38 protein-coding genes and 6 pseudogenes are annotated in these 51,987 nt (G+C 70.0%); 24 read left to right on the forward strand and 20 right to left on the reverse strand.

The window, feature by feature from the left end; genetic code table 11:
- Nucleotides 1-385 (forward strand): DNA-directed RNA polymerase subunit alpha C-terminal domain-containing protein (locus ADK57_RS05305; protein WP_324612177.1); only part of this gene is annotated, 385 nt, incomplete at its 5' end.
- A 363-nt stretch (nucleotides 386-748) separates the two neighbouring features.
- Here the strand turns inward: ADK57_RS05305 and ADK57_RS05310 are convergent.
- A complete protein-coding gene (locus ADK57_RS05310) occupies nucleotides 749-1,228 on the reverse strand; it encodes an ATP-binding protein (RefSeq protein WP_053748191.1) in 480 nt (159 codons plus the stop codon).
- Nucleotides 1,229-1,960: 732 nt separating this feature from the next.
- Between ADK57_RS05310 and ADK57_RS05315 the strand changes: the two genes are divergently transcribed.
- The 3 genes from ADK57_RS05315 (at nucleotide 1,961) to ADK57_RS05325 (ending at nucleotide 4,857) form a co-directional block, all read left to right on the forward strand.
- Nucleotides 1,961-2,752, forward strand: coding sequence for an SCO2400 family protein (locus ADK57_RS05315; protein WP_053748161.1), 792 nt, complete (start codon nucleotides 1,961-1,963; stop codon nucleotides 2,750-2,752).
- Nucleotides 2,753-3,487: 735 nt separating this feature from the next.
- Nucleotides 3,488-4,087, forward strand: a complete 600-nt coding sequence (locus ADK57_RS05320) for an RNA polymerase sigma factor (RefSeq protein ID WP_053748162.1) — start codon at nucleotides 3,488-3,490, stop codon at nucleotides 4,085-4,087.
- A 26-nt stretch (nucleotides 4,088-4,113) separates the two neighbouring features.
- Nucleotides 4,114-4,857, forward strand: coding sequence for a hypothetical protein (locus ADK57_RS05325; RefSeq protein WP_053748163.1), 744 nt, complete (start codon nucleotides 4,114-4,116; stop codon nucleotides 4,855-4,857).
- Between the two features lie 687 nt (nucleotides 4,858-5,544).
- Here the strand turns inward: ADK57_RS05325 and ADK57_RS05330 are convergent.
- On the reverse strand, nucleotides 5,545-5,925 hold the full coding sequence (locus tag ADK57_RS05330) for a hypothetical protein (RefSeq protein ID WP_053748164.1): 381 nt from the start codon (nucleotides 5,923-5,925) through the stop codon (nucleotides 5,545-5,547).
- On the opposite strand from ADK57_RS05330, the gene ADK57_RS05335 reads away from it, so the two are divergent.
- Nucleotides 5,924-6,523: a YbhB/YbcL family Raf kinase inhibitor-like protein gene (locus tag ADK57_RS05335; RefSeq protein WP_234389972.1), complete on the forward strand. Its 600-nt coding sequence runs from the start codon at nucleotides 5,924-5,926 to the stop codon at nucleotides 6,521-6,523. The genes ADK57_RS05330 and ADK57_RS05335 overlap by 2 nt on opposite strands.
- Nucleotides 6,524-6,746: 223 nt before the next feature.
- On the opposite strand, the gene ADK57_RS05340 is transcribed toward ADK57_RS05335, so the two are convergent.
- A complete protein-coding gene (locus ADK57_RS05340; RefSeq protein ID WP_053748165.1) occupies nucleotides 6,747-7,403 on the reverse strand; it encodes an HAD family hydrolase in 657 nt (218 codons plus the stop codon).
- Nucleotides 7,404-7,414: 11 nt separating this feature from the next.
- Between ADK57_RS05340 and ADK57_RS52380 the strand changes: the two are divergent.
- Nucleotides 7,415-7,678, forward strand: a pseudogene (locus ADK57_RS52380) (hypothetical protein); the annotation flags it as partial.
- 82 nt (nucleotides 7,679-7,760) lie between these two features.
- On the opposite strand, the gene ADK57_RS05345 reads toward ADK57_RS52380, so the two are convergent.
- A complete protein-coding gene (locus ADK57_RS05345; RefSeq protein ID WP_053748166.1) occupies nucleotides 7,761-8,414 on the reverse strand; it encodes a class I SAM-dependent methyltransferase in 654 nt (217 codons plus the stop codon).
- A gap of 24 nt (nucleotides 8,415-8,438) precedes the next feature.
- Nucleotides 8,439-9,404 (reverse strand): helix-turn-helix transcriptional regulator, encoded by a 966-nt coding sequence (locus ADK57_RS05350; RefSeq protein ID WP_053748167.1) that lies wholly within the window; start codon nucleotides 9,402-9,404, stop codon nucleotides 8,439-8,441.
- 92 nt (nucleotides 9,405-9,496) lie between these two features.
- On the opposite strand from ADK57_RS05350, the gene ADK57_RS05355 reads away from it, so the two are divergent.
- Both ADK57_RS05355 and ADK57_RS05360 read left to right on the forward strand, forming a co-directional pair.
- Nucleotides 9,497-9,862: a VOC family protein gene (locus ADK57_RS05355; protein WP_053748168.1), complete on the forward strand. Its 366-nt coding sequence runs from the start codon at nucleotides 9,497-9,499 to the stop codon at nucleotides 9,860-9,862.
- Nucleotides 9,863-9,933: 71 nt separating this feature from the next.
- Nucleotides 9,934-10,940, forward strand: a pseudogene (locus tag ADK57_RS05360) (IS481 family transposase).
- A 378-nt stretch (nucleotides 10,941-11,318) separates the two neighbouring features.
- Here ADK57_RS05360 and ADK57_RS05365 read toward each other — a convergent pair.
- Nucleotides 11,319-11,519 (reverse strand): hypothetical protein, encoded by a 201-nt coding sequence (locus tag ADK57_RS05365; protein WP_053748169.1) that lies wholly within the window; start codon nucleotides 11,517-11,519, stop codon nucleotides 11,319-11,321.
- A gap of 79 nt (nucleotides 11,520-11,598) precedes the next feature.
- On the opposite strand from ADK57_RS05365, the gene ADK57_RS05370 reads away from it, so the two are divergent.
- Nucleotides 11,599-14,088 carry a helix-turn-helix domain-containing protein gene (locus ADK57_RS05370; protein ID WP_199830482.1) on the forward strand — a complete coding sequence of 830 codons (2,490 nt, stop codon included), beginning with the start codon at nucleotides 11,599-11,601 and terminating at the stop codon, nucleotides 14,086-14,088.
- A gap of 809 nt (nucleotides 14,089-14,897) precedes the next feature.
- Here the strand turns inward: ADK57_RS05370 and ADK57_RS52165 are convergent.
- Together ADK57_RS52165 and ADK57_RS05380 are read right to left on the reverse strand one after the other, a co-directional pair.
- Nucleotides 14,898-16,242, reverse strand: a pseudogene (locus ADK57_RS52165) (FAD-dependent monooxygenase).
- A 587-nt stretch (nucleotides 16,243-16,829) separates the two neighbouring features.
- Nucleotides 16,830-17,636 carry a DeoR/GlpR family DNA-binding transcription regulator gene (locus tag ADK57_RS05380; RefSeq protein WP_078972966.1) on the reverse strand — a complete coding sequence of 269 codons (807 nt, stop codon included), beginning with the start codon at nucleotides 17,634-17,636 and terminating at the stop codon, nucleotides 16,830-16,832.
- 309 nt (nucleotides 17,637-17,945) lie between these two features.
- Between ADK57_RS05380 and ADK57_RS05385 the strand changes: the two genes are divergently transcribed.
- From ADK57_RS05385 to ADK57_RS05415, 7 genes and pseudogenes are all read left to right on the forward strand, one after another.
- Nucleotides 17,946-19,013: a sugar ABC transporter substrate-binding protein gene (locus ADK57_RS05385; RefSeq protein WP_053748195.1), complete on the forward strand. Its 1,068-nt coding sequence runs from the start codon at nucleotides 17,946-17,948 to the stop codon at nucleotides 19,011-19,013.
- A gap of 29 nt (nucleotides 19,014-19,042) precedes the next feature.
- Nucleotides 19,043-19,864 carry an ATP-binding cassette domain-containing protein gene (locus ADK57_RS05390; RefSeq protein ID WP_199830483.1) on the forward strand — a complete coding sequence of 274 codons (822 nt, stop codon included), beginning with the start codon at nucleotides 19,043-19,045 and terminating at the stop codon, nucleotides 19,862-19,864.
- Nucleotides 19,861-21,111, forward strand: a complete 1,251-nt coding sequence (locus tag ADK57_RS05395) for a sugar ABC transporter permease (protein ID WP_053748170.1) — start codon at nucleotides 19,861-19,863, stop codon at nucleotides 21,109-21,111. Before ADK57_RS05390 ends, ADK57_RS05395 begins: the two co-directional genes overlap by 4 nt.
- Before the next feature lie 5 nt (nucleotides 21,112-21,116).
- Nucleotides 21,117-22,619 (forward strand): FGGY-family carbohydrate kinase, encoded by a 1,503-nt coding sequence (locus ADK57_RS05400; protein WP_053748171.1) that lies wholly within the window; start codon nucleotides 21,117-21,119, stop codon nucleotides 22,617-22,619.
- Nucleotides 22,616-24,103, forward strand: coding sequence for an FGGY-family carbohydrate kinase (locus tag ADK57_RS05405; RefSeq protein ID WP_053748172.1), 1,488 nt, complete (start codon nucleotides 22,616-22,618; stop codon nucleotides 24,101-24,103). Before ADK57_RS05400 ends, ADK57_RS05405 begins: the two co-directional genes overlap by 4 nt.
- The gene (locus ADK57_RS05410) at nucleotides 24,100-24,723 is read left to right on the forward strand and encodes a histidine phosphatase family protein (RefSeq protein ID WP_053748173.1); all 624 of its coding nucleotides are present in this window, start codon (nucleotides 24,100-24,102) and stop codon (nucleotides 24,721-24,723) included. The genes ADK57_RS05405 and ADK57_RS05410 overlap by 4 nt, the downstream gene beginning before the upstream one ends.
- Nucleotides 24,720-25,168, forward strand: a pseudogene (locus ADK57_RS05415) (hydroxyacid dehydrogenase); the annotation flags it as partial. The gene ADK57_RS05410 and the pseudogene ADK57_RS05415, both read left to right, overlap by 4 nt.
- A 159-nt stretch (nucleotides 25,169-25,327) precedes the next feature.
- On the opposite strand, the gene ADK57_RS05420 reads toward ADK57_RS05415, so the two are convergent.
- A complete protein-coding gene (locus ADK57_RS05420) occupies nucleotides 25,328-28,342 on the reverse strand; it encodes a glycosyl hydrolase (protein WP_053748174.1) in 3,015 nt (1,004 codons plus the stop codon).
- Between the two features lie 264 nt (nucleotides 28,343-28,606).
- On the opposite strand from ADK57_RS05420, the gene ADK57_RS05425 reads away from it, so the two are divergent.
- Nucleotides 28,607-29,347, forward strand: coding sequence for a polysaccharide lyase family 7 protein (locus ADK57_RS05425; protein ID WP_107091480.1), 741 nt, complete (start codon nucleotides 28,607-28,609; stop codon nucleotides 29,345-29,347).
- 95 nt (nucleotides 29,348-29,442) lie between these two features.
- Here the strand turns inward: ADK57_RS05425 and ADK57_RS05430 are convergent, their stop codons facing one another.
- The 3 genes from ADK57_RS05430 to ADK57_RS05440 all read right to left on the reverse strand — a co-directional run bounded on the left by ADK57_RS05430 (nucleotide 29,443) and on the right by ADK57_RS05440 (nucleotide 32,522).
- On the reverse strand, nucleotides 29,443-30,798 hold the full coding sequence (locus ADK57_RS05430; RefSeq protein ID WP_053748197.1) for an alpha/beta fold hydrolase: 1,356 nt from the start codon (nucleotides 30,796-30,798) through the stop codon (nucleotides 29,443-29,445).
- On the reverse strand, nucleotides 30,795-31,574 hold the full coding sequence (locus ADK57_RS05435) for a hypothetical protein (protein ID WP_053748176.1): 780 nt from the start codon (nucleotides 31,572-31,574) through the stop codon (nucleotides 30,795-30,797). Before ADK57_RS05435 ends, ADK57_RS05430 begins: the two co-directional genes overlap by 4 nt.
- Nucleotides 31,575-31,688: 114 nt before the next feature.
- Nucleotides 31,689-32,522 carry a chitosanase gene (locus tag ADK57_RS05440; RefSeq protein WP_159050014.1) on the reverse strand — a complete coding sequence of 278 codons (834 nt, stop codon included), beginning with the start codon at nucleotides 32,520-32,522 and terminating at the stop codon, nucleotides 31,689-31,691.
- A 168-nt stretch (nucleotides 32,523-32,690) separates the two neighbouring features.
- On the opposite strand from ADK57_RS05440, the pseudogene ADK57_RS46910 reads away from it, so the two are divergent.
- Nucleotides 32,691-33,046, forward strand: a pseudogene (locus tag ADK57_RS46910) (FAD-dependent monooxygenase); the annotation flags it as partial.
- On the opposite strand, the gene ADK57_RS50385 reads toward ADK57_RS46910, so the two are convergent.
- Nucleotides 33,032-33,250, reverse strand: coding sequence for a hypothetical protein (locus ADK57_RS50385; RefSeq protein WP_053748178.1), 219 nt, complete (start codon nucleotides 33,248-33,250; stop codon nucleotides 33,032-33,034). The pseudogene ADK57_RS46910 and the gene ADK57_RS50385 sit on opposite strands and share 15 nt — an antisense overlap.
- A gap of 312 nt (nucleotides 33,251-33,562) precedes the next feature.
- On the opposite strand from ADK57_RS50385, the pseudogene ADK57_RS52170 reads away from it, so the two are divergent.
- Nucleotides 33,563-33,778: pseudogene (locus ADK57_RS52170) on the forward strand (hypothetical protein); the annotation flags it as partial.
- On the opposite strand, the gene ADK57_RS05455 reads toward ADK57_RS52170, so the two are convergent.
- Nucleotides 33,759-34,430, reverse strand: a complete 672-nt coding sequence (locus tag ADK57_RS05455) for a hypothetical protein (RefSeq protein ID WP_053748180.1) — start codon at nucleotides 34,428-34,430, stop codon at nucleotides 33,759-33,761. The pseudogene ADK57_RS52170 and the gene ADK57_RS05455 sit on opposite strands and share 20 nt — an antisense overlap.
- Before the next feature lie 280 nt (nucleotides 34,431-34,710).
- On the opposite strand from ADK57_RS05455, the gene ADK57_RS05460 reads away from it, so the two are divergent.
- Nucleotides 34,711-35,352 carry a hypothetical protein gene (locus ADK57_RS05460; protein WP_053748181.1) on the forward strand — a complete coding sequence of 214 codons (642 nt, stop codon included), beginning with the start codon at nucleotides 34,711-34,713 and terminating at the stop codon, nucleotides 35,350-35,352.
- A gap of 328 nt (nucleotides 35,353-35,680) precedes the next feature.
- Here the strand turns inward: ADK57_RS05460 and ADK57_RS05465 are convergent, their stop codons facing one another.
- From ADK57_RS05465 to ADK57_RS05475, 3 genes are all read right to left on the reverse strand, one after another.
- Nucleotides 35,681-39,730, reverse strand: a complete 4,050-nt coding sequence (locus tag ADK57_RS05465; RefSeq protein ID WP_053748182.1) for a trypsin-like peptidase domain-containing protein — start codon at nucleotides 39,728-39,730, stop codon at nucleotides 35,681-35,683.
- Nucleotides 39,731-39,738: 8 nt separating this feature from the next.
- Nucleotides 39,739-40,050, reverse strand: a complete 312-nt coding sequence (locus tag ADK57_RS49785; RefSeq protein WP_053748183.1) for a trypco2 family protein — start codon at nucleotides 40,048-40,050, stop codon at nucleotides 39,739-39,741.
- 269 nt (nucleotides 40,051-40,319) lie between these two features.
- Nucleotides 40,320-40,745 (reverse strand): hypothetical protein, encoded by a 426-nt coding sequence (locus tag ADK57_RS05475; protein ID WP_053748184.1) that lies wholly within the window; start codon nucleotides 40,743-40,745, stop codon nucleotides 40,320-40,322.
- 980 nt (nucleotides 40,746-41,725) lie between these two features.
- On the opposite strand from ADK57_RS05475, the gene ADK57_RS05480 reads away from it, so the two are divergent.
- The gene (locus tag ADK57_RS05480) at nucleotides 41,726-42,697 is read left to right on the forward strand and encodes an ATP-binding cassette domain-containing protein (protein ID WP_053748185.1); all 972 of its coding nucleotides are present in this window, start codon (nucleotides 41,726-41,728) and stop codon (nucleotides 42,695-42,697) included.
- Entirely contained in the window at nucleotides 42,694-43,485 is a 792-nt protein-coding gene (locus tag ADK57_RS05485; RefSeq protein WP_053748186.1) for an ABC transporter permease, read from the forward strand. The genes ADK57_RS05480 and ADK57_RS05485 overlap by 4 nt, the downstream gene beginning before the upstream one ends.
- On the opposite strand, the gene ADK57_RS05490 is transcribed toward ADK57_RS05485, so the two are convergent.
- Nucleotides 43,466-46,618 (reverse strand): ATP-binding protein, encoded by a 3,153-nt coding sequence (locus ADK57_RS05490; protein WP_053748187.1) that lies wholly within the window; start codon nucleotides 46,616-46,618, stop codon nucleotides 43,466-43,468. The two genes, ADK57_RS05485 and ADK57_RS05490, sit on opposite strands and share 20 nt — an antisense overlap.
- A 475-nt stretch (nucleotides 46,619-47,093) precedes the next feature.
- On the opposite strand from ADK57_RS05490, the gene ADK57_RS05495 reads away from it, so the two are divergent.
- Nucleotides 47,094-48,293, forward strand: a complete 1,200-nt coding sequence (locus ADK57_RS05495; protein WP_053748188.1) for an AAA family ATPase — start codon at nucleotides 47,094-47,096, stop codon at nucleotides 48,291-48,293.
- Nucleotides 48,294-48,322: 29 nt separating this feature from the next.
- On the forward strand, nucleotides 48,323-49,939 hold the full coding sequence (locus tag ADK57_RS05500; RefSeq protein ID WP_053748189.1) for a VWA domain-containing protein: 1,617 nt from the start codon (nucleotides 48,323-48,325) through the stop codon (nucleotides 49,937-49,939).
- Between the two features lie 91 nt (nucleotides 49,940-50,030).
- Here ADK57_RS05500 and ADK57_RS05505 read toward each other — a convergent pair whose 3' ends face one another.
- Nucleotides 50,031-50,276, reverse strand: a complete 246-nt coding sequence (locus ADK57_RS05505; RefSeq protein WP_053748190.1) for a hypothetical protein — start codon at nucleotides 50,274-50,276, stop codon at nucleotides 50,031-50,033.
- Nucleotides 50,273-51,847: an amidohydrolase gene (locus tag ADK57_RS05510; RefSeq protein WP_053748198.1), complete on the reverse strand. Its 1,575-nt coding sequence runs from the start codon at nucleotides 51,845-51,847 to the stop codon at nucleotides 50,273-50,275. Before ADK57_RS05510 ends, ADK57_RS05505 begins: the two co-directional genes overlap by 4 nt.
- Between the last annotated feature and the right edge of the window lie 140 nt (nucleotides 51,848-51,987).

Below are 51,987 nucleotides of genomic sequence, written 5' to 3' on the forward strand. Positions count from 1 at the left end.
GACCCTGGTCGAGCTGTTCGGTCTGGCCCGCGAGCTCAACATCGACGCCGAGGGCATCGACATGGGCCCGTCCCCCACGGACGCCGCCCTTGCCGCCGACCTGGTGCTGCCGATCGAGGACCTCGACCTCACCGTCCGTTCGTACAACTGCCTCAAGCGCGAGGGCGTCCACTCCGTGGGTGAGCTCGTCGCCCGCTCCGAGGCCGACCTCCTCGACATTCGCAACTTCGGTGCGAAGTCGATCGACGAGGTCAAGGCGAAGCTGGCCGGCATGGGCCTGGGTCTCAAGGACAGCCCGCCCGGATTCGACCCGACCGCCGCCGCCGACGCCTTCGGTGCCGACGACGACGGGGACGCGGGCTTCGTGGAGACCGAGCAATACTGAGCGCTGCGCTGCGCCGGTCGTAGAGACACTTCGCGTACGGGGACGGGGACGGGGACGGGAGAATCTCCACACCGTTCCCTGCCCGCTGGGCGACTTCGGCCCGGTCCTCACCGGCGCACAAACCCTGGCGAAGTCAGCCCGCGACAAGCGGCGCAGCACCAGCGCTTCACGTACGACCCGCTGCTCGGTGGGCCGGCGGTCACCGGCTTCCGGCCTTGCCTGCCGCGCCCGCCCCGGCTGGTCTGACCCAAGGCACTGACAGCGGCCCTCGTGGCGGCCCGGACTCCCGCCCTGTGCGGGTCAGGCGGGCCGCTCAGGTCGCTTCCCGACGACTCCTTGCAGACGGCGGCCTCCCCCGAGCGGTCACACCACGCGGGCAGGGGTGCCACAGCAGCCGGCCGGGTGTCCGCCGGGGTCGTCGGCCAGCACGATGCTGGCCGTGACGCGCTTGCCCACCGGCTCGCGGCGCACCTCGAAGCTGCGGCACACGCCCATGACGATCTCCAGCCCGTGCTGACCAACGCGACCCGGATCTTCGGTACAGGCCGTCGGCAGGGTCGGTTCGGTGTCCCATACACTGATCTGGACGGCGCCGCCGCTGACCTCCAGGTCCAGCAGGCAGGGACCGGGCGCGTACTTGTAGGCGTTGGTCACAAACTCGCTGACGACCAGCTGCACGGTGCCCATCGCACGGTCCGACACCGGGATGCCGTGCACGGCCTGCACCTCGGCCATGAAACGGCGGGCGGCATGACGGGCCGCCGCGATCGGCTCGCTGCCCTCGAAGGCAAAGGCCGACAGGATCGGGCGGCCGGCCAGCGACTGGTCCGCGTTTTCGTGCACCACTGAGCCGACACCGCCACCCTCGTCCTGAGCAACAGGTTAGTGGCGCCCGAATACCCCCGAAACGACACGGCACGCATCCGGCCCGCCCAGCACCGTGACTTTCGCACGGCATCCGCGTTCGAGGGCGCGACACGCGCACTCCTCGGGCCCTGCCCGCCGGAACCCGTACACGTCGAGCCGCTCGACCGGCGCCGCGGGGGCACCCGCCTGGAGCTGTCCACCACCCTGTTCGAACACCTGGAGATCTTCCACCGGCAACGCAGGTACTCCGCCCTCAAGATGCCGACTCCCGTCGAGCACGAGTTGCGCGCAATACCTGTAGCGCGAAATCGGCTGTCCCGGCTCCCCGCAGCTCAGCGCAGGCCGGAGCCTCCATCAGCCGGGGGCAGCGGCCACGAGTGCTTGCCCCCGAGCGTGGCTTCCTCCTGTCCTCCTGTCCTCCTGCCAGTCCGGTGCGGAGACCCCGTCACCATGCCGCCCCGACGCGCGGGACGGGCAAGCGGACCCGATGACCCGCGGGTTCCGCCCGGGCCGGGCAAGAACGGGCAGCCGGACGGGTGAGTGAGGACCCATGCCAGAGGTCGGGAGAATCTCCGCAGGAGCACCACACAGGCTGCACACGGCCTTTCGAAAGCCCCGTTAGCGTGACTGGCCGCTCGATCCCACATACGAACGTGACCGGCCGAGGCCCCGGTGGGCCACGTCGCAAGCAACCCAGGAAGACCGCAGATGGACTACTGCTCCTCGTGTCGTCGACATCTCAACGGCGCCCTGGTGTGTCCCGGGTGCGGTGCCTACGCCCCGGACATCGCTCCGCCCGCCGTCGGCACTCGCACCGGCCCGGCCCGGGGCGCCGACTCGCCGACGACCGGCGACGCACCCGGCATCACGCATGCCGACCAGTTCGAGGCCCCCGGCGCGGCCCCGACCGCCGACGTCGAGGGCATGCCGCCCGCGCGGCAGGGACGAGCGGCACGACGTCGCCAGCTGGCACGCTGGAAGAAGAACAAACGCCGGGCTGCGGTCGCGACCGCCGTCGCACTCGTCGGTGGTGGCCTGACCATCGCCACGATGGACCGGCACTCCACCGACCGGACGCAGGCGGCCACCACGCCGGACGACCGGAGCATGGGCACCACGGAGCAGACGCCTGAGCGCACTCGTCCGGCGTCGACACCGCCCACCACTCACCGGTCCTCACACACCACTCCCAAGGCGCAGCCGCCGGCGGCCAACGGCCCGTGGCAGCAGTCCCTCGCGGCCCCGCCCCGCACGACTGCGCCGAGCCCCCGGCCGGACGCGGCCGATTCTCCCCCTCCCGCTGCGACATCGGCCCCGCAGCCGCAGACCACCGCCCCGTCCTCGAGCGACACGGCCCCGGACCGCACCGGTGAGGCCGCGGAGCAGCCCTCGGCGCCCGCAGCCTCCGATGGCACGAACTCCGGCACGCCCCAGACCAACCCCGATGAGGCATCGACGCCACTGCCCGAGGTCTGCCTGCTCGTGGTGTGTCTGGGCTGATGGGTGCTCAGTACCCGGCCGTGACCGGCTCGGCGAAAGGGAACCGAGCGTGGGAGCCGTACGGCCGTCCATGAGTAAGGAACCCGGGCGCCGGCCGTCTGCTCGGCATGCCTCCGAGTCAAGCGGCCCGCTTCACGCCACTGCGCGGTTCGGTGACCGCCGCAACCCGGCAGATCACCCCTGTGCCCGCACCGAGCCCGCCACCATCGGACGCCGCCCCGCCGCCCCGTCTCCCCGATCGCGCCCCGGCCTGCCCCACGACGGCGGCAGGCGCTCTCCCCCGCCCACCCCGCCTACGCGATCCCGGATGACGACTCCGGAAGCAGAGCCCGACGGGCCTTCGCCCCCAGGTGACCTGGCCAACTCATGGCGACGGCAAGTACTCATCGCCACAAGAGTGTTGATCTCGCAACCGTCGGCTGTCGCCCGTGACGCTCCCGGTGCATGACGCGCTGGAAGAAGTGACCCGAAAGGAGGGTCTCGGGGCCCGCCCTCTTGGGGGAGGCAGCGGGCACCGGCGTGCAGGGGCAGGCACGTTTCCCCCCGTGACGGGCCTGCCCCTGCGCAAGTCACCGGCAGCAGGTCAGGCCGGAGGACAATATCCCGCCAGCTCCCCGGTACGGCCCGTGATCGGTGTCCGTGACTGTTGGGTGGAGGGGCCACCGAGTATTTGGGAGGCCGATGTGAGGTGCAGTACGCTCCCGGGGCACTGACCGGCCATTGGGGGGACGGACGTTGGGACGACGAGGGCATGCCCTGCGCGTGTCGGCCGACGATCCTGCGCTGGAAACCGCCGTCGCTCAGGCCCAGGACGGTGACGAGGCCGCGTTCGCCACGCTGTACCGGCTCGTCCACCCCGGTCTGCTCGGCTACCTGCGCGGGATCGCGGGTGACGGCGCCGAGGACGTCACCGCCGCTGCCTGGCGGGAGATCGCCCGCGAGCTGCCACGGTTCCGCGGCGACGGGCCCGGATTCCGCGGGTGGACGGCGAGCATCGCCCGGCGCCACGCGCTCGGCCATCCGCGGCGTCGCGGCGCGTCGTCCCGCTCGTCGGGAAGCTCCGTGGCACCGCCCGCCGCCCCTGCTCCGCCCGGAGCGACGCCGTCCGCCGAGACGGCCCAGGCCCTTCTCGCCCGGCTGCCCCGCGCCCAGGCCGAAGCGGTCCTCCTCCGCCATGCGGTACGCCTGGATGATCCCGCGGTGGCCCGGGTGATGCGCAGGCCCCGCCCTGTCGTACGGGTTCTGGCCCGCCGCGGCTTGAGGAACCTCGCGCGTCTGCTCGGCCCCGACGATGTGACACGCGATGTCGCGTGGACGCTGGGGGAAACGAGATGAGCACCGATCGGAACGGAGATGAACCGTTGAGCGGCGAAGCCCTCAGGCGCGAAGTCGCCCCGCGCCCCGGTGCACCTGAAGACGTCGGCGCCGCGACCGGCCTCGACGACGCGTCCGCGCTGGAGCGGGCGGCCGAACAGATCGGCGAGGCACTGCGGCAGCAGCCCGTGGACGCCACCGCGGAGCAGGCCGCCGTCGCGGCGTTCCGCAGCGCACGCACGGCGGGCGACCTGACCCTGCGCACCCGACACCGGGACGACTGGCGCCCACGGACCCAGAAGCAACGATGGGCACGCGGGGGAGCAGTCGCCCTCGTGACGAGCGCGCTGCTGGGTGGCATCGCCTTCGCCTCCATCCGCGCGACGGACACGCAGCAGCACGACACTCCCGATCCCGGCACCAGCCACAGCACCCGCCGGCCACCCCGGCCACCGGTGCACCCACCCGGCGGACAGGCTTCTGCTCCCGTCACGCCCAGCACGACACCGACCGCGTCCGCACAGCACCCCGAGACGGCAAAGGACCTCGAGGCGCACTGTCGCGCCTACGAGCGCACCAAGAACCGTGGCCACGCCCTGAACGCCACGGCCTGGCAGCGCCTCGTCCAGGCCGCGGGCGGTGAACAACAGGTTGCGGCCTACTGCGCCGAGTTGACGAGTTCAGCAGACGAGACCACCCCGTCACCGGGGAAGGCGAATAAGCCCGGGAAGGGCCAGGGCAAGCCGAGCGCCAAAGCCAAGCCGTCGAAGGGGTCCCCGAACCGACCCTAGGCACCCGCACACAGCCAGGGGGGTCGGGACAGGACAGACGTCGGAATCCGTGGTGCGCGGTCCGCTCGTCGGCCGCGGAGGGCTGTCGTGGCTACGGGATGGTGACCCGGTACCTGCCGCTGGAGAGGTCGGCGACCGTGGGTGTGACGGTCACGCCGCCGAGGGACTGCGTCCGCCGAGGCGTCGCGGGGTCGTCCCAGTCGCACTTGGCGCCTTCCCAGGCGGAGATGCCGTAGGTGGTGCCCGCGGTGACCTGGTAGTCGGTGGCGATGACGGGCCGGGGCCAGGTTCCGGAGACGCTGTACGTCGCACGTGACGGAGGTGCCGTCGTCGATCCGCAGGCTGCCGAAGGACACGATGGAGGGGCCGTCCCCTCGGACCTGTGCCGGCACCTCGACGGTGAGTGAGGCCGTGGAGGCGGCCGACGCCGTGGGTGCCGCGGCGAGTGCGGTGGCACTGGTGGCGGCGAGGAGGGCGGTCAAGCCGACGGAACGGGCCGTGCGGCGCGTACGGCCGTGGGGGTGCTTGAGGCCCATGTCTTCTCCAGATTTCGAGAGGAAATTGAAAGCTCAATGAAATACGTGACCAGTGTTGCCAGAGGGAGCGCTGACGCAGGAGCCCGATTCTGGCCACGTTGATCTGCCGCTGCGCTCGTGCCAGCACCGTGTTCGGGCGTGCCGTACGGCTCTACTCGGCGAAGACGTACTGCTCGACGATCAGCCCCTTCTCCCGTCTCGCGAAGGTGACCGTCCGGCCTCCGAGGGCGGAGCCGTGGATGACGCAGCTCCAGCCCGGGTACACGCCGGCGGCGCGCCTGAGGTCCTCGTTGTCGGGATTGGTGAGGGTGAGCGAGGGGCGCGCGGTCGGCCGGGGTGCTTCCTCGGCGGGCAGTTCCCGCATGAAGAGGATTTCGCGGATGATCTGGCCGCCCCGCCACTGCGCGACGGTCGCCATCCGGACTCCCAGGGCGGGGATGCCGCCGATGGTGGCCGTCCAGTCGCCCCGCGCCACTTTGGGCTGGTGGGTGACGACGAGGGCGTCGGGGGCTTCTATTTGGAACTGGTGCATGGCATCGATGTGCGGCTCGACGCCTTCGGTGCGTACACCGCCCCACAACGACCCCTTCGCCCGCCTCCCCGAGGCAGCGACCTTCACCGTCACCAGCACCACGCTGACCGACGGCGCTCCCCTGCCCAGTGAGCAGATGTCCGGCATGTTCGGTGTCCCGGGCGGCAAGGACGTCTCGCCGCAGCTGTCGTGGAGCGGCGCCCCCGAGGGCACCAAGAGCTACGCCGTGACGATGTACGACCCCGACGCCCCGACCGGCTCCGGCTTCTGGCACTGGGCCGTGGCCGACATTCCCGCCACCGTCACCGAACTGGCGGAAGGCGTCACCGAACTGCCGGAAGGCGTCGGCGACGACACCGGCGCGAGCCTTCCCGAGGCGGCCTTCCAGGTGCCCAACGACGCCCGCATCGGGCGCTTCATCGGCGCGGCCCCGCCGGCCGGACACGGCCCGCACCGCTACGTCTTCGTCGTGCACGCCCTCGACGTCGAGACCATCGGCGTCCCGGCCGACACCACCCCCGCGTTCCTCGGCTTCACCATGGCCCGCCACATCCTCGGCCGCGCGGTCCTGACCGCCACCGCAGAAACGTCCGCCTGACCCCCGAGCCGCCGAGGCGGCCGAGGAGCAGCATCGGGCAACGGGACAGGTTCCGCAGAGGTACCGTCAGAACACCAGGCACGACGGCCTGACAGGCCTCGGAACTGCCACCGCCTCCGTACGCGCGGCGCTTCCACACGCCCCGGCCGAGCCGGAGAGGCAGACGGTCAACGGTTCGTGTTCTCACGGCCGTTGACCTCTCCGAGCCGTCTGTCGGACTCCATCATGGCGTCACGGTCCGCACGACGACATGGTTGATCGCGGAGGCAACGTCGTCAGCAACGTGGGTGGGCTGGTAGGAGTCCTGGGTCCACGGTCGGCCGTCCGAGACCCACACGCTTCGAAGACCGAGTGCGTTCGCGCCCGCGATGTCGGCGTGCGGAGAATCGCCGATGACCCAGGCACCGGAGAGGGGAACTCCCACGGCCTCCACTGCCGCATGGAAGATCTCCGGATCCGGCTTCTTGTGACCGACTCCCTCGGAGACCACCCAGCCCTGCACGAGCCGGTCGAGTCCGGCATTGCGGATCTTCGCTTCCTGCTGCGTGATACGCCCGTTGGTGACGATCACGCAGGTCCAACCGGCAGCCTGCGCTTTGCTCAGGGCCTCGCGGGAGGAGTCCGCCAGCACGACGCGATCGGCGGCGCCATTGTCAAGTAGCGTACGGATTGCGGTGGTTGGCACCAGGGTCCCATACCGGTCGGTCATGGCTGCGGCGACATCGGGACGTGCGGTATAGCCGCCGGCGTCGACGGTCATCACCCACGTGAGGTCGGTGCCGGGCAGTCCGTGCTCGGCCAGGAATGCCTGGACGGCGGCGAGGAAGGCCGCATCGCGGTCGACGAGGGTGTTGTCGAGGTCCAGCATCAGCACAGGCATGATCGGCAGTAGCTTACTTCGGGCCGCTGCGGCAGTTCACCCTCGCCAACTCCAACCACCCCAACCACACCGTCCAAACCCGCGCGCTGCACCTCTACCCGCACTGGCGCAACCAGAACGCCCGCCACCCCGACATCCTGGCCGCCCAGCGGCGCGAACGCGCCCGTATCCGCATCCGCATCCGCATCCGCATCCGCGCCCGTACCCGCATCCGCATCCGCATCCGCATCCGCATCCGCATCCGCAGCGAGAAAGGCATCCGCTGGGGCGGCCGCCCTCTCAACCCCGCGGCCCGACCGCCGCGCCGAGACCGTCGGCGATCTGACACGAGCGGCCTCGACGCAGGAACAAGCCCCGTCAGAGCTTTTCGGGCTTGCGGGCCAGCAGGCAGGCGTGCGGTCTGTTCACCCGTCCGCCAGGCTCCTGCTCCAGCCTCGCGGTGACGACGAGTCCGGCCCGCTCCAGCAGGCCGATCATGCGGTTCAGGGGCAGGAGATACGACTCGTAGGACACGGGATGGCCATAGCCCCGGGTCGGTTGCAGCCGTTCATCGCCGACATAGTCTCCCCAGAGCAGGTAGCCGCCGGGCGCGAGGGTGCGGTGGAACTCGCCGAACACCGTCGGCAGCCACTGCGGGGGCGTGTGGTGGGTGGAGTACCAGGCCAGGATGCCGCCGAGCTCGTCGTCCCTCATCTCCAGCGCGGTCATCGAGCCCGCGGTGAACCGCAGGTTCGGATAGGCGTGCCGGGCCAGCCCGATCATCTTCGGTGACAGATCGACGCCGGAGGCGGACACTCCCAGCCCGGCCAGGTGCGCCGTCACGCGGCCGGGGCCGCATCCCAGGTCCGCGACCGGCCCCAGACCGGCCGTGCGCACGAGTTCGGCGAACCCCGCCAGCATCGCGCGTGACAGCGGGTCCATCGCGGCTGGAGGCGGGACGCGTTCGACGTAATCGGCGGCGACCGTGTCGTACGACTCGCGGACGGCGGTCAGAAAGGAGGGCTCAGCCATGCGGGCGACCCTAGATGTTGCGGGTCAGGACGTTGGTGACGGCGCATAGTGGTGGGCAAGATTGGTGGCGAGGTCGCGGAGGTGAACCCTGGCTTCGGTGGGGCCGTGCACAGTGATGGCGCTCCCGAACGGCAGTAGTGCTCGCACGTCCTCCAGATGCAGGAAGCGGATCGTTACCTTACGGCCAGTGGCGGACTCTTCATGGTCGTCCGGGACGAGTCGTAGGCCAAAGATCCGTTGCGCTCGCTCGATCTGGGTCTGGTCGATGGTGGCGCTGACCTCTATCGCGTGGTTGTGCTCCCACTGATCAATGAGCGTTGCAGCGACGGTGGCCAGGGTCTGGCTCTCGCGGACCCGTCGTGGCTGGTCGACTTCTTTCCACGTCGTGATCCGTTCGAGTCGGTACATCCGTGGCACTCGGGCACAGTCGGCGACGAGGTACCAGATGCCGGCCTTGGCGAACAGCCCGTAGGGATCCACGACCAGGTCGCGTGGGCATGACTCGCGTGGGCTGTCGTACTCGATCCGTAGCCGGCGGCCTCGCCGCACTGTGCCGATCAGCGAAGCCGGAGTCGTGCCGGAAGCTCGTGCCTGACGCCAGGGACGGCTGTCCACGTGCACTACGTCGGTGAGCGGCAGGAGCTCATGAACTCGACGTGGCTGTGTAGCGACGATCTTGGAGAGCGCGCGCCGGCTTTCGACCGATGCGTTGAGCTCCGCACGTTGTTTCTCATCCAGACCAGTGAGCGACAGATGATCACGCTCGCCCGGTGTGAGTCGCGTGAGGTCGAGCCCGGACCCGGGCAGCATGGTCACGCCTCCGAGGCGGCCCCGGTGTGCGGTCACCGGCAGACCGGCGTCGCGGAGCCAGTTCAGGTCTCGGGTGATGGTTCGAAGGGACACTCCGAGCGCTGAGGCAAGTTCCTGTGTGGTCACGGCATCCCTCGATTCGAGGAGCAGCATCAGGGTGAAGAAGCGATCTGGGGTCACACACCAATTTTTTCAGGAATTGCGACACGATGCGGCGCATATCCCGGCCAGGCTGGTGGATGCGTACCTACGACCTGTGAGAAGGAACAACCATGACCAAATCCGTCGTGTCCATCGTCTACGTGAACGACGCTCCCGCCGCAGCTCGTTTCTACGGCGATCTCCTCGGCATGAGCCCCTCGTTCGAGACTTCGGGATACATCACCTTCGACCTCGGGCCAGGCGCTGACCTCGGTCTGTGGTCTGGCCAGTTCGAGGATCTGTCACCGGACGTCCCGCGCACCAGTGAGGTTTGCCTGGCCATCGACGGTGGACCCGACGAGCTCAACGCGACCTTTGAGCAGTGGAATTCCAAGGGTGTCACGATCCTGTGCGAGCCTCATGATGCGGGGTTCGGGCTGACCTTCCTCGCAGCCGATCCTGACGGGAACCGTATCCGCGTCGCACCGCAGGACTGAAAGGCCGCAATGCGCCAGGCGCGCACGATAGGTGTCGCGCCTGCCGTCGTCTGACTTCGAGAGGACGACGAGTGCCCCACGCGAATGCGTCCCTGAGCGTCGAGGGCCGTAGGCGGCTCGTGAAGCGGTGCCAGACACGTCCCATCGCCCACGTCGCCGCTGAGATGGGCATCCTCTCGCGCATGCGCCGGCAAGTGGGTAAATCGCTGGCGGCTACACGGTGATGCGGGATTGCAAGACCGGCCGTCGAGTCCGCACCGGAGTCCGAACGCGACTCCAGCATGGGTCAATCGAGCAGATCGAGTCCTGGCGCCGCGAGCACAAGTGGTCCGCGCAACGGATCACCGACGAACTTGTGAGTATCGGTTTTGTGATCAACCGGCGGACTGTCAGCCGACACCTGACCCGGCTCGGCCTCGGCGAACGCCGCTTCATCGACCCAGGCGGTGAGAACAACCGGAAGCCGGGGAAGACCATCGCCCGCCGGCCCGGGCACATGGTGCACTTGGATGTGAAGAAGGTCGGCCGGATCCCTGATGGCGGCGGGTGGCGGATCCACGGCCGGGACAGCGATCAGGCCAAGGTCGCTCGTCGGGCGAAGTCGGCCGGGGCGAAGCGTGGCTACGTCTACCTGCACTCCGTCGTCGATGGTTTCTCACGGCTCGCCTACACAGAACCGCTGGGCGATGAGAAGGGCGCGACGGCTGCTGCTTTCCTCGCCCGGGCGAAGGTCTGGTTCGCCGCCCACGGCATCAACCACATCCACCGGGTCGTCACCGACAATGGCGCTTGCTACCGCTCCGGCGACTTCGCCCGCATCGTCGGGCAAGGCACCCGGCATCAGAGAACCAAACCATACACACCTCGGCACAACGGGAAGGTGGAGCGCTACCAGCGCATCATGGCCGAGGAAGTCCTCTACGCCTGCGAGTTCACCAGCGAGGACGCCCGGTCGGCCGCGATCACAGTGTGGAACATCCACTACAAGTACCACCGGCCGCATAGTGCTGCCGCCGGAAAGCCGCCAGCAGCCCGCCTCCGCGAGAGCGTCACCAACGTCGAGCCCTCATACACCTAGACCCGAGAACTGACAGGCCGTGTCACGACCTTGAGTTGACCTGCGCGACATCCACCGCCGTAGACACTCGGCCATCACACCACTCCGGTGATCGTTTCCGGTCAGAGCAACTAGCTAGCAGGTGACCGTCACCCGATGGGTGGCCACTCTGAAAGAGCTCATCAATTGCGCCGCGCCTGCGCGTCGGGTAAGCCATGGGCCGCACACAGTGCCCGGCTCGATTACCGAACGACCCCCGCATCATGCAAAGAGCTCCGTGGCGTCGCTCACTGAGCGACGCCACGGAGCTCCTTCACGAAACCATTGCTCCGGAGAGCACCAACTGGAGCGAGCAGGCCTGGAATCTCAGTTGCTGAAGAGCCGCCGCCCCCCGGTGCCTTAGGACACCAGTTGAGCGATGACCGCAGTGATGGTGGCCGCAAGGGTCACCACGGCAGCGAAGACCGCGGCTGCCCGCATGATGGCCGAAGGATAGGTCGCGCCGTCCAGGCGGGCCAGTTTGGCTGCGCCGGCGGCAACAAGCAGCGCGGTCAGGATCACGAGCGCTGCAACCTGGACAACGTAGGCGAGTTGATGCACGAAGAACTCCTGGACTCGGGTCGGAAACTGTGCCGCCGAGATTTGTCGAGATGACGTTCGCCAGGCTGCGGACCGAACGATGATGAACACTGGCGAACATGCCGCGGTCCTGGAGGCGGAAGTGGACGAAGTCGAACTCGCAGACCTGCGAGCCCGTCTGAGGGACGCCGTGGCCACGTCCGGGCTGACCCAGACTCAAATCGCGGCCAGGACCAAACTGGGCCGCACCACCATCTACGCCGCCCTGAAAGACGGTCAGCCGGCCCCCTCCCCCACCACCGTCGCTGCCTTGGCTCGCGCGGTTGATCTCCCGCCTGCGGAGTTCCTGGATCAGCTGCGGCGGGCTCAGGAAGATGCCGTTTCCGAGACGCACTCCGATGATGATCAGGCCCAAGGAAAGCCGATTTCCTCTTGGGACCCCCACGACCTGGAGGTGCACCCCGCGGATACGGCGGCTGACGCCAACAGGCGGCGTCTCGGCCTCTCAGGCCGGCGGACCCTCCCCCACTACGTGAGACGCGACCACGACCGTCTCCTCGCTGAAGCCGTGGTCGAGGCCGCGAAAGGGAACAGCAACCTGCTGGTACTGGTCGGCAGTTCATCAACCGGCAAGACACGAGCCTGCTGGGAGGCCATCCAGCCCCTGGCCCCCAAAGGCTGGCGGCTCTGGCACCCATTCGACCCGACCCGTACTCACGCCGCGCTGGAAGACCTGCGCAACGTCCAGCCTCGGACGGTGGTGTGGCTGAACGAATCCCAGCACTATCTCGGTGATCCGCAGCATGGCGAGTACATCGCTGCGGCCCTGCATGACCTGCTCACCCAGCCGGATCGCGGGCCGATCTTGGTGCTGGGTACCTTGTGGCCTGAGTACGCGCACCGGTACACCTCTCTGCCGCGACCTGACAGCCCAGACCGGCACAGCCGCACGCGCGAACTACTCGCCGGCCGCACCGTCGCTGTCCCCGACACGTTCGACATGCACGCTCTGCGCACGGCGGCCGCCTTCGCAAGAGGCGGTGACCAGCTACTGGCCAGCGCTCTCACCCGAGCCGAAGAACATGGTCGTCTGGCTCAGGAACTGGCCGGCGCCCCACAATTGCTCAACCGCTATCAGACCGGCAGTCCAGCCGCGCGCGCCGTCATCGAGGCAGCCATGGACGCCCGCCGCCTGGGAGCCGGTATAAACCTCCCACAGGCCTTCCTCACAGACGCTGCCCTCGACTACCTCAGTGACCACGACTACGACGAACTGGCCGAGGACTGGGCAGAACAGGTCTACGCCGAGCTCGCCAGCCCCGTCCACGGCAAACAAGCCCCGCTGCGCCGCGTGAAATTGCGCCCCCGACACCGGGCGCCTGGAATGACCGCTGTGGGCCACGAGCGGGATCAGAGACCGGGACCGATGTTCCGGCTGGCCGACTACCTCGAACAGCACGGTCGTGGCATCCGTTCACTCAAGTGCCCTCCTGCCTCGTTCTGGCATGCAGCACACGACCACATCACCAGCCCCGACGACCTGCTCAACCTGTCCACGGCAGCTGAACACCGGCACCGTCTGCAGTGGGCACAGTGCCTCTGCCTCAGAGCAGCCGAAGCAGGAAACGCGGAAGCGATGCTGAAGCTGGCCCTGATGTACGAGAGGAAGGGGGACGAGGAAGGCGCCCAAACTGCCTGCCTGCAGGCCGCCGAAGCCGGCGCCGCCCGAGCCTGGGCTGTCCTGGGACGCATGCGTGAAGAGACCGGCGACGTCGAGGGCGCCGAGTACGCCCGTGAGCAGGGTGCACGAGCCGGCGACCCTGCGAGCGGGGTCGCCCTGGGCTGGATGCGGTACAACTCTGGCGATCTTGAAGGTGCCGAGGAGGCCTTCCTGCGCGCCAACAATGACGTCGCAGCGCGTGCGCTGGCACTGATTCGGAGCCTGGAAGGGGGCGGTCAGGAAAGCGCCGACGCCACCTACAGGGAAATGGCTCAGGCCGGCAATGCCGAAGCGATCTGGCACGTGGCCTTGCAGCGCATCCGAGCCAAGGACCTGCAAGGAGCAGAGGCCGCCTACAGGCAGGCTGCGGAGGCAGGTGACGTCGGCGCTCAACAGCAACTGGCTCGGCTACGAATGACTGCTGGGGATCGGGACGGAGCTGAAGCGGTTTACAAGAATGCCGCCGAAGCGGGCGACGCCTTCGCGTTGAACCACCTGGCCTCGTTGCGGGAGGAAGCCAGAGACCTGGAGGGTGCAGAAGCTGCCTACAGGCAGGCCGTTGACGCAGGCGTCACCGAAGCCCGGCGTCACCTGGCAAGGCTGCGCGTCGCGGTCGGGGACCGAGCAGGTGCCGAGGCCTTGCTCATGCCGTTGGTAGAAGCGGGTGACGTTCAAGCCCTCCTCAGGCTCATTCGTATTCGAGAGGACGCCGGAGAGGTCGAGGACCTGGCTGCCGCGTATAAGCAAGTGGTCGACGGTGGTGGCATTCCCGCTCTCTTCTTCTCCTTCAGAACGGCCGGGTTCAGCCCTGATGAGCAGTGGCCGCATGGGCTCGATCCGGACGGCACACCCTCACCTCCGTGGCAGTAGGACAGCGCCCCTGACCGGACATCGTCGAATCGGACATCGTCGTGGCGCCCCGAAAGAGCGTTGGCCGTACGGATTGATCCGGACGGCACCCCCACACCACCCTGGTGGCAGCGCACGCGGCGAGCAGGCGAGCTTGTCCTCGGCGAGCTGCAGCCGGACCTTGATGGAACCTCAGCATTGGCTCGCCCAGGAGCAGTGAGCTGCTCGCGGACGAGGGCTCGGATGAGGCGGTGCAGCGGGAGCGTGCCGTCCTGCACCCGGGCCAGACCTTGAGCGGCCAAGGCCGCCCTCGCCGGTCACCTTGCCGATGTCCTCCCGAAGCAGGTTGAGGTACTGGGCGGGTGCAAGGCCGTCGGCGAGCAGGGCTGAAGCCTGTCCGCGGTTGAGAGGTCTTCGGACGTCAGAGACCGATCGGCCTGCTTCAGCCAACTGCGTTCCCGCGGGCGCGGGTACCTCGAAGTCCGGTTGCCGGACCGTGACCGAAGTCCCGGACTTCGGTTGAGGTCACGCGATCCCACGCGACCTCAACCACGCGCAGCCGCCGCCACCAGCGCACCAGATCTCAGGCGTAGCTGTAGCTGCGAACGCTGCCGGTCCGGTTGTCCCGGGCGATGAAGTCGGTTGGGAACCTGCGGACCGGCACCACGGCTCTCCCCTCCTGATTTTTCAGCGATGGCGCTTGAGTTGGCCCCGCTGAGCATCGCGACCGGCCCGGCCCGGTGGCGTGGCACTCAGCGGCGGTACGGCACCGGACCGTGCCGAACTCGGGGCAGAGACAGGTCACATCCCCTCGGGCCGCGGCTGTGCTCTCAGTTGACGGCAGCGCCGAACCACTTGGGCAGGTGGTCGAGCAGATCCTGCTGATCTTCGCCGACCCATGCCACGTGGCCGTCCGGTCGCAGCAGCACTGCGGGCGCGTCGAGTTCCTCGCTGATGTCGACGACGTGGTCGACCCGGTCTGCCCAGCCCGCCACCGAGAGGCGGCCGGTCTGGTCGAGCAGTAGTCCGCGGCCGCCGTGCATCAGCTCGTAGAGGCGCCCCCGTTTCAGCTTCACGTCCCGCATCCTCCGGCCGAGCAGTTCGTGGCCCTCGCCGAAGTCGTAGCGGACCCCGACCGCGGTGATCATCTCGGTCACGTACCGGTTCACCTCCTCGAAGTCCATCAGCTTCGAGAACAACTCCCGCAGCGCGGTCGCACCCGGATCGGTTCCCAGGAGCGTGATCTGGGCGCGAGTGTTGTCCAGTACACGGGCGCCCACCGGGTGCCGTTCGGCGTGGTAGCTGTCCAACAGCCCCTCCGGCGCCCAGCCGTTGACCTCGGCTGCCAGTTTCCAGCCGAGGTTGAACGCGTCCTGCACGCCGAGGTTGAGCCCCTGTCCGCCGGTCGGGGGGTGGATGTGCGCCGCGTCGCCGGCCAGCAGCACCCTGCCCACCCGGTAGCGCTCGGCCTGCCGGGTGGCGTCGCCGAACCGGGACAGCCAGCGCGGCGAGTGCACGCCGAAGTCGGTGCCCGCGACCGCCCGCAGCTGCTGCTTGAACTCCTCCAGGGTCGGCGCGGTCGCACGGTCCTCGGCCACGCCGTCGGCGGGCACGACGACTCGGCACACCCCGTCCTCGTCGGGTGGGGTGACACCGAACCGCAGTTGGCTCTTGCGGACCTCCTCGACGACGGCGGCAATCGTCGCCTGATCCTCGGTCACCGTCGCAGCCGACGAGGTAACGCGAGCGCAGCTGCGTGCCGTCCGCCAGCTCGACACTCACCCCGTCCTCGCCCTGGCTCAGCCCGACCACTTCGCAGCCGCGCCGGATCTCGGTACCGAGTTCGAGCGCACGCTCGTTGAGCAGCCGCTCGGTGACCGGCTGCGGGGTGGCGACGCCGTACGGGTGAGCCGTGTCCAGTCGGTCCGGCCACGGCTTGGCGATGCCGCCGAAAAGACCGCCGACCTGGAACTTCTCACTGACCGCGAGGAACCGGTCCAGCAGGCCGCGCTGGTCCATCATCTCGACGCTGCGCGCGTGCAGGCCTTGCCCGCGGGACTCCCTGGTCGGCTCGGCCAACTTCTCCAGCACGACCACGTGCACTCCGGCCAGCCGTAACTCGCATGCCAGCATCAAGCCGGTCGGTCCGCCGCCGACCACGATCACGTCGATCATCACCACACCCTTTTCCGCAGATCCTGGCTTCGGTCGGCGATTCTGCGGCACGACCCGGGCCTTGCCGCAAGCCCCCCAGTGCGCTATATCTTGAGAGTGGCAAGGAGCGGGCAACCTCCTTGCCTTTCTTCTTTTGTCGCTCCTGCGGACGGACAAGCCCCTCCCGAAACGGACAGGCCCCTTCCGAGACGGGCAAAATCCTTCCGAGACGGGCAAACTCCTGTCGAAAGCGCGGCCATTCTCATGGAGTTCGAATCGCCACGCCGCATGAGCACTGGACGGAGCTCGCCGTACGCAGGCGCGACACCGAGCACCCCGGCGACGACCACACTCAAGGTCCGGGCGCCGTTGGTGAACCGCCCAGCCGGCAGGTGATGTCGGTGGCCAGGACCAGTCGGCCGCCCGTGGCGGCGGCAGCATGACTCGCGGTCAAACAGCTCGACAGGGCGTCCAGTTCGGTCGCGAAGAGGAGGGCGCAGTCGGTAACCCGTGAAGGTGGCTGGCCGGCTCCCAGCCGGAACCGGTGATCAAGGCCAGGACGGAGAGTACGCGACTGCCGGAGGCACCGGCGGAATGCGAACCGGCTTTCACTCCGGGCCGGCAACGAGGACTTCCACGCCGGTGGCCTGCAGTGTGTCGAGCTCTGACGCCGATATGCCGGCGTCGACGACGACGAGGTCGAACGCGGTGACGGGTGCCAGCTGGTAGAGGCCGCGGCGTTGGAACTTGGTGTGGTCGACCAGAAGGATTTTCCGGTCGCAGGCTTCCATCAGGGCTCGTTTCACTCCCACGGTCTCCTGGGACTGGTGGTAGCAGTGGCCGCGGGTGATGGCGGTCGTCGAGGCGAACAGTGTGTCGGCACGCAGGCTGTTGACCGCGTCTATGGTCCGGATCCCGAGGAATGCGTCGTAGGCGGGAAAGTACGCGCCGCCCAGCGATATGAGATCGATTCCCGGACTGCCGGCGAGAACCTGGATCACGGGTACGAAGTTGGTGATGACCGTCAGCGGGGCGCGCTGCGAGAGCAGTCCGGCGAGCGCCAGGGCCGTGGTGCTGTCGTCGACGACAAGGGACTGCCCGGGCTTGACGAGGGGCAGTGCGGCACGGGCGAGTGCGCCCTTCTCCGCCGCCATGGCCTGGTTGCGATACCGGATGTCGCCGTGGAATGCCGTCGACGGTTGTGCGGTTGCCCCGCCGCGGACTTTCCTCAGCCACCCCTTGCCCTGCAGGTAGTCGAGATCGCGACGGATGGTCATCGGTGTCACGCCCAGCTCGTCGGCGAGTCGCTCGATGCGGACGAAGCCTTCGTCGACGACGCGGCTCTTGATCCGCTCCCGCCTCTCGCGCGGCCCACGCCCGCCCTCGTCGGTGGCCGGATCCTTGCCTTCCTCCATGGAGACCACCCTCTGTTCTCTTTCTGTTAACAGAACACATACAGGCCGCGTCGGGCTTTCATCCCACCCATTGCGGGCTTTCCACCTGCTACGAGCGTGTTGCAGCTCGGTTTGTGGCGCGCTCTCCGAAGGAGCATGGCACACCGATGTTCATCCAGGCCAGGAGAGTGAACAGCCAAGCTGATCAAAGGATCAGGCTCCGGTGTTCAGTTCTCAGGATCCGTTGACACCTACAAACGCCGAGAGTTTCTTGTGCGTTACGTCGTAGCGCCGACCGGCAACTACACGGTGCGGATCAAGGAGTGGAACATGGGAAAACTGGCCAGTGGTGCTCTCACCGGCATCCTCGCCCTGGGCGCTCTCACCGCATGCGCTCAGGAACCGAGTGCCGGGACCTCCAAGGCGGACGGAGGGTCGGGCAAGGTCGCGTTCCTCATGCCCGACCTGGCCTCCACCCGCTACGAGCAGTACGACGCTCCGCTGTTCAAGAAGCGTATGGCCGAGCTGTGCCCGGACTGCGGAGTGCTCTACCAGAACGCCAACGCTGACGCCTCGCTTCAGCAGCAGCAGGCGAATTCCGCGATGACCCAGGGTGCGAAGGTGATCGTGCTCGACCCGGTGGACTCGGCCGCGGCGGCCACGATCGTGCAGACGGCGCAGTCCCAGGGCGTCAGGGTGGTCGCCTACGACCGGCCCATCCCCGACAAGCCCGCGGACTTCTACGTGTCGTTCGACAATGAGGCGATCGGCGAGGCCATCGCCCAGTCGCTGGTCGATCACCTGAAGCAGACCAAGGCCAAGGGCGGTGTGCTCCAGATCAACGGGTCTCCCACCGACGCCGCCGCCGGGCTGATCAAGAAGGGCATCCACAACGCCGTCGACGACAGCGGGTTCAAACTGCTTGCCGAGTACGACACGCCGGGATGGGCGCCGGAGAAGGCCCAGCAGTGGGCGAGCGGACAGCTCGCCCAGTACCGCGGCAGGATCGCCGGCGTGGTGGCGGCCAACGACGGCACCGGTGGCGGAGCGATCGCGGCGTTCAAGGCCGCGGATGTGAAAGTCCCGCCGGTCACCGGCAACGACGCAGAGCTGGCAGCCATCCAGCGCATCATCGCGGGAGACCAGTACAACACCATCTCCAAGCCGATCAAGATCGTCGCCGAAGCGGCCGCGGACGTCGCCCACCAGTTGCTGCAGGGCGAGAAGCCCGAGGCGGACACCAAGCTGTTCAACACCCCGTCGGAACTGTTCAAGCCGACCGTCGTGACACAGAAGAACCTCAAGGAGGTCATCTTCGCCCCCGATGGAGTGCTCAAGGCGAAGGACGTGTGCACCGCGCAGTACTCCGCCGGCTGTCGGCGCCTGGGCATCCAGTAGCGGCCCGAAGTCTCCGAGGGAAGAGGGGCATGATGACAGGCACCGCGGTCACCGGTGCGGGCACGGACACCGTGTTGTCGCTGAGGGGGATCTGCAAGAGCTTCGGCGCGGTCGCCGCGCTGACCGATATCGCGCTCGACGTCGCGGCCGGTGAGGTGGTCGCCGTCGTCGGGGACAACGGCGCCGGCAAGTCCACGCTGGTGAAGATCCTTTCAGGGGTGTACACCCCTGACGCAGGAGAGATCTTCTTTCACGGCGAGAAGGTCTCTCTCGGCTCACCGGCCATTGCCCATGCGATGGGCATAGCCACGGTTTTCCAGGACCTCGCCCTGTGCGAGAACCTCGACGTCAAGGCGAACCTGTTCCTGGGCCAGGAAATTCGGCCCTGGATGCTGGACGACGTCGCCATGGAAAAGCGCTCCTGGCAGTTGCTGCGACAGCTGTCGGCAAAGATCCCCACACTCGGCGTTCCGGTGGCTGCCCTCTCGGGCGGCCAGCGCCAGACTGTCGCGATCGCACGCTCTCTGTTGATCGACCCGAAGATCGTCCTGCTCGACGAGCCGACGGCCGCCTTGGGCGTCGCGCAGACGGCCGAGGTCCTCAACCTGGTCGAGCGGCTCAAGCACAACGGACTCGGCGTGGTGATGATCAGCCACAACATGGAGGACGTCCGGGCGGTCGCCGATCGCGTCGCCGTGCTGAGGCTTGGCCGCAACAACGGTGTGTACAACGCCACGGACGTCTCCTCGGAAGAGATCGTCGCCGCGATCACCGGTGCAACCGACAACGTGGTCTCGCGGCGAGCCGCGGGCCGGGTGACTTCCCCTCAGGAAGAGAAGGAAGAGCTGTGACATCCATCGACACCTCGGTGGCACTGGCCACCGACCTGCAGGATGAGCGTCTCGTGACGCCGCAGGGCATCACCGACAGCATCAGGGCCACCATCCGCCGCGTTCGGGGCGGAGACCTGGGCATGCTGCCCGTCGTCGGCGGCATCGTGGTGATCTGGACGATCTTCCAGCTGCTCAATCCGACCTTCCTGTCCAGCACCAATCTGGTGAACCTGTCCTTCGACATGGTCCCGGTGGGCGTCCTCGCACTGGGGATCGTGTGCGTCCTGCTGGTCGGCCAGATCGACCTCTCCGTGGGATCGGTGAGCGGCGTGTCGGCCGCGATCACCGCCGTCGTCATGGTCAAGAACGAGCAGCCGACGTGGCTGGCGGTCCTCGCGGCCGTGGCCGCCGGCTGCCTGATCGGATGGCTCTACGGCCAGGTACTCAACCGCGTGGGCGTGCCCAGCTTCGTGGTCACCCTGGGAGGCCTGCTGGCTTTCCTCGGCGTACAGCTGTGGCTGCTTCGAGGCCAGAACGCGATCAACCTGCCCTACGACTCGACCCTGGTGAAGTTCGCCCAACTGTGGTTCGTCCCCGCCTGGGTGGCCTACGCGCTGGCGGTGGTGGCCGTGGGTGGGTTCCTGGCCACTGGCTGGGCGCGTGCCCGAACCCGCCGCCGCGCCGGGCTGTCGTCCTCGTCGCTGCAGTGGCTTGCCATGCAGTCCCTTCTGCTGCTGGCCGGGCTGCTGCTCGCGGTCTACTACCTGAACCGCACCCGCGGCGTCGCCTGGATGTTCGTGTTCTTCGTCGCGCTGGTGCTGGTGATGAACTACCTACTGACCCGCACCAAGTTCGGACGCTCGCTGTACGCGGTCGGCGGCAATGCCGAGGCGTCCCGCAGGGCCGGCATCAACGTACGGCGCGTATACACCTCGGCGTTCGTCATGTGCTCCTGCCTGGCCGCGGTCGGCGGCATCCTGGCCGCGTCGCGACTGGCGGCGGCGAACCAGAGCAGCGGTACCGGAGACGTCAACCTCAACGCCATCGCCGCGGCGGTGATCGGCGGGACCAGCCTGTTCGGCGGCCGCGGCTCGGCGATTGCCGCCCTGCTCGGCGTCCTGGTCATCCAGTCGATCTCCAGCGGTCTCACGCTGCTGAACCTCGACTCCTCCTACCGGTTCATCATCACCGGCGCGGTGCTGCTCGTCGCCGTCGGCCTGGACTCCGTCGCCCGCCGTTCGCGCCAGGCACACGGTCGGGGGTGAGGACGGTGACTGCGATCGCCATCGACGCGGGCACCACCACCATCAAGGTGGTCGGATACGCCGACGACGGGAAGGAGTTGGCGGTGAGCCGTCGGCCGACCCAGGTGAAACGACCCCGTCCCGGGTGGGCCGAGCAGGACATGTCCGAAGTGTGGGCCGCGGTTGCCGCCGCCGTCCGGGACGTCGTCTCCGCGCTCCCCGGCGCACCCGACATGGTCGCCGCCACCGCACAGGGCGACGGCGCCTGGCTGCTCGACGGCCAGGGTCGACCCACCGGACCCGCCGTGCTGTGGAACGACGGACGAGCCACGGCCCGGATCACGGCGTGGGAGCGCGACGGGGTGGCGCAGGAGGCGTTCCGGATCAGCGGGTCGCGGGTGTCCACCGGGATGCCCAACGCCGTGCTGGCCTGGCTGCGCGAGAACGACCCCGACCGGGTGGCCCGATCCAGTCATCTGCTGACCTGCGGTGGCTGGCTTCACCTGAAGCTGACGGGTGCGCCCGCCGTCGACGAGTCGGACGCCTCGGCACCGTTCATGGACATCAGGCGGCGCGACTGGTCCGACCGGCTGTTCGAGGTCTACGGCCTGGAGTGGGCACGGCGACTCCTGCCCGAGCTGCGCGACGACAACCACCGAGTCACCACGATCAGCACCTCTGCGGCCGCGGAGACCGGCCTGCCCGCAGGTATCCCGGTGGTGCTGGCGCCGTACGACATCTGCGCCACCGCCATCGGCGCCGGCGCGGTGACCGCCGGCCAGGCGTGCTGCATCCTCGGTACCACCTTGGCCACGGAGGTCATCACGGACACCGTGGTCACCGACCGGCCGGTGGGCATCACCGTGACGCTCGGAGTCCCCGGCCGCTACCTTCGCGCCTTCCCCACCATGAGCGGCGGCGACGTCCTGGACTGGGGGGCAACGCTGCTCGGACTGGCCTCCGTCACGGATTTGATGGGGCTGGCGGCGCGGGGCAAACGCAATACGGCCGGGGTGCGGTTCATCCCGTACCTCTCCCCTGCCGGAGAGCGGGCCCCGTTCTTCGACCCCACCGCGCGCGGCTCCCTGTCCGGCCTGTCCCTGGAAGCCGGCCGCGAAGACATGGCCCGTGCGCTGGTGGAGGGAGTCACGATGACCATCCGCGACTGCCTGACCGCGGCCCCGGGCTCCCCGGACAGGCTGGCGCTCTGCGGCGGCGGCACCAGAAGCGACTTCTGGATGCGGTTGATCGCCGATGTGACCGGCCTTCCTGTGACCATTCCCGCCTCCGCGGAGGTCGGGGCCCGCGGTGCCTGGCTGACCGGCCTGGTCGCCACCGGCCGTGAGCCGGACTTCCCGACCGCCGCCGCCCGGCACGTGGAGGTTGCCGCCACATACCAGCCCGATCTGGCCGCGTTCGACGACTTGAGCGACCGGTACGCCGACTTCCTGCGGCTGCGGGAGCTGAACCAGCCGCTGTGGACACACGACCGCGGACAGACTCGTTCGACGAGCGGAGCCGACGCATGACCGCCATCGGAAGTGACGTCTGGCTGGGAATCGACCTGGGCACGCAGGGCGTACGCGTGGTCGTCGCCGCGTCCGACGGCAGTCTGCTGGGTGCGGGATCCTGCCCGCTGACCAGCCACCGGGAAGGCGATCGCCATGAGCAGCACCCGGAGCAGTGGTGGCGCGCGGTCCGCACGGCGATCGGCCGGGCGCACGCCGCCGGTGCCGACCTGCGCCGGGTCCAGGGGGTGGCCGTGGACGCGACCTCCGGCACCATCACCATGCTCGACCGCAGTGGCCTCTGCGTGACACCGGCACTGATGTACGACGACGGGCGCGCCGCCGCGGAGACGGACCAGGTCAACGCCGCCGGGGAGCGGCAGTGGGCCAAGGCCGGCTACCAGCGGATGCAGCGATCCTGGGCTCTGCCCAAACTCCGGTGGCTGCTCAACCACTATCCCCACGCCGCTGAGGACGGCTGGCGAGTGGCGCATCAAAACGACGCCATCAACAGCAAGCTCGTCGGGCACGAGGTACCCACCGACACCAGCAACGCGCTCAAGACGGGCGCCGACGCCGCACAGGTGACATGGCCCGAGCGCGTTCTCGACGCGTTGGAGATCCCCCGCGCGATGCTGCCCGACCTGGTACTGCCCGGCACGGTCATCGGTCAGGTCTGCGCCGCGGCCGCCGCCGAGACGGGGCTCACCGAGGGCACCGCCGTCGTCGCCGGGACGACCGACGGCTGCGCGGCGCAACTGGGCTCCGGCGCGACCGCCGTCGGAAGCTGGAACTCGGTCATGGGCACCACCCTGGTACTCAAAGGCGTCACCAAGGACCTCGTCCGTGATCCGCACGGGGTCGTCTACTCCCACCGATCACCCTCCGGCCACTGGCTGCCCGGAGGAGCCTCCAGTGTCGGAGCCGGCCTGGTCGCACGCGAATTCGCGGACGCCGACCTGGACATGCTCACCCGCGAGGCCGGGGCACTGCTGCCCACCGACCTGTTGCGCTATCCATTGGTCTCCCCGGGCGAACGGTTCCCTTTCATCGCCCCGGACGCCCGCGCGTTCGGCAGCCGCGAACCGGCCACCCGGGCCGAGTCCTTCGCCGCACTGCTGCAGGGCGCCGCATACGTCGAACGGCTCTGCTTCGACTACGTGGACCTGCTCGGCGCCCCGACCGACGGAGCGATCGTCCTCACCGGCGGGGCCACCCGCAACCCCCTGTGGAACCAGTTGCGCGCCGATGTGCTGCAACGCCCGGTGAGCCTCCCGCGCAACACCCAACCGGCGCTAGGCATGGCGGTGCTGGCCGCGTCGAGCCGTGCCCCTCTGGACAGCGTGGCCGCTGCGATGGTGCAACTCGACCGGACCCTCGAACCACGCCGTTCAGCGAAGAACCCTCACGAAGAGGGCTACCTCCGGCTGCTCGATCTGCTTGTCCAACGCGGCTGGCTCCCCGGCGTCGTCGCGACCCACGCACGAGAGAGGACGGCGCCTTGAGCCTCCATGTCATCTTCGTCCGGCACGGGGAGACCTTGTGGCATGCCGAAAACCGGTATGCCGGCAGCACCGACATCGCGCTCACCGAGCGCGGCCACGCACAGTCACGCGCGCTCGCGGACTGGGCCGAGCAGGCGGACCTGACCGCCATCCGGGCCTCCCCGCTGACGCGCTCGCAAGAGACCGCACGCGACAGCGCGGTGCGCACGGGGCTGCCCGTGAGCGTGGACCCACGGCTGCGCGAGCTCGACTTCGGCATCGCCGAGGGGCTCACGCGCGCAGAGATGCAACTACGGTTCCCCGACCGTCTCGCAGCCTTCAAGACAGACCCGGTGACGAACCACTTCCCCAAAGGAGAGAACCCCCTCGCTGCCGGCGACCGCTATATGGAGTTCCTCACCGACCTCCAGACCGAGCACCGCGAAGGCCGCGTCCTCGTCGTGGGCCACTCCACCGCGATCCGCCTCGCGCTCTGCCGCATCCTCGGCCTGCCGTTGCGCGAGTACCGCCGGACCTTCCCGTTCCTGGCCAACTGCGCCCTGAACGAAGTCGTTCTCCACGACGGCGTGATGTCACTGCTGACGCTGAACCGCCCCGTCACCCCAGGAGTACTCAAGTGACCACCATCCTCGCCGCCGGTGACCACTTCGTCCTCAACTCCCTGCTCATCGACAGGCTCCGGACGGCCGCGCCCACCGCGACCTCACGCTGCCCTGGCCGGTCGAGCCCTTCGGGGAGGTGGCGGAGGTACGGGAGGCGTCCGGCACCGAGGACCAGCTCATCGAGGCCCTCAGCGGAGTGGACATCTGCGTCACCCAGATGGCTCCGCTCACCGAACGGATCCTCCAAGCCAGCCCCGATCTACGCCTGTTCTGCGTCAGCCGCGGCGGCCCCGTCAACGCCGACCTCGAGACGGCCACCCGGCATGGCGTCGCGGTCTCCTTCGCCCCCGGGCGCAACGCCACCGCCACCGCCGAGCACACGGTCGCCCTCATGATGGCCGCGGCACGACGCGTTCCCGCCACCCACGCGGACCTCGCCGCAGCCAACTGGCGCGGTGATTACTAGGTAGCCAGATTCCTGGAAGGCCGGCCCTTGGCGCACTGCGCGAATCCGGAGGTTCTGGCCCAACTGCACTGAGACACACGGTGATGCGCCCGACGCTCGAAGGTCCTCGCCGTGACTCGACCCCCTGGGGACGGTGACCGTCCCCAGGGGGTCGAGTCACGGGCGCACCACGGCCTGGGCGTACGGCACCAGTCGGACGGGACCCGCGAGCCCGTACGCCTGGCGGGCGGTGGCGCCGAAGACTGCGGGCTGGGCGGCCCGGAGGCGGTTGATGAGCGGGGTCGCCACCTCGACCTCGATCACGTTGTCGCCGCGCCGCAGGTGTCCGCCCAGGTCGACGACCGGGTGGAGTCGGTCGGCGGGGGCCAGCCGGGTGCCGTTGACGGCGACCCGGAAGGTGTCGCTGACCTGGCCCAGTTCGAGGTACGCGCCGTGGGCCGAGGTCCAGTCGGAGGGCAGGACGACGGTCGTGCGGTAACGGCCGATGCCGGCGGAGTCGGCCAGTTCGGGGATCTGCGACCAGGGCAGCAAGGTGTCGAGGGCGAGTGTGCGCCGGACGATGTCGGTGCGGGTCGCATCGGCGCCGGGGTACCAGTCCTCGACGTCGAGCTGCCAGCGGTCCGGGGTGACGGGCTCGGGCAGCGCGGGCACCGTGGTGGTCGCCGCACGGCCCCGGGAAAGACGCGTGGTGTACGTGCCCGGTGCCGAGACGCGCACGGCCAGGCCGCGGTCGGTGAACAGCACCTGGTCCGCGTCACTGCCCACGGCGTGCGGACGGCTGCCGTTTCGGTCGCCGAAGAGCCCGGGCCGGCCGAGCGCGATGACGGTGGCCTGGCCGGGTTCGAGGGTGACGCGCACGGTCATGCCGTCGTCGTCCTCGGTGTAGCGGCCGATTCGGGTCGCCTGGCCCGTCCATGGGTCGAGCAGGTAGGGGACGGTGGCGCCACGACGGGTGCGGCGCAGGGTGACGTCGTGGTCGATGGTCGCGACGGGCGGCTTGACGGTCTCGGCGTGCTTGCCGTTGCACAGGTAGTAGAAGTCGGTGTCGCCGCTGACACGGTGGGCGTTGAGGAGGGTGGAGGGCGTGGCGTAGCGGGCGTCGGACGTGATGCCGAGGGCGGTGAGGGCGTCGCCGACGGCGGCCTTGTCAGTGACGGCGGTGACGTGCGGCAGGGCGAGGAGGCGGGCCAGGACCTCGCGCAGTGCGTCCGTCTCGTCCTGGTCGGGCACGCCCGGGGTGAACGCCTGGTCGAAGGCGCCGAGCAGGACCATGGGCAGTCCTGCCCGGGCCAGGCTCAGCAGCTTGCGGGCGTCGTCGAGGGCGAGGGTCGGGGTGGAACCGTAGAAGAAGTCTCCCTCGACGAACAGGGCCTTGTAGGCGGGGCCGTCCGGCGCGAGGCGACCGCCGGAGACGCGGGCGGCCGGCAGGTCGAGGAGCGGTCCGCTGAGGAACTGGTGGGTCCAGCCGAGCGGTACACCGGTCGCGGTGAACCAGGAGGCGCCGATGCCGGTGGCGGTGTAGCCGGTCTGGCGGAAGACGGCGACGTCGGCGCGCGGGGTGCCGGTCTGCAGGACCTGGTGCACTCGGCCGAGATAGCCGGCGATGTCCCGGACGTGCCGCCAGGTGGGCTGGCGGGGCCCCCAGGACTCGCCGTAGCCGGCGGCGCCGTTGTAGGGGCTGAAGGCGGCGAAGCCGGGCCAACTCACCCCGGGGGCGGTGGCGTACGAGAAGCCGTGCACGACCGTCTGGTTGACGCCGGCCGCGTAGGCGCCGCCCATGGTGCGCAGGAACCTGTCCCACGTCGTGCTGTACGCGGACCCGTTGTAGGCGCCGGATTCGCAGGACAGCACCGTGTGCCCGGCCATGTCCCGACCGCCGGCCAGGCAGCGGTAGTCGTCCAGGTTCTTGAAGCCGAGCGATTCGCCCTCGGCGATGTCGAGGATCGCTGCGGAGGCGATGGCGTCGGTCTGCAGTCCGTACGGCTGCGAGCGCAGCGACATGCCGAGCGAGTGCGCCCAGTCCCGCAGGGCGGTCACGTGGTGGGTGTTGAACAGGTGGGAGACGGTCTCCCAGAAGTCGTGCCGGATCTGCCGGGTGATCTGTGCCTCGAAGGCGAAGACCTGGTTGCTCTTGTCGAGGACGAGGGCCGGCAGGTACGCCAGGAGGGAACGGCCGGTGCGCTGCTCGAAGACGTCGGGCAGGGCGGAGGTCCACACGAGGGAGTCGGTCTCCAGTTCGATGGAGTCCTCGAAGAAGGCGCCGCCCGCGGCCTGGAGCAGTCGGCGCACGGTGCCGGTCAGGAGGGCGCGTTCCCAGAAGCCGGTGACGGCGGCGGTGCCGGCGGGGCTGAAGTGGTCGACGACGTAGGCGGCCGGGGAGGAGTGCGGGCCGGACTCGGGCTGCTGGGCGGTGCCGCGCTGCCAGTAGGAGATCAGCACCCAGTCTCCCTCCGCGGGGGCGGTCCAGGTCAGGGCGCCGTCGCGGACGGTGGTGGTGAGGTCCCGGACACTGGCGAGGTCCAGGCCGGTCTCCTTGCGGGTGGCGTTGGCGGGCTCGACGCGGGCGGCCTGGACGGCGAGCAGGCTGCGCCGGGTGACTGCGGAGGCGGCCTCGCGCACCGGCTCGGGGACCGGTCCCTGGTAGGTGGTGCCGGCGGCCACGGAGGCGCGGCCGTAGGCGAGTTCCTGGGCGGCGGTGTCGTCGTCGGGGGTGACGCCGGGGACGGCGACGGGCCAGCTGGGGCCGAGGGTGAGGTCGATGGTCAGGCCGCGTCTGGCGGCCTGCCGCAGGGCTGCCTCGACGCCGTCGCGCCAGGGAGTGCTGCCCCAGCCGTGGTGGGCGGTGTCGAGGACGGACTTGTCCTTGATGCTGTGGTGGACGGCGGCGATCTCGGCTCCGCCGAAGCCGGCGTCGGCGATCTGGTCGATCTCACGGGCGATCTCCGCCGGGTCGACCAGACCGTCCGGCCACCACCAGCGGAACTTGGGGCGCACGGACCGGGGTGGGGTGGCGAACCAGTCGCCGGACAGATCCTGACGACCGATCAGGGGGACGGCGCCGGCGTCCGTCGAGCCGACTGCGGTGAACGCCGTGGCGGCTCCGGCGGCCAAGGAGGCCGCGAGCACCGTGCGCCGGGATATCCCGCCACGCTGCGGGATGGGCTTCTGCATGTGTGGCCCCAGGTGATTGAATCGTTTCAATTCCTCGTAAACGCCGGAACGCTAAGCCCGGAATCCATGAAGGGTCAAGATCGGCGCCCCAATTCCCCATCGCGCGCAGCCTCTTGACGACGTTGGTCCATACCTTTACCGTCGCGGCACGCGCCCTGAGTCACAGGGGCACTCAAAGTTCACAGACATGAACCCGCCTTCTCCCCCACGTCACCGAAGGACGGCCCCATGATCCGTACCGGAGTCCTCGCGGCGGCCACCGTCATGGCCACTGTCACCACCGCGACCTTCCTGGGCAGCTCCAGCGCCGACGCCGCCGATCCGAAGGTCGCACCCGGCGGCAACTTCGACCTGTCGGTCTGGCAGTTGCAGGAACCCGTGGGTTCCCCCGGCAAGCCCACGACCATCTCCTCGTCCCGACTGCAGGGACCGGGCGGCCACCAGGACGCGTACTTCTACACCGACACCCGCGACGGTGCGATGACCTTCTGGGCACCCGAGAAGGGCGTCACCACTCCCAACTCCAAGTACGCCCGCTCCGAGTTGCGCGAGATGAACCGCAGCGGCGGCGCTGCCGACTGGTCACTGCGCGGCAGCCACCGGTTGAGTGCGACCCTGCGCGTGGTGTCGGTGACGTCCAACGTGTGCGTGGGGCAGATCCACCTGGGCTCCGGCGGCTCCTCCACCAAACCGCTGGTGGAGCTCTACTACCGGGCGAACGGTGACATCGTCGTCGGCACCGAGAACTCGCCCGCGGGCGGCCAGACCCTGCACACCGTGGGACATGTCCCGGTCGGCAGGACATGGAGCTACGCCATCGCCGTCTCCGGCGGTGACACCATCGATCTGACGGTCAACGGCAGCACCAAGCACTACCCGATTCCCTCGTCGTTCTTCCCGTACAAGCAGTACTTCAAGGCGGGTTCCTACAATCAGTCGACCTCCGACAGCACCACGAAGGGGGCGCGGGTCGCGTTCTACGGGCTGAACGTCTCGCACGGCTGACCAGAACACCGCGCGGGAAGTTCACGTGGAACGACGACCCACCCCACATCGGCGGGACATCCCTGCGATGCCCCGCCGATGCCTGTCGTCACTCGTCACCGCAGTCCGGTGAGGAACGGGGCGAGGGTGTGGGTCAGGGTGTTGTGCCGAGCGGCGGCGAACAGCGGGTCGAGATGGTTCATCCCGTCGTCCGCCTCGTATCTCCCGTAAGGGATATGCGAGTTGGCCACGACCTGGCGCGCGGACGACACGATCGTCCCCTTCGCGTAGCTCGTCTCGAAGACGTAGAGCGGAACGTCCAGGCCCCCGGTGTGCCGCAGTCGCAGCCCCAGTGAGCGGGCCAGGTCGGTGTCGGCGTAGGGATCTACGACGTCGAGGTCCACCGACAGCCGGGACGGCCAGTACCACTCCCACACGGCCGCCTCGGGACCACCCGCGTACGCCGTCGCGACACGGCTGATGGGAGTGATGCCCGTGTCGACCCAACCGCGCACGTCGCCGCTGTCGGCAAGGTGCCCCGAGTGGACACTGATGTCGTTCGGCCAGCCGAATCCGGCGTCCACCAAGGTGCCCAACAGACCGCCGTTGGTGACGGGGTACGGCGGCCGCAGTGCGTCGGGCATCCGGGGCTGGAGGACCGAGCGGCCGTCCGGGTCGCGATGTGCGTACCAGCCCGCGAGCTGGTACCAGATCTGTGTGCTCTCCGCCCGGGCGCCCAGCCCGACTCCGGTCAGGGTCATGTCGAAGACCGCCCCGCCCTCGATCGCGGCCAGCCGTTCCCGCACCTCCTCCGGTGAGTTGTGCACCAGCTGCCCGGTCCCCTCGAACGCCCCGCGCACGCCACCGTCGACAAGTACGAGCGCGTTGATGTCCCGGTAGCCGGGACGGCCGTCGAAGTCCCAGGCGGCGTAGGCCATCGCCGTAGTGGCGCCCCAGGAGTGACCGCCGAGCACCACTCGCCGCCGACCGCCGCGGGCCGCGGCCCGTACGACCGTGCGCAGGTCCTCCATGGTGCGGGCGAGGCCCCAACGGGCGGCGAAGGCGGAGGTTGCGGGGTCCTGCGAACCGTAGTGGCCATCCAGGTAGTACCCGGCCGGGTCCGCGGTGGTGAACCCCGAGCGGTCGGCCAGGTTCTCCTCGCGTCGGTCGAACGCCCACACCTGCACACCGGGCACGGCCTTCACAAGGTCCCGGGCGAGCAGGCGGAAGTCGCCCGCGGCCCCGAACATCCCCGGAACCAGCACCACCACCGTGTGTGCCGTGTCCGGACCGACCTGGAGTACATGGACCCGGTCCGACCCTGCCGGACCGCCCCCGCCGGCCACCGCCAGCGGGACGTACGGCTCGCGGTCCCACCCGGCGGCGACGGCCGGGCCGGTCGGGAGGGACGTGAGGGCGAGCCCGCCGACGAGCCCGCCGAGCACCGTCCTGCGAGGCAGGCCTCCCGTCATGAGGCGCACCCGCCCACCCGCTGGGTGCTCAGCGCCACGTCGTCCATGCGGACGTCGTATGCCGACGGAGTGGGGTCGGACTGGTACAACTGCCAGCCCAGCTTGAGTGTGTCGAAGTGCGGGAAGACGAAGTCGTCCGTCGTGCCGCCGTGTTCCTTCGTGGACACCGTCAACTCGGACTGCTCCACACCGTCCAGGTAGACGGTGACGCGATTGTCACGTGCGTCGAGGTGGAACTCGACGCACTGCCATGTCGCGGCAGTGGCGGGAGCGGAGGTCTTCCAGGCGGTCCAGTCCCCGGTGGGGCCCAGGTCGGAGCCGACTCCCCAGAAGTTGGCCTGTGAGGTGGGCACGTACTGGCCGCCCAACGGGCGTACCAGCGTGGGGACATCGGAGCCGGATGCCTCCGCGACGGTCCAGTGTGCCCAGTCCGGGGCCGTCGGGAAGTCGTTCACGCGCAGCCGCAACCGGGCCCAGAAGCTGTTGCCGGGGGGCGCGAGGTCGGACAGGACCAGGAAGGCACGGCCGTTGCCCTCGGTGTGGAGCCGCAGTTCGCGGCCATGGCCGGTGGCGCTGGGTTCGACTGTCAGCGAACCGTCGGCGGTGTCAGCGGTCCAGCCGCGGCCCGCGGTCACCGGGCCGAGAGGAAGGCGGTCGAAGTCTTCCCTGAAGAGGGTCGTGTGCGGGGTCGGGGTGGCGGAGGCGGTGGGGGGTATCGCGAGCAGCGCGGCCGATGCGGCTAACAGAGCGGCGGCGATCTTCCTCGTGCGAGTCATGCGGACAGTTTGCAACATCCGTCACAGCGTTCACACAGTCCGTCTCTCGGATCAGCGAGGCCCAGTGCCGCCGGGCACTGGGCGCCCGTCTGTCTTCCTCTCTCCGTGTCTTCGTCAGCCGATGTGGTAACTGTCCCCGTACACCTTCCAGTCCAGGGGCGGGTTGAGGTCGAAGTTGCCTTCGCGCAGGAAGACGCGCTGCGCGGTGTCGACGCGGCTGGTGTCGCTGTGTGCTTCCTCCTGCTTCATCGCCCATACCCGTGCGTCGAGGAAGGCGTCGAGGAACATGGTTTCGTTGCCGCCCCGCGCCGGCGGCTTCGCATGGTGCAGGGCATGCCGGCGGATGTTGCTGAAGCTGGTCGAGTCGCCGCCGTCGCCGTGCATGACGATGGCGTCGTAGTAGGCGAACTGGCCCAGTACACGCAGGCCGTCCGCCTTGCCCTGCCTGACGGCGGGGTTGAAGTAGACGCGGTCGCGTTCGTCGTTCTGTGCCTGCTGGAACGCCGTGTCCTGAGCGGCCCTGCGCCAGTCCTCGGTGAAGTACGGGTCGAGACCGTCGTGCGAGTCGGTGCCGTTGACTCGGCGCAGTGCCGGCAGGTACTTGGCGAGGACGTTGTCGGGCCTGCGGTCGGTGTAGAGCTCCACGAGGTCGAGCATGTCTGCCGTGCCGGAGCAGAAGCCGATGATGCCGGCGGTGTACCCGCGGCCGTCGCCGATGTCCTCGATGTACCGGTACTGGGCCTTCCAGTCGAGCGTGGAGTTCTCCGCGCTCGACACCAGTTGCATGGCGATCTCCTTCTTCGCCGGGTCGTCGAGGCCCGGTGCGGCTGCCGCCGCTGCAGCGATGGGCGGGGAGCCGAACACGCCGACGGAGGTCAACGCTCCCAGCCGGGCAAGGACGGTGCGGCGAGAAGTGCGGGCGGGTGGGGCTGCTGTCTCAGGTTCCACGGAGACTCCAGGCAAGGGTGGGGGGTTGGGGAGTTGGTCCAGACCTGAATCGTTAGGAATGTTTCCTACCAATAGATGGAGCCATCGGCAACTCACCGGACGGGAACTTTGCAGGATCAGCAAATGAGCCCCGGTCGGGCCACGCTGCACGGCCCGAGGCGTCGGGTGCTCCGGAGCAGGGTCCGGCGCGACTGCGAAGTGGTCGGGCTGAGCCAAGGCAAGGACGGGGTGAGTGTCGAGCTGGCGGACGGCACGCAGCTGCGCTCGCGTTACCTCGTCGGCTGCGACGGCGGCCGCAGTGCCGTGCGCAAACTGCTCGGACGATTGCCGCCGTCGTCGAGGAGGTCCGCAAGAGCCAACTGCGGTTCGGTGTCACCCCACCCGACGAGGACGGGGTGTGCCCAGTCGTCGTGCCCGCCGACGGCGTGGCCGAGGACCGTGCGACCGCGCCGACCCTGGAGGAGTTCAAGCAGCAGCTGCGAGCGGTCACCAGCCGCAATGTCAACGGGCTACGCACGCCACAGCCAGGTGGCCCGCTCATACAACGGCTCGAAGCCGACGCGCACCATATTGTGCAGCGACGGGTTGTGTTCACCGGGACCTTCCACGCCGGTCTCGGCGACGATCCATCGACAGCCCTCAGCCGAGGCCACCCGGACGCGAGCGGTGAGCAGCGCCGACTGGGCGCCACGTCCGCGCGCTTCCGGGAGCGTCACCCCGTCGAACATGTCGGCGCACTCCCGTTCAGGAAGACGCTCCCGACCGCGACGATCCGCTCACCCCGCCCAGACCGCGTACTGCCGCCAGTTCGCCTTGCCCACGCATGACGCGGTCATCTCGATCATGTCCGGGGTGATGAACCCGAAGGTGGTCATCATGACCGTGGCCCACTCCCGGGCCTGGTGGGCTTCGACGACGCCGACGCGCCAACCCGGATCCAGCGCGGCACGGTCGGCGGCAGTGGGCAGAGTTTCGATGTCGCGGCCCAGCTTGGTGAATCGGCGGCCCTCGGCGAGGCCCGGTTTCGCGGCGGCGGCGGAAAATCCTCGCACCCCGGCCCGGGCAGACCGACCGGCTCGAAGAACCGGCGCCCGGCCACCCGTCACGACGTGGGACGCGTCCTCGCCACCGGCGAGGCATACAGCCGCCCTGCCCATCACAAGGTCGGCACCAAACACGGCGAACTGGTTGAACGTCAAGCCAAGGCGAAACTGCTCGTGGGGATCGACGACCGACTCAATCCCCCGGCCGCCTGAAGTGGGCGTAGGGCGGATACGGCTTGAAGCAGATCAGCACCTCCAGGGGGTGCCCGCCACCGGGCTCCTGGACGAGCGTCGGGAGCGCCGTCATCAGCGCCGAGTGGCCTTTGACGACACCCGTCTGGCGCGGGCCCCAGCCCGCCGCGTGGGCGAAGTACGTGGCGGTCTCGGCGAAGACGTCCCGGCTGCCGAACAGGAAGAACGTTCGGGCGTGGGTGGCGTGCCGCAACTCGTCCCGGAAGTCGGCCCGCTCCCAGCGTCCTCGCCAGGAGGCGGCATCCCGTGCGGTGCGTGCCTCGTCGGTTCGGACGGTCAGCGGAGTGCCGTGCACCAGCTTGCGCCGCAGCTCGGGCCACTCGCTGGGGCGCAGGCCGAGCGTGTGGTGGACCAGGGCGAGATCGACCAGCTCGCCGACGCCCTCGTCGGGCGGGACGCCGTCGCGCAGCGGTACGTGGACGATCGTGTGCCGGGAGTAGGCGGCGAAGGAGAACAGGCCCGCGAGTCGGTTCAGCCCGTCGTGGTCGCCGAGCAACAGGCCGATGGGCTCGGGGGCGCGCAGTGAGGTGTGGCGAAGGGGCTGCCGGGGTTGGACGACACGGTGCTCGTGCGGCCCGGTCCGGGGCCTGAACTGGCGCAGCCTCAGCTGCATGCGGAGTACCTCATGGCCTCAGGATCGTGGGCGGCGAGTCTCCTCGGCAACGGAGATTCCACCCGGCAGCGGTCAGCCGGCGTCGCGCCGGCCTCCTCAAGCAGGTTGTACGGGTAACCAGCCGATGGTGACGCGTGCTTGCGAAGACGCCGTCGAGTCTGTTTGCGCGCAGCCCGGAAGGCAGGGGTAGGGAGGAGAGCCCCGATGAAATCCCGGGTGCCCCGCATTGTGTGACGGTAGCCTCGCCGCGGGAGTCGTCCACCAGGGGGAGGGACAGGGCATGCGGGAGCAGGACCGGATCGAACGGGCGCGGGAGCTGTACGAGTCCGCGATGTTCGGCGGGGACACGTCAGCACTGGTCGCGGCAGATCAGGAGCTGGACGCGGTCGAGGCCCCGATCGCGCTGGAACGTGGAAAGTTGCTGCACGTACGCTTCCTCAACGATCGGCGGGAGGACTCGCAGGAGCTGGTGCTGTTCGAGCGTGCGGCCGAGCTGTACCACCGCCTGGGTGATGCGGGCGGTGAGGCCGACGCGCTGTTCTGGATCGGTTGCTGGCACCAGGTGGTACGCGACGACAGTGCCGCCGGCAGGCCGTACTTCGAGAGGTCGTATGCGCTGGCGCAGTCCGTCGGCGACCGGAAGACCATGTCCTACGCGGTGCGCCATCTCGGCTTCGCCGAGAAGGAGGCGGGGCGGTTCGACCGAGCCCACGAGCTGCTGACCGAATCGGTGACGCTGCGCCGCGAGATCGGGTTCATGCCCGGCGTGGCAGCGGGCCTGGTGGCGCTCGGGTACCTTTCCGCCGAGACCAGCGACCGCGAGGCAGCCCTCGGGTACCTGGACGAGGCGCAGACCACCGCCGAACAGTGCGGCGCCAAGGCCGTGCTGGGATGGATCGAGCAGGCGCGCACCCAAATCTGAACCAAGCCCTGTCACAGCGCCGTGCTGCAGGGCCATGCCTGCGGGCCATGGCCTTGTCAGCAAGCTTTCTGGCAGGAGCTGAGCTGGTCGCCGGAGGCGTGCCCGGGTTCCGCGCAACCCCGAGCACGGCCTTCCGGGAGCCCGGCCGCCCGTGTTGCCCGTGCCGCCCGTGCCGCCCGTGCCGCCCGTGCCGCCCGTGCCGCCCAGCGGATCCTGGAGATGGCCTCCACGATCTGGCACGGATTTCGCGCGAAGGCCGGGTCCTCGTCCGGAGACACCCACTACCTGCTGCCCACCTTGACTGGCAGATCGATGCCAAGCGGGGCGGTCAGCTGTTCCTGGGGGCTCGACGCGTCACCTGTTCGGCGGGCGGCCGGATCACCCCGAGTTGGGCTGCGATCTCATGCAGGCACGCCGGCTCAAGGGCGGCCAGTGGGGCAATGACGTCCTCGGCGAAGCCGCGGGCCAGGGAGCGCTTGACCACGTCGACGGGCGGCGGGGAGGTGCGGGCCGCGGCGAGGGCCAGGCAGTAGGCGGCGTCGTCCTGCAGGTCGTCGATGAGGGGGAGGGCCTCGGTCAGGAGGCCTGCGTCGAGCATTGCTTTGACCATGTCGGTGAGGACGACCTCGGCCAGCACTTCGCTCAGCCGGCGGGCTTCGGCGTGGTAGCGATCCCAGAGGCGCAGGCGGACGACTGCTTCCAGCGGCACGGTTTGGGTCCCGTAGCCGGCGCCCGTGACCAGGGCCGCGTGCTGCAGCGTATCCAGAAGGCGGGTGAAATCCTCGGTGAGGCCGGTGGCCCGGCAGGCTGCGGTGAGCCAGGGACGGGCCCAGAGGCCGCTGTCCAGCGTGACGCCCGGGTCTGCGTTTCCGGCGAGTTGAGCCGTGACGTCGCGACACAGGGACTGGTGGCCGGCGTCGCACATCTCGACGATCATCGCGGCTGCCAGTTCCTGACAGCGGGCCAGGTCCTGCGGGGAGCTCGCGGGCATCGTCAGGGCCGTTTCGCGGATCAGGGAGATCGCCGAGAGGATGTCGTCCGCCAGCAGGTGCGCGCGCAGCTCGAGTGTGCGGCCGGGGAGGTCGGTCTTGGCGAGCCGGCGTGCCAGGTTGAGGGCCACGTCGGCGTGCCCGGCGCGGAGGTGGAGGGAGATGAGCTCGTGCGTGACGCGGGTACGCCAGCCGACCACGCTCGGGTCAGTCGACCTCTCGATGCCTTCGGTCACCTGGGCGATGAACAGGTCGAGATCGGCTGAGCGGTGATCGCCGTGCGCCTCGACGGCCCTGGCGGCGTCCAGCAGGATGTCGATGCGGTCGAGCTGATCTGCCTCGAACCCCGCCGCGATCCCCAAGGCGTGGTCGAGGTGGCCAAGCCGGGCGGCTGCGCCTGCCACAGCCTGCGCCTCCCACTTGGCACGGGCGTCGTCGACGTCCTGCAGCACCGTGTGAAGGGCCAGTTCCAGGGCCGGCGTGGCCAGGTCCGTTCGTCCGGCGGTGCCGGCGGCCCGGGCGAAGGCCGCCAGGACGGTGGGCGGCGGCGTGTTCCTGGTCTCGTCCAGGGCCGCCTCCACCTCGCGCACCACGGGAGCGGCGTCCTGGGGCGTGTCGGAGTCGAGCAGCGCCAGGGCGATCTCGGTGAGGCGGGCCGCACGGATGAAGGGAATGACGATGTCCTGGGCCAGGGAGACCGCCAGCGAGAGGTGGCCGTTGGCCAGGGCAGACGTTGCGGCGTCGGCGAGCAGCTCGTCGGAAGCTCCGGGCTGGCGAGGATCGAGGCCGTGGGCGGCGAGGGCGGCATAGGCGAGCTCGACAAGATCGAGACCGGGAGAGGACGAGGCGGGCAGGGCGAGCAGGTGGCGGGCCCGGTCCTCGTCCTGGTAGGGGGCCGATTCCACGAGTTCGGAGGCGGTGAACTCATGGTTCAGGGCGGTGAGGAGCACCTCGGGCACGTTTCGACGGCCTCCCTTGGCGAAGTGCTCGCTGCAGGCGGTGAGGAGGGCTCGTTTCCTGCCGTCCCGGTCCAGATCGGCGAGGTGCTGGACGAGGCGGTCGAGGTCGCCGAGAGCGGCGAACGCCGGCGCGAGGAGGCCGCAGAAGTCGGGGCGGTCCTCGGCATCAGCGTGCTCGATGGCCTCCTCGATGAGGGGCCGTGTCAGCGCGGGATCGATCTCGGCCAGTGCGTCGGCGGCGGTGGTGAGGGACCAGCCTCGCTCGTCGCCGCTCTCGGTGATGGCTTCCCGAGCGAGATCGGCGGCGCCTGGTTCGCCGTGCCGCGCAAGCGCGAGGGCTGCGCGCACCGTATGTGGCATCCGCTCCAGGGGCAACCTCCCCGGTACGGCCATGGCTTCGTGGATGAGGTTCCGCGCCTCGGCGGGCCGGCTGTCCAGCAGGTGCTCGCCGATCGCCAGCAGAGCGTCGGCCCGCACGTAGACGTTCTGCAGGGTGCGGGCGAACTGGATGCCCTCCTCGGCTCGGCCGAGGCGTACCAGCAACAGCGGATACGTGGAGGGCACGGTGAAGTTGTCGTCCTCGATGCGCTTGCGGAGCAGCGACACCCGCGTCAGCAGGGTGAGGTCGCAGTCGGGAGCAGCCGCGAGGAGCCTTGCCGCGTTCGACAGTTCGGACAGCGCGGCCAGATCGCCGTCGGTCCGACGGCGGAGCAGGGCGCGGCGCGCGGGGGAGGCCAGGGCTGCCAGCGTCCGGCCGGCACCTTCGGTGAGCAGGAGGGTCGGGTACGCCTCGGTCAGGTAGTCCGGGGTGTCATCGGGCCAGCCGGCCGCGGCGAAGCCGAGGGCCCAGCCGTCGATGGCGGTGCGGGTATGGGTGAACTCCTCGGGTTCCAGGTCCTCCTGGACGGCGACGGCCAGGGTGTCGTGGGCGAGGGTGTACCGGGTCGGCGTACCGGGGCGCGGCTCCACGACCCGGGAGAGCCCCCGTTCCAGGGTCCGGCGGATCGCCAGCGCGGAGTCGTTGACGATCGAGGCGATGTCCCTGCTGCTCAGCGCGCCGCCGGCGACCGTCATCGTGGTCAGGACGGTGCGCGGGACAGGCTCGGCGAGTACGTGATCCAGCTCTTGGCGGGCGCGCAGGAGCAGGCTCGCCGCCGCGGGGAACGGTGTCAGCACCTGGCGGCGGCAGGTGCGCAGCGGGTGGCTGCCGTCCACGTCGAGCGGCACGTCAGAATGGCGGCTCGTCACCAGGACGTGTGCCGCCGGACCGAGAGCGGCCGGGAGCTGCGCGGCGATACTGGGCTCGGCCAGCTCGCGGTAGTCGTTCTCGTCCAGGCCGTCGACGAGCAGCAGCAGGGAACGTCCGGGGATCCGCATCGCGCGTCCCCAGAGGCTGAGGAAGGCGGCCGCGTCCGGTTCGGCGGGCGGGAACTCGCCCAGCAGGGCGGCGAGTTGGTCACACATGGCCCGGTGGAACTGCTGGACGCGCGTCTGCCCATCGCGCCGGGAGATGACGAACGACACCACGTCCAGCCCGGGGTGGGACCCCGTGGCGAAGCGGGTCACCAGCGAGGTCTTTCCGGCCCAAGGACCGGCGACGAGCACCAGGTAGGGGTCCGGCCCGGTGGCGAACGCCAGGAGGCCGGCGAGCTCCCGGTCGCGGCCGGTCAGTTCGGCGCACCGGGCTGCGTACTGGCGCAACATGGCCTCGTAGGCCGGGCGACGCCGCTCCTGCCCGCGCAGGGGTTGCGGCACGACGCCGTGCGAGGCCAGCAGCTCACGTGCGGCGGTGGCACTCGGCTCGGGCTCGCGCTCGCCTTGCGCGCGCGGCTCGTACGCGCCGATCACCGCAGCCAGCCGCACGGCCTCCAGCCCGCCCGAGTGGGCCGACTCCACGACGACGCCGACAGCCGACCCCTCACAGATGACGCCCGCGCCCGAGAAACCGCTCCAGTCGCGCGCTTCCAGGCGGCGGCCATCCGCCCGATGCAGCAGCAGGCGGCCCCGCTTCACACTCGACCCGAGCGGGATCATCCCGTCGATCTGGTCGCTGTCGCGCCAACTCGCCGTGTCCGTGTCCGTCCAGCTCTGATGGCGCGGAAAGCCGATCGCGGTGAACGGAAGCCGCCCGTCAGCCTCGTCCGGTACAACTCCGATGGCCATCGGAGCGACCTCGTCGAGGCGGAGGTCCGGAGCGAGTTCGACAAGCGCGACGTCCAGCCGGGCACCTCGCCACACCGTGCGGCCGGTGACGACGATCTCGTCGGGGGCTCCGCCGGACAGCCGCACCCTGACCGACCCACCGTCCTCGACCACATGCCCGGCCGTCACCACCAAGGACGGCGCCAGCCGCAGCCCCGAGCCGTACCCGGTGCCGCCGTCCTGCTCGACCAGGACCTCGGCGCACCGCCCGGCGAGCGAGTCCGCCACCACAGGCCTCAGCGCGGGAGCTCGGGCAGCCGGTCGATGACCGACAGCGGCCGGCCGGCGTCGTCGGTGGGCGTAAGGGTCATCCGCACACGCTGTGTCCGGCCGCCGCTGCGCTTGCCGTCGGCGCCCGCCTCGACCACCCACAGCTTCAGCCCGCCGCGCCCGCCCGCCTCCCGCGTCATCGTGACCTCGAACTCCAGCTCCACGGCCCCGACGCCGAACTTGACCCCGCGGCCCGCCCCTTCCTGCTGTGCCGTCTCCAACTGATCGCGGAGTACGCGGATGTAGTCGGCCAGGGGCACGCCCTCGGGGTCGCTCATCAGATGCTGCCTCCACGTATGTCGATATCCACAAGTCTGCCAGGCGGCTGCCTTGTTCGTATGCGAACCGGATTCGTTTGACCTTGACGCGCCCGCGCACCTCGTCGTGCTGCGCGGCCTGTTCAGCCCGCAGGAGACCACACCGGTGCGGACATCCGCGGCCACCCCGACGTGCTCGCCGCTCAACGCGGCGAACGCGCCCGCGTACGCAGTGAGAGAGGCATCGTATGAGGAGGTCACCCCATCACTCAGGCAGCCTGAACCGCACCTCACGCCTCGGGCAGCAACCGCCCTTGACAGCGACGAACCGCATCATCAACGTCCGAGGTCAACAGTGTCGGCAGCAGCCGACGCAGAGCCTCCGCCTGCTGCCGCAACCGCTTCGCCGCTGTCCGCGCGTTGACGGCTGACGTGGGCACATCCTGAAGCGTCCCGCATTCGAAGGCCACCCAGAGGGAGTCGAGCGACGCTGAGCGCGTGGCACCGCCGTCCCTCGACACACAAATCCTCGTGGTCACTTCCGGTTCACGCGGTCCCAGGTAAGAGATCTCGATCTGGAGTCCCGAGTGGTGGTGGTAAACCAAGCCGGACTCAAGCACCTCGGGCCCGACGAACCCCCCATCCGAGATCAAGAACGCGAACAATTCGCTACCCTCACGCCGCACCATCTCCCGCGGATCAATACGCCGCCCCATCCTGCGAGTGTGCACCTCCAGCCCCTCGCACGGAACAACGCCATACCCGAGACCCCGGCGAACCCATGCGGTCACAGCATCAGACGACTCCAGCCGGATCCACTACTCGGCGTCGTCATCACGGAAGCGTGGTCAGAACCAACCGGGACGCTCAGTCGCACGCGGCGCCCCACCCCATGAACGGACATAGGGCATATATTCGGACACATGGACGAGGTGCCCAGACGCATCGACCCCAGGATGGACCGGTTGTCCGTCGCACTCCGGCTGGGCTGCTCACCGGAGCAGATAGGCCCGTGCGCTCGCTGCCAAGGGCTGACTTGCCGATACGGACGAAACGCGCAGGTCGTGTGCCCCGCCTGCCGGGCGATCGACGAGCGGAACTCCAATAGCGCCTCCGCGTGATCGCGAACGAGTCAGCCTGCGGTTGGCGCGGAGCCTTCACCGGCTGCATCCACCTCGCGCAATGTCCTCACGCGGCCGGACAGACCTGACCGGGTGGCGCCAGGCTCCTCGGTCCTGGCCCGTGTCGATGCAGGCGTCCGACCCATCCGTACTTCCCGTGGGCCAAAGCGTCGCACCTCCTGTTCGGAGGTCCCGCCGTTCATCACGAGCGGATGTGGACCGGTCCGGTCGGCCACTGGTCCTGACGTACGTCAGGACCAGTTCCACACCTGGTTGATACCGCCCGCGCATCCCCAGCCCTGCACCCTTTGGCCGTCCTGCCCGGAGGTGGCGGCCAGGGCGTCCGGACAGAAGCCGTCCGGGACGCTGACCTCGCCGTCGACGCTAGGCCGGCGTCCTCAACGACGCCCGCGCCGGGCGGCCCGCTCGTGCGCCTGGGTGTCCGAGGCCGTCATGCGGTCTGTCAGGCCGCAACGGCAGGGAGGCACTGAGGCATTGCCCTCCGGCACCCGGTTCCAGGGCGCTGAAACCATCGTGAAACCGCGCTGAATGCGCCCTGCCGCAACCTCTGCGGCATGACGACAACGACATCGCACTCACTCGCCATCGCGGCCAAGGGGCTGCGCAAGGCCTACGGGGACAAGACGGTCCTCGACGGCATCGACCTGGCGGTGCCGGCCGGCACGGTCTTCTCCCTGCTCGGGCCGAACGGTGCCGGCAAGACCACCGCCGTCAAGATCCTCTCCACCCTCATCACCGCCGACGCCGGCGACCTGCACGTCGGCGGCCACGACCTGGCCACCGACCCGCAGGCCGTACGCGCCGCCATCGGCGTCACCGGGCAGTTCTCCGCCGTCGACGGCCTGATCACCGGCGAGGAGAACATGCTCCTCATGGCGGACCTGCACCACCTCTCCCGCAGCGAGTGCCGGCGCACCTCCGCCGAACTCCTTGAGCGCTTCGACCTGGTGGAGGCCGCTAAGAAGCCCGTCTCCACCTACTCCGGCGGCATGAAGCGCCGCCTCGACCTCGCCATGACGCTGGTCGGCAACCCGCGGATCATCTTCCTCGACGAACCGACCACCGGCCTCGACCCGCGCAGCCGCCACAACATGTGGCAGATCATCCGCGAGCTGGTCTCCGGCGGCGTCACCGTCTTCCTCACCACCCAGATACTGGAGGAGGCCGACGAACTCGCCGACCGCATCGCCGTGCTGAACGACGGCAAGATCGCCGCCGAGGGAAGCGCCAACGAGCTGAAGCGGCTCATCCCCGGCGGGCACGTGCGGCTCCGCTTCTCCGACCCGGCCGCGTACCAGTCCGCCGCCGCCGCGCTGCGCGAGGCCACCCGCGACGACGAGGCCCTGTCGCTGCAGATCCCCAGCGACGGCACCCAGCGCGAGCTGCGCGCCATCCTCGACTGGCTGGACTCGGCCGGCATCGAGGCGGACGAGCTGACCGTGCACACCCCTGACCTCGACGACGTGTTCTTCGCCCTGACCGGCGGAACCACCGTCCCCGACCAGTCCAAGGAGACCGTCCGATGAGCGCCCTCTCCCTCGCCGTCCGCGACTCGTCCACGATGCTGCGCCGCAACCTGCTGCACGTACGGCGCTACCCGTCCATGACCCTGAACCTGCTGCTCACGCCGATCATGCTGCTGCTGCTCTTCGTGTACGTCTTCGGAGGCGTGATGAGCGCTGGCATCGGTGGCGGCGGCGCGGACCGCTCCGCCTACATCGCCTACCTCGTCCCGGGCCTCCTGGTGATGACCATCGGCAGCACGGTGATCGGGGCCGCGGTGTCCGTCTCCATGGACATGACCGAGGGCCTCATCGCCCGCTTCCGTACGATGGCGGTCTACCGCGGCTCCGTGCTCATCGGGCACGTCGTCGGCAGTGTGCTGCAGGTGCTCGCCAGCCTGGTCCTCGTCGGTGCCGTCGCCGTGGCCATCGGCTTCCGGTCCACGGACGCCACGGCCCTGGAGTGGCTGGCGGCGTTCGGACTGATCGCGCTGTTCGCCCTGGCGCTCACCTGGATCGCGGTCGGGATGGGCATGGCCAGCCCGAACCCCGAGGCCGCCAGCAACATGGCAACGCCGCTGATCCTCCTCCCGCTCATCTCGAGCGCCTTCACCCCGGCCGACACGATGCCGGGCTGGTTCCAGCCGATCGCCGAGTACCAGCCGTTCACGCCCGCCATCGAGACCCTGCGCGGCCTGCTGCTCGGCACCGAGATCGGCAACAACGGGTGGATCGCGATCGCCTGGTGCGTCGGCCTGGCCGCGCTCGGCTACCGCTGGTCGACATCACTGTTCAACCGCGACCCGAAGTAACCGCCATGACAGCGCGGGCCGCCTCCCGCAACCCGTCCCGCCCCAGGGCGGCGTACTCCGACACCGCGTCGGCGTACGCCGCCCTGGCCGCGTTCCCGGCGGCCCCGACCGCCTTCCGGGCGCGGTCCGCCGACATCGTCGGCTGGAAGTCGCGCAGCACCCGCAGCCGTTCGGCCAGCGCGATCATCCGTACGGCACCGGCGTCGCCGGAGGCGAGCCCCGCCATGCCGAGCGCGTGCAGCACCGTCCCGAACACCGGGAACTCCATGGGCGAGCCGGACGGACCGCAGAGCAGAGTCCGCAGCCCCTGCCGCAGTCGGTCGACCGGCTCCGCGACGAGCTCGAGACGGCCGGCGTGCGCGTGCGCCGTCACCGCCACCGCCAGGATCTGCAGCACCCACCGGTCGAAGAAGGGGTCGCCGCCGTGCATCGAGTCGGCTGGGGGCAGCGGCTGCACGGCGCTGCGCCACAAGCCGAGCCCGACCTCCGTCAGTCCGCGGGCGAGCGCGATCTCGGCGCGCCCGAGGAGGTCCATGCTGTAGTCGTCCTGCTGCGTGGTGTTGGCGCCCTCCGCCTGCCGCAGCCAGTACTCGGCCTCGTCGGGGTCCCCGCGCTGCAGGCAGGCGAGGACGAGGCCCCAGCGAACGCCGATGAGGTCGTGCGCGTCGCCGAGCCGCGGCAGCGCCTTGAGCGCCGCCTTGAGGTGCCCGTACGCCTCCTCGCCCTGCTCCGTCTGCAAGCACAGCTCGCTCAGCCGGGCGTGGCCCAAGACCCGCAGGAACGGGTTGTCGACCGGCGCCAGTTCAGCGGTGATCCGGCGAGCCGAGGCGAGCGCGCGGTCGATGTCGTGCTCGTACTCCCAGACGTAGGTCGCGACGCTCTCGGCGATGCCGGCGAGCAGCGGCTGCTCGCTGTCGCAGAGCCCCCGCAGCACGTCGTAGTCGGGAGGCAGCATCTCGGGGACCGCGCTCAGCACTGTCGCGATGGCCCGCAGCAGGGTGTCCGGCGGGGCCGGGGGCAGCCGCCGGAGGGTGACGAGCTGGCGTGCGGCGCTCGGGCCGTAGCCCATGAACAGGCTCGTCGTGCACAACACCGCGGCGGCGCGGGCGACTTCGACGTATTCGGGCTCGGGGTAGTAGTGCGACAGCGGCGGGCCGGTGTCCGCGGCGAGGGCGGTGAGGCGGGCGTAGCTGGAACCGATGGACCACAGGGCGGCGAGGACGGCGGTGAGGGCGGCGATGGTGGGGCCGTCCGTACGGGCCAGGGCGTGCCGCAGGGCCAGCACGAGGTTGTCCTGCTCGGCCCTGATCCGCTCCGAGTCGGCCAGCGGCTGCGAGCCGAAGAGCCAGTCGTGGTACGCGACCCCGAAGTCCCGCGCCCAGGCGAGGAACCGGCCGATGGCCTCCTCGTCCTCCCCCGCCTCCGCGCACCGGGCCGCACTGAACTCCCGTACGGTCTCCAGCATCCGGAACCGCACGCCGGCCGGGGTCTCGGCGACGGTGAGCAGGGACTGATCGGCCAACTGCTCCAGCAGGAACAGCGCGTCCTCGCCCAGGACCTGCTCCGCCGCCTCGCCGGAGAAGCCGCCGGGGAAGACGGACAGCAGGCGCAGCGCCGCCCTGGCTTCCTCGTCGAGGAGGTTCCAGCTCCAGTCCACGACCGCGTGCAGGGTGCGGTGGCGCTCCGGCACGTCCCGCACCCCGCCGCGCAGCAGTGCGAACCGGTCGCCGAGGCGGCGGGCGATCTCCGGCACCGACATCACTCGTACCCGCGCCGCGGCCAACTCCACGGCGAGCGGCAGCCCGTCGAGGTGGCGGCACAGCTCGGCCACCGCGCCCGGCGGCAGCTCCACGCCGGGCCGGGCGGCCCGGGCCCGCTGCGTGAACAGCTCGACCGAGGTGTCGGGGCCGAGCTCCGGCAGCGCGTACACCGCCTCCGATGTGAGGCCCAGCGGGGCCCGGCTGGTGGCGAGCACCCGCAGGTCCTTCGAGGACGAGACCAGGGCCTGTACGAGGCCGGCGGCGCCCCGGACGACCTGCTCGCAGTTGTCGAGGACCAGCAGCGCGGGCCCGGAGCCGAGCACGCCGAGGATGCCGGACACCGGGTCGGCCGAGGCGTGGCCGCTCACGGCGCCGGGCCGCCCCTCCCCCGCGCCGAGCGCGGAGGCCACCTCCGCGGCCACGTCCTCGTCCGCGGTGACGCCGGCCAGCGGCACGAAATACACCACGCGCTGCTCGGCCCGGCGGCTGACGGCGTGCGCGAGCCGGGTCTTGCCGAGGCCGCCGGGGCCGACGACGGTGACGGCGCGGGAGTCGCCCAGCAGCCGCTGCACCGCCGCGATGTCCTCGTCCCGGCCGAGGAGCGGGTTCGGCTCGTGCGGCACGCCGTGCCTGACCACAGGCGCCTCGCCGCGCAGCAGCTCCCGCTGTACGGCCTTGAGCCCGGCCCCCGGATCCGTGCCGAGCTCGTCGCGCAGTTCACGGCGGTACGCCTCGTACCGCGTCAGCGCGGCGGACGGGCCCGCCGTCGCCGCCTCGCCGCGCAGCAGCTCGGCGAGCACTTCCTCGTCCCGCGGATGCTCCGAGGCGGCCACGGCCAGCGGCCCGGCCGCCTCCGCGTGGCGTCCAAGGCGGGCGAGCGCGAGCGCCTGCGCGCGCACGAGCGTGCCGCGGACGGGGGCGCGCTCGGTGCGCAACGCGGCTACGGGGTCTGTGCTTTCGCCGGGCCCGCCGGCCCCGTCAGGGGTGCCCTCCCACAGCGCGAGCCCGGCCTCGGCCGCAGCCAGCGATCCCGCGTGGTCCCCGGCCCTGGCCCGGTCCGCGCTCGCGGCGGCGTGCAGCAGCAGGGCGGAGCTGTCGACCTGGTCCGCGGCGAGGGTGAGCCGGTATCCGGTCGGCGTGCCGGCGAGGACGTCGGCGCCCAGCTGCGCCCGCGCCCTGGACACGAGGACCTGCAGCGCCTTCCCCGGCCGCTCCGGCAACTCGTCCGGCCACAGCCCTGCCACCAGCCGCTCGGTGCTGCAGCCCGCGCGCAAGTCGCCCGCGAGCAGCGCGAGGAGGCCGCGGAGCCGGGGCGCGGTGACCTCCTGTCCGCGATAGGCGACACGCGGCAGCAGGGTCAGGTCGGTGGTCACCCGTGCAGATTAGCCAAGGCCCGGCCGCCGGAACTCCCGCCGCGGGCCGAACTCCCGCCGCGGGAGCGGCTGCCGCAGCCGCGCCGACCGTTCCCGCACCGGCGCCAAGCGGTCGCGCAGCTCCGGCAGCCGCAGCAGGTGATCGGTGAACGCCGTGCCGCAAAGGCCCGTACAGCACCCGGTAACGGACCGAGTCCGGGACCGGCAGGTCGGCACGCCACATCGCTCACGGTGGGGTCGTTGAATCGGAGTGCGCCCGGTAGGTCAGCAGGGTGCCGAGGCAATGGGCGTCTGCGGGGAACGCCGAACCCGATGACCCCGATGTCGAGGAGCCGGAGGGCGGTCACCGTCGCGAGATCCGTGAGTGTGTCGGCGAACCGGATGCTATCCCCCTCAACTGCTTGTCACTTCGTCTAGCTTCGGGGGCAGGGCCGTCTCGTCAGCCCAACAGGGCCTCACAGGAGTGGAGTTGAACATGGGCGCACAGGACGTGCAGGACACGGCCAAGAGGCTGCGGGCGATCAGCGACGAGCTGTCGGACCGTTTCTACGAGCGGGCTGACGTGGTGCGGACGCTGGTGGTGACGCTGCTGGCCGGACAGCACTCGTTGGTGCTCGGCCCGCCCGGAACGGCGAAGTCCGAGATGGCCCGGGAGCTCACGGGCAGGATCGAGGGGGCGTCCTACTGGGAGATCCTGCTGTCGAAGTTCACCGCGCCGACGAGGATGTTCGGTCCCATCGACGTCGCCGCGCTGGCCCGGGGTGAGTACCGCCAGGTCTACGACGGCCGCGCCACGACCGCGCACGTCGCGTTCATCGACGAGATTTTCAAGTGCTCCACGGCGGCGCTGAACGAGACCTTGGGCTACCTCAACGAGCGGATCTACCACCCCGAGAGCGGCGGCGAACCGATCCGCTGCCCCCTGATCGGGGCCATCACGGCGAGCAACGAACTGCCCGGCGGAGAGGATACGGCCGCGATCTACGACCGGCTGCTGGTGCGGATCGAGGTCGGGTACCTGGCAGACCCCTCGAACTTCGCCGCGCTGGTCCGCTCCGCCGTCGGCCGCCCGGCGGCACCGACACGGACCACCGTCGACTTGGCCGCGCTGCAGCACGCCGTGACCGAAGCCGTCCCGGCAGTGGACGTCCCGGACGTGATCGTGGATGCGGTGTGTACGCTGCGAGCCGCCCTGCGCCGCAAGGAGCTCGTCGCCTCCGACCGTCGCTGGCGGCAGGCGGTGGGCCTGCTCCAGGCATCCGCGTACCTCGACGGCCGCCCGGCGGTCGGCGAGACCGACCTGTCGGTGCTGACCCACGTGTTGTGGGACTCCCCCGCCGAGCGCCCGACCGTCGAGCGCGAGGTGCTGCAGCTGGTCAATCCCGACGCCAAGGAGGCGCTCGACCTGGCCGACGCCATCGAGGAGCTGGAGGCCCAGCTCGACGCCATGGCCGGGCAGTCCCGCGAGGCGCTGAGCGAGTGGGTCATCAAGAAGGCCCACAACAAGCTGGCCATGGCGGGGAAGCGGCTGGAGAAGCTGCGCGAGGAGGCGGCGGGTGCCGGCCGCTCCACCGCGGCCATCGACCGGGTCACCGGCCGCCAGCGCGCCGTCCGCGCCCGTGTTCTCACCGAGGCCCTGGGCGTGGACGCGAGCATGGTGCAGGCCCAGCTCTGAACACCGGTGACACGAGGGGGACCAGGACCATGGGCAAGACACCGAGCACGCTCAACGAACTGGCGAGCCGGGCCGGGAAGTGGCTGGCCCGGTCCGCGGCCCCTCCCGAGCGGCACACCGCGGTCGTGGTCGCGGACCGGTTCGAACAAATGACATGGCGCGACACCTGCGAGCAGTCGGCCGGACTGCGCGAGCTGGCCGAGGAGTTGAACGAGTACTACGACTGCACCACCGACCTCCTGGCCGACGTGTTCCTGGCCGCCTACAAGGTCGGCCCGCGGTTGCGCGAGCGCGAAGAGATGGACCCCTCCCGGCTGGTCAACCACCAGGTCATCACCTCACTGGTGGAGTCGGTGGAGTTCGCCGGGCTGCGCCTGGAGACGGCCGGCGACCCCTACGCCGCCGCCATGGCCGTGCTCGCCCAGGCAGCCGCGCTGCGCCGGATGCTGGAGCGCTCCCGGGATGCCCAGGAACTGGCCGAGCAGGCGAAGAAGGCCCGGCAGGACGCCGAAGACGCGGCGACCGCCGTGGGCGAGGCGCTCCGGCAGGCCGCCGAGGCCGACGAGGACGGCACCGTGTCGGCACAGGCCGCCGACGCCGTCCGACAGGGAATCGAGGCCGCGGAGGCCGCCGAGGCCACCGCGCAGCAGGCCGTCCAGGGCGCCGCGCAGGCCCTCGCGGTGGCGGCCGCCGGTATCCGTACCGCCGCGCGGAACGCGGCGGCGAGGGCCGCCGATGCTGTGCGGGAGGAGGCCGCGCTGATGCGGGCATGGGGCGTTGGTTCCGGCGAGCTGGCGCGGATGCCGTTCGACCAGCGTGCCAGGCTCGCCGAGCGGCTGCGCACCAGCCGTCTCGCAGAGTGGGCCGAGCTGATCGGCCGTTTCCGGCAGATGGCCGCCGGTGAGCGCGCCCGCAAGGTGGAGAACGCCGCCGGGGAGCTGGTCGGCGTCACACTCGGCAATGACCTCTCCCGCGTCATCCCCTCCGAGCTGGCCAACCTCGGCCTGCCCGAGCTGCGTGCGGTGTTCGCCGCGCGCTACGCCGCCGGCGAGCTGATGCTCTACGACAGCCAGGGAGAGCAGAGCACCGGCCAGGGCGCCGTCATCGCGTGCGTGGACACCTCACACTCCATGTACGAGGCAGGGCCCGGCGGAGTCACCCGGGAGGCGTGGTCCAAGGCGTGCGCCCTGGCGCTGCTGGATCAGGCCCGCCACGCGGGGCGTGACTTCGTCGGCATCCTGTTCTCCGCCGCCGACAAGATCCAGGTCTTCCGCTTCCCGGCGGACCGGCCCGCCGACATCGCCCAGGTCCTCGACTTCGCGGAGACCTTCCTCGGCGGCGGCACCAGCTACCAGAGACCACTGACAGCGGCCGGCGAACTGCTGGAGGAGGAGTTCAACGACGCCGCCCGCACGCGCGGCGACATCGTGATGCTCACCGACGACGATTGCGGCGTCACCGAGAAATGGCTGCGCCGCTGGAACGACGCCAAGCACCTGCTGGGATTCCGCGTCTTCGGCGTGGCCATCGGCGCCCCGCGCGTCGCCGCAGCTGACTCGGTCCTGGACGCCCTGTGCGACAACCTCCGCTCCATCGAGGACCTCACCGACGTCCACGCCGCCGCCGACCTCTTCCGCGTGATCTGACCGAGCGGCGGCAAGTGGTCACACCGCCTGGCCGGCGGTTGCCCGGCAGACGTGCGAACGTCGTCTACTACCGCGAGATCTGTCGGCCGCCCTACGCACAGGGACGGCCCGGATACTCGTCGCTCTCGGGTACGCCCGCCGCCCGCATACGACTCAGGACCTCGCGGAGGATCTCTTCGTCGTCGATGGGCACCGGGCAGTTGGTCTCCCGGTCGAAGACCTCGGCACCGGCCGTGGTGTTCCAGATGACCCACCGGAGCCGGTGCTCGTCGTCCCTCCAGAGGCGTGCGTAACCCTCGACGGTGTCTGCGTGCACGACGTCCACCTGCCTCTTCACGGTGCGGTCCTGTCCGTCTCGCGGCCGTCGACGTACGTCGCGACCACCTCGATGTCGCCGATGCGCGAGGGGGCGACGCTCCGCGGGTCGTCGCCCAGTACGACCAGGTCGGCACGTTTGCCCGGGGTCAGGCTGCCCACGCTGTCCTCCCAGTGACAGGCGAAGGCTCCGGCAACGGTGTAGGCGTACAGGGCCTCGTCGACGGTGACGGCCTCGTCCGGGCCGATCGGCCGGCCCGACGACGAGGCGCGCTCGACCATGAACTGGATGGCTCGCAGCGGTGCACCGTCCGCGACCGGGCGGTCGGAGCTGCCCACCAGCGGGATGCCGTGGTCCAGGAACGCCCTGCCCCGGTACAGCCATGGGGCCCGTTCCTCGCCCATGATCGAGGCGTAGTCGTCGCCGAAGCAGCGCAGGAAGTTGGGTTGGACGACGGCGCTGACGCCCAGCCGTGCGAAGCGGGCGAGCTGGTCGGGGCGGATCAGTCCGGCGTGCTCGATGCGGTGCCGTGCTTCGGGGCGCGGTCGGATCTTCTGGGCTCGCTCCAGGGCGTCCAGCGCGACGTCGGCCGCCCGGTCTCCGATGGCGTGGACGGCGAGCTGCCATCCGGCGAGATGTCCGTCGACGATGGTCTCGGCAAGCGCCTCCGGGGTGTCCTGCAGCTGCCCCGCGTGGTCAAGCCCCGTGTAGGGGCTGCTGAGTGCGGCGGTACGGGCCATCATGCCGCCGTCGGTGTAGATCTTCAGTGCGCCCACGGAGAGCCGGTCGTCGCCGAAGCCGGTGCGCAGCCCGAGGTCGAGGGCGCCGGGGATGCCGTCCGCGGCGTGCGCGGCAACCGGGCGCAAGGTCTCGACAGCGACCATCAGCTGAACCCGCAGGGGCAACCGGCCCTGGTCCCGGGCGAGTTGATAGGCACCCAGTTCGACCGGGCTGTGGCCGAACAGTGCGCCGCCGATGCCCGCCTCGGCGCAGGCGGTCACGCCCTCCGACAGGCAGGTCTGCGCGGCCCTCGCGATGGCGTCGGCGAGTTCGTTCTGGGAATACGGGAGTCGCAGCGCCCGGGCGGGCCCCATGGCCTGCTCGGCGAGGAAACCGTTCTCGTGCGGGGTGTCGGCGGGGAGCCGGTCCAGGACGGCGGTGTTGACCAGGCAGCCGTGCCCGGAGTCGTGCAGCATGAACACCTTGCGCCCGTCGCTGACGGTGTCCAGTTCGGCGGCGGTCAGGTGCCGCCCGAGGGCCCGTTGGTCGTAGCCGGCGATGCTCACCCAGGAGCCGGGGGGCTGGGCGGCGACGGCCTCGGCCACGCCCGCGAGCACGTCATCGACGCGGGTGCGCCCGGCGATGCTCGGGGTGGCCGCCTTGAATCCGGTCCAGGCCAGGTGCACATGGCTGTCGATGAACCCGGGCAGCACGGTGGCACCCTGCAGGTCGACCACCTCACGGGCGGGCAGTGAGGTGACGGCCTCGTCCAGGCCGACGATCCGGCCCCGCCAGATGCCCAGGTCGTGGGCGACGGGGTGGTCAGGATCCATCGTGAGAAAGCGCGCGTTGGTGAGTCGTGCAGAGAGCATCAGCGGAGTCCCCGGGGGGTCGGCCAGCAGGGCGGGCGGGGCGTACGGGCCGCCGATGGTGCCGGTGGCCGTATCCACCCGGAGGGCGGCGGTGCGGGCGGGGGCGTTGTCCGCGGGGTCACTCGCCGTCAGCGGGGCGG

The organism is Streptomyces sp. MMG1533 (assembly GCF_001279775.1).
In the GTDB taxonomy this organism is placed as follows: domain Bacteria; phylum Actinomycetota; class Actinomycetes; order Streptomycetales; family Streptomycetaceae; genus Streptomyces.

Excerpts from the sequence above, each read along its gene's own strand:
- ADK57_RS05315 (WP_053748161.1), top strand. The coding sequence starts at position 1,961 with ATGGACTACTGCTCCTCGTGTCGTCGACATCTCAACGGCGCCCTGGTG.
- ADK57_RS05335 (WP_234389972.1), top strand. The coding sequence starts at position 5,924 with ATGGCATCGATGTGCGGCTCGACGCCTTCGGTGCGTACACCGCCCCAC.
- ADK57_RS05330 (WP_053748164.1), bottom strand. The coding sequence starts at position 5,925 with ATGCACCAGTTCCAAATAGAAGCCCCCGACGCCCTCGTCGTCACCCAC.
- ADK57_RS05340 (WP_053748165.1), bottom strand. The coding sequence starts at position 7,403 with ATGCCTGTGCTGATGCTGGACCTCGACAACACCCTCGTCGACCGCGAT.
- ADK57_RS05345 (WP_053748166.1), bottom strand. The coding sequence starts at position 8,414 with ATGGCTGAGCCCTCCTTTCTGACCGCCGTCCGCGAGTCGTACGACACG.
- ADK57_RS05355 (WP_053748168.1), top strand. The coding sequence starts at position 9,497 with ATGACCAAATCCGTCGTGTCCATCGTCTACGTGAACGACGCTCCCGCC.
- ADK57_RS05370 (WP_199830482.1), top strand. The coding sequence starts at position 11,599 with ATGATGAACACTGGCGAACATGCCGCGGTCCTGGAGGCGGAAGTGGAC.
- ADK57_RS05380 (WP_078972966.1), bottom strand. The coding sequence starts at position 17,636 with ATGGAGGAAGGCAAGGATCCGGCCACCGACGAGGGCGGGCGTGGGCCG.
- ADK57_RS05385 (WP_053748195.1), top strand. The coding sequence starts at position 17,946 with ATGGGAAAACTGGCCAGTGGTGCTCTCACCGGCATCCTCGCCCTGGGC.
- ADK57_RS05390 (WP_199830483.1), top strand. The coding sequence starts at position 19,043 with ATGATGACAGGCACCGCGGTCACCGGTGCGGGCACGGACACCGTGTTG.
- ADK57_RS05405 (WP_053748172.1), top strand. The coding sequence starts at position 22,616 with ATGACCGCCATCGGAAGTGACGTCTGGCTGGGAATCGACCTGGGCACG.
- ADK57_RS05420 (WP_053748174.1), bottom strand. The coding sequence starts at position 28,342 with ATGCAGAAGCCCATCCCGCAGCGTGGCGGGATATCCCGGCGCACGGTG.
- ADK57_RS05425 (WP_107091480.1), top strand. The coding sequence starts at position 28,607 with ATGGCCACTGTCACCACCGCGACCTTCCTGGGCAGCTCCAGCGCCGAC.
- ADK57_RS05430 (WP_053748197.1), bottom strand. The coding sequence starts at position 30,798 with ATGACGGGAGGCCTGCCTCGCAGGACGGTGCTCGGCGGGCTCGTCGGC.
- ADK57_RS05435 (WP_053748176.1), bottom strand. The coding sequence starts at position 31,574 with ATGACTCGCACGAGGAAGATCGCCGCCGCTCTGTTAGCCGCATCGGCC.
- ADK57_RS50385 (WP_053748178.1), bottom strand. The coding sequence starts at position 33,250 with ATGTTCGACGGGGTGACGCTCCCGGAAGCGCGCGGACGTGGCGCCCAG.
- ADK57_RS05455 (WP_053748180.1), bottom strand. The coding sequence starts at position 34,430 with ATGCAGCTGAGGCTGCGCCAGTTCAGGCCCCGGACCGGGCCGCACGAG.
- ADK57_RS05460 (WP_053748181.1), top strand. The coding sequence starts at position 34,711 with ATGCGGGAGCAGGACCGGATCGAACGGGCGCGGGAGCTGTACGAGTCC.
- ADK57_RS49785 (WP_053748183.1), bottom strand. The coding sequence starts at position 40,050 with ATGAGCGACCCCGAGGGCGTGCCCCTGGCCGACTACATCCGCGTACTC.
- ADK57_RS05475 (WP_053748184.1), bottom strand. The coding sequence starts at position 40,745 with ATGGGGCGGCGTATTGATCCGCGGGAGATGGTGCGGCGTGAGGGTAGC.
- ADK57_RS05480 (WP_053748185.1), top strand. The coding sequence starts at position 41,726 with ATGACGACAACGACATCGCACTCACTCGCCATCGCGGCCAAGGGGCTG.
- ADK57_RS05485 (WP_053748186.1), top strand. The coding sequence starts at position 42,694 with ATGAGCGCCCTCTCCCTCGCCGTCCGCGACTCGTCCACGATGCTGCGC.
- ADK57_RS05495 (WP_053748188.1), top strand. The coding sequence starts at position 47,094 with ATGGGCGCACAGGACGTGCAGGACACGGCCAAGAGGCTGCGGGCGATC.
- ADK57_RS05500 (WP_053748189.1), top strand. The coding sequence starts at position 48,323 with ATGGGCAAGACACCGAGCACGCTCAACGAACTGGCGAGCCGGGCCGGG.
- ADK57_RS05510 (WP_053748198.1), bottom strand. The coding sequence starts at position 51,847 with ATGCTCTCTGCACGACTCACCAACGCGCGCTTTCTCACGATGGATCCT.